The 56,208-nt window shown below is 61.2% G+C and carries 56 protein-coding genes (2 of these 56 cut by a window edge); 11 read left to right on the top strand and 45 right to left on the bottom strand.

Annotated elements, in window-relative coordinates:
• The 6 genes from ATE70_RS17865 to hpaH all read right to left on the bottom strand — a co-directional run.
• Nucleotides 1-401, bottom strand: partial view of an aldehyde dehydrogenase family protein gene (locus ATE70_RS17865; RefSeq protein ID WP_231729162.1) — the 5' portion only. It extends 1,063 nt beyond the left edge of the window; 401 of the gene's 1,464 nt are visible here — the first part of the coding sequence; its start codon is at nt 399-401; its stop codon lies off the left edge, out of view.
• Between the two features lie 30 nt (nt 402-431).
• On the bottom strand, nt 432-1,985 hold the full coding sequence (locus ATE70_RS17860) for an FAD-binding oxidoreductase (RefSeq protein WP_037557655.1): 1,554 nt from the start codon (nt 1,983-1,985) through the stop codon (nt 432-434).
• Nucleotides 1,982-2,554 carry a hypothetical protein gene (locus tag ATE70_RS17855; RefSeq protein ID WP_052182497.1) on the bottom strand — a complete coding sequence of 191 codons (573 nt, stop codon included), beginning with the start codon at nt 2,552-2,554 and terminating at the stop codon, nt 1,982-1,984. Before ATE70_RS17855 ends, ATE70_RS17860 begins: the two co-directional genes overlap by 4 nt.
• Nucleotides 2,554-3,177: a UbiX family flavin prenyltransferase gene (locus tag ATE70_RS17850; protein ID WP_231732769.1), complete on the bottom strand. Its 624-nt coding sequence runs from the start codon at nt 3,175-3,177 to the stop codon at nt 2,554-2,556. The genes ATE70_RS17855 and ATE70_RS17850 overlap by 1 nt, the downstream gene beginning before the upstream one ends.
• Nucleotides 3,178-3,310: 133 nt before the next feature.
• Nucleotides 3,311-4,081 carry an HpcH/HpaI aldolase family protein gene (locus ATE70_RS17845; RefSeq protein WP_037557654.1) on the bottom strand — a complete coding sequence of 257 codons (771 nt, stop codon included), beginning with the start codon at nt 4,079-4,081 and terminating at the stop codon, nt 3,311-3,313.
• A gap of 1 nt (nt 4,082) precedes the next feature.
• Nucleotides 4,083-4,883: a 2-oxo-hept-4-ene-1,7-dioate hydratase gene (gene hpaH / locus ATE70_RS17840; protein WP_037557653.1), complete on the bottom strand. Its 801-nt coding sequence runs from the start codon at nt 4,881-4,883 to the stop codon at nt 4,083-4,085.
• Between the two features lie 168 nt (nt 4,884-5,051).
• Between hpaH and ATE70_RS17835 the strand changes: the two genes are divergently transcribed.
• On the top strand, nt 5,052-5,918 hold the full coding sequence (locus ATE70_RS17835) for an alpha/beta fold hydrolase (RefSeq protein WP_037557652.1): 867 nt from the start codon (nt 5,052-5,054) through the stop codon (nt 5,916-5,918).
• 68 nt (nt 5,919-5,986) lie between these two features.
• Here the strand turns inward: ATE70_RS17835 and ATE70_RS17830 are convergent, their stop codons facing one another.
• Genes ATE70_RS17830 through ATE70_RS17820 form a run of 3 tightly spaced genes read right to left on the bottom strand, consistent with a single transcriptional unit; the run spans nt 5,987 to nt 8,669 of the window.
• Complete coding sequence (locus ATE70_RS17830; protein WP_037557651.1) at nt 5,987-6,484, bottom strand: aromatic-ring-hydroxylating dioxygenase subunit beta; 498 nt, start codon at nt 6,482-6,484, stop codon at nt 5,987-5,989.
• Nucleotides 6,481-7,656 carry an aromatic ring-hydroxylating oxygenase subunit alpha gene (locus ATE70_RS17825; protein WP_037557650.1) on the bottom strand — a complete coding sequence of 392 codons (1,176 nt, stop codon included), beginning with the start codon at nt 7,654-7,656 and terminating at the stop codon, nt 6,481-6,483. Before ATE70_RS17825 ends, ATE70_RS17830 begins: the two co-directional genes overlap by 4 nt.
• Nucleotides 7,653-8,669, bottom strand: a complete 1,017-nt coding sequence (locus tag ATE70_RS17820; RefSeq protein ID WP_037557715.1) for a dihydrodipicolinate synthase family protein — start codon at nt 8,667-8,669, stop codon at nt 7,653-7,655. The genes ATE70_RS17825 and ATE70_RS17820 overlap by 4 nt, the downstream gene beginning before the upstream one ends.
• 173 nt (nt 8,670-8,842) lie before the next feature.
• Here ATE70_RS17820 and ATE70_RS17815 point away from each other — a divergent pair, with 173 nt between their 5' ends.
• The gene (locus tag ATE70_RS17815) at nt 8,843-9,628 is read left to right on the top strand and encodes a 1,6-dihydroxycyclohexa-2,4-diene-1-carboxylate dehydrogenase (protein ID WP_037557649.1); all 786 of its coding nucleotides are present in this window, start codon (nt 8,843-8,845) and stop codon (nt 9,626-9,628) included.
• Between the two features lie 11 nt (nt 9,629-9,639).
• Here the strand turns inward: ATE70_RS17815 and ATE70_RS17810 are convergent, their stop codons facing one another.
• The 16 genes from ATE70_RS17810 to ATE70_RS17735 form a co-directional block, all read right to left on the bottom strand.
• Entirely contained in the window at nt 9,640-10,872 is a 1,233-nt protein-coding gene (locus tag ATE70_RS17810) for an NAD(P)/FAD-dependent oxidoreductase (RefSeq protein WP_231732771.1), read from the bottom strand.
• An 11-nt stretch (nt 10,873-10,883) separates the two neighbouring features.
• A complete protein-coding gene (locus tag ATE70_RS17805) occupies nt 10,884-12,389 on the bottom strand; it encodes an aldehyde dehydrogenase family protein (protein WP_037557648.1) in 1,506 nt (501 codons plus the stop codon).
• 14 nt (nt 12,390-12,403) lie between these two features.
• Nucleotides 12,404-12,607 (bottom strand): 2Fe-2S iron-sulfur cluster-binding protein, encoded by a 204-nt coding sequence (locus ATE70_RS17800; RefSeq protein WP_327195734.1) that lies wholly within the window; start codon nt 12,605-12,607, stop codon nt 12,404-12,406.
• 80 nt (nt 12,608-12,687) lie between these two features.
• On the bottom strand, nt 12,688-12,894 hold the full coding sequence (locus tag ATE70_RS17795; RefSeq protein WP_037557646.1) for a 2-hydroxymuconate tautomerase: 207 nt from the start codon (nt 12,892-12,894) through the stop codon (nt 12,688-12,690).
• A complete protein-coding gene (locus tag ATE70_RS17790; RefSeq protein WP_037557645.1) occupies nt 12,894-13,664 on the bottom strand; it encodes a 2-keto-4-pentenoate hydratase in 771 nt (256 codons plus the stop codon). Before ATE70_RS17790 ends, ATE70_RS17795 begins: the two co-directional genes overlap by 1 nt.
• Nucleotides 13,661-14,704: a 4-hydroxy-2-oxovalerate aldolase gene (gene dmpG / locus ATE70_RS17785; protein ID WP_037557643.1), complete on the bottom strand. Its 1,044-nt coding sequence runs from the start codon at nt 14,702-14,704 to the stop codon at nt 13,661-13,663. Before dmpG ends, ATE70_RS17790 begins: the two co-directional genes overlap by 4 nt.
• The gene (locus ATE70_RS17780) at nt 14,701-15,636 is read right to left on the bottom strand and encodes an acetaldehyde dehydrogenase (acetylating) (protein WP_037557641.1); all 936 of its coding nucleotides are present in this window, start codon (nt 15,634-15,636) and stop codon (nt 14,701-14,703) included. Before ATE70_RS17780 ends, dmpG begins: the two co-directional genes overlap by 4 nt.
• 27 nt (nt 15,637-15,663) lie before the next feature.
• Nucleotides 15,664-16,467 carry a 2-keto-4-pentenoate hydratase gene (locus tag ATE70_RS17775; protein WP_037557713.1) on the bottom strand — a complete coding sequence of 268 codons (804 nt, stop codon included), beginning with the start codon at nt 16,465-16,467 and terminating at the stop codon, nt 15,664-15,666.
• A gap of 2 nt (nt 16,468-16,469) precedes the next feature.
• Nucleotides 16,470-17,981 (bottom strand): 2-hydroxymuconic semialdehyde dehydrogenase, encoded by a 1,512-nt coding sequence (locus ATE70_RS17770; RefSeq protein WP_052182496.1) that lies wholly within the window; start codon nt 17,979-17,981, stop codon nt 16,470-16,472.
• Entirely contained in the window at nt 17,982-18,368 is a 387-nt protein-coding gene (locus ATE70_RS17765; protein ID WP_231740077.1) for a GlcG/HbpS family heme-binding protein, read from the bottom strand.
• A gap of 48 nt (nt 18,369-18,416) precedes the next feature.
• Entirely contained in the window at nt 18,417-19,340 is a 924-nt protein-coding gene (locus tag ATE70_RS17760; RefSeq protein ID WP_037557638.1) for a catechol 2,3-dioxygenase, read from the bottom strand.
• 19 nt (nt 19,341-19,359) lie between these two features.
• The gene (locus tag ATE70_RS17755) at nt 19,360-20,208 is read right to left on the bottom strand and encodes an alpha/beta fold hydrolase (RefSeq protein WP_037557636.1); all 849 of its coding nucleotides are present in this window, start codon (nt 20,206-20,208) and stop codon (nt 19,360-19,362) included.
• Between the two features lie 170 nt (nt 20,209-20,378).
• Nucleotides 20,379-20,984, bottom strand: coding sequence for a glutathione transferase GstA (gstA, locus tag ATE70_RS17750; RefSeq protein ID WP_037557634.1), 606 nt, complete (start codon nt 20,982-20,984; stop codon nt 20,379-20,381).
• Nucleotides 20,985-21,056: 72 nt separating this feature from the next.
• A complete protein-coding gene (locus tag ATE70_RS17745; RefSeq protein WP_052182495.1) occupies nt 21,057-22,079 on the bottom strand; it encodes a PdxA family dehydrogenase in 1,023 nt (340 codons plus the stop codon).
• Nucleotides 22,063-22,557 carry an aromatic-ring-hydroxylating dioxygenase subunit beta gene (locus ATE70_RS17740; RefSeq protein WP_037557632.1) on the bottom strand — a complete coding sequence of 165 codons (495 nt, stop codon included), beginning with the start codon at nt 22,555-22,557 and terminating at the stop codon, nt 22,063-22,065. The genes ATE70_RS17745 and ATE70_RS17740 overlap by 17 nt, the downstream gene beginning before the upstream one ends.
• Nucleotides 22,554-23,966, bottom strand: coding sequence for a Rieske 2Fe-2S domain-containing protein (locus ATE70_RS17735; RefSeq protein ID WP_052182494.1), 1,413 nt, complete (start codon nt 23,964-23,966; stop codon nt 22,554-22,556). Before ATE70_RS17735 ends, ATE70_RS17740 begins: the two co-directional genes overlap by 4 nt.
• Nucleotides 23,967-24,213: 247 nt before the next feature.
• Between ATE70_RS17735 and bphC the strand changes: the two genes are divergently transcribed.
• The 7 genes from bphC to ATE70_RS17700 all read left to right on the top strand — a co-directional run bounded on the left by bphC (nt 24,214) and on the right by ATE70_RS17700 (nt 31,848).
• Complete coding sequence (gene bphC, locus ATE70_RS17730; RefSeq protein ID WP_037557631.1) at nt 24,214-25,113, top strand: biphenyl-2,3-diol 1,2-dioxygenase; 900 nt, start codon at nt 24,214-24,216, stop codon at nt 25,111-25,113.
• A gap of 22 nt (nt 25,114-25,135) precedes the next feature.
• Nucleotides 25,136-25,477, top strand: a complete 342-nt coding sequence (locus ATE70_RS17725) for a non-heme iron oxygenase ferredoxin subunit (protein WP_231732920.1) — start codon at nt 25,136-25,138, stop codon at nt 25,475-25,477.
• 4 nt (nt 25,478-25,481) lie between these two features.
• Nucleotides 25,482-25,970, top strand: coding sequence for an aromatic-ring-hydroxylating dioxygenase subunit beta (locus ATE70_RS17720; protein WP_037557630.1), 489 nt, complete (start codon nt 25,482-25,484; stop codon nt 25,968-25,970).
• Between the two features lie 100 nt (nt 25,971-26,070).
• Nucleotides 26,071-27,261, top strand: a complete 1,191-nt coding sequence (locus ATE70_RS17715; protein ID WP_306997167.1) for an aromatic ring-hydroxylating dioxygenase subunit alpha — start codon at nt 26,071-26,073, stop codon at nt 27,259-27,261.
• Nucleotides 27,258-27,848, top strand: coding sequence for a 2-hydroxychromene-2-carboxylate isomerase (locus ATE70_RS17710; RefSeq protein WP_037557628.1), 591 nt, complete (start codon nt 27,258-27,260; stop codon nt 27,846-27,848). Before ATE70_RS17715 ends, ATE70_RS17710 begins: the two co-directional genes overlap by 4 nt.
• A 30-nt stretch (nt 27,849-27,878) precedes the next feature.
• Nucleotides 27,879-30,062, top strand: coding sequence for a TonB-dependent receptor (locus ATE70_RS17705; RefSeq protein ID WP_082639850.1), 2,184 nt, complete (start codon nt 27,879-27,881; stop codon nt 30,060-30,062).
• A 160-nt stretch (nt 30,063-30,222) separates the two neighbouring features.
• Nucleotides 30,223-31,848 carry a long-chain fatty acid--CoA ligase gene (locus tag ATE70_RS17700; RefSeq protein WP_197411510.1) on the top strand — a complete coding sequence of 542 codons (1,626 nt, stop codon included), beginning with the start codon at nt 30,223-30,225 and terminating at the stop codon, nt 31,846-31,848.
• A 63-nt stretch (nt 31,849-31,911) separates the two neighbouring features.
• Here ATE70_RS17700 and ATE70_RS17695 read toward each other — a convergent pair whose 3' ends face one another.
• From ATE70_RS17695 to ATE70_RS25490, 15 genes are all read right to left on the bottom strand, one after another.
• Nucleotides 31,912-32,517 (bottom strand): TetR/AcrR family transcriptional regulator, encoded by a 606-nt coding sequence (locus ATE70_RS17695; RefSeq protein WP_052182492.1) that lies wholly within the window; start codon nt 32,515-32,517, stop codon nt 31,912-31,914.
• A 217-nt stretch (nt 32,518-32,734) separates the two neighbouring features.
• Nucleotides 32,735-33,517, bottom strand: a complete 783-nt coding sequence (locus tag ATE70_RS17690; RefSeq protein ID WP_197411509.1) for an SDR family NAD(P)-dependent oxidoreductase — start codon at nt 33,515-33,517, stop codon at nt 32,735-32,737.
• Nucleotides 33,518-33,584: 67 nt separating this feature from the next.
• Nucleotides 33,585-34,286: a class II aldolase/adducin family protein gene (locus tag ATE70_RS17685; protein ID WP_037557627.1), complete on the bottom strand. Its 702-nt coding sequence runs from the start codon at nt 34,284-34,286 to the stop codon at nt 33,585-33,587.
• The gene (locus ATE70_RS17680; protein ID WP_052182491.1) at nt 34,270-35,280 is read right to left on the bottom strand and encodes a PdxA family dehydrogenase; all 1,011 of its coding nucleotides are present in this window, start codon (nt 35,278-35,280) and stop codon (nt 34,270-34,272) included. Before ATE70_RS17680 ends, ATE70_RS17685 begins: the two co-directional genes overlap by 17 nt.
• Nucleotides 35,277-35,825, bottom strand: coding sequence for an aromatic-ring-hydroxylating dioxygenase subunit beta (locus ATE70_RS17675; protein WP_052182490.1), 549 nt, complete (start codon nt 35,823-35,825; stop codon nt 35,277-35,279). The genes ATE70_RS17680 and ATE70_RS17675 overlap by 4 nt, the downstream gene beginning before the upstream one ends.
• A 1-nt stretch (nt 35,826) precedes the next feature.
• Nucleotides 35,827-37,275: an aromatic ring-hydroxylating oxygenase subunit alpha gene (locus ATE70_RS17670; protein WP_197411508.1), complete on the bottom strand. Its 1,449-nt coding sequence runs from the start codon at nt 37,273-37,275 to the stop codon at nt 35,827-35,829.
• A 6-nt stretch (nt 37,276-37,281) separates the two neighbouring features.
• Nucleotides 37,282-38,658, bottom strand: a complete 1,377-nt coding sequence (locus ATE70_RS17665) for a spinster family MFS transporter (RefSeq protein ID WP_197411507.1) — start codon at nt 38,656-38,658, stop codon at nt 37,282-37,284.
• Between the two features lie 20 nt (nt 38,659-38,678).
• Entirely contained in the window at nt 38,679-40,136 is a 1,458-nt protein-coding gene (locus ATE70_RS17660; protein WP_037557626.1) for an aldehyde dehydrogenase family protein, read from the bottom strand.
• A 50-nt stretch (nt 40,137-40,186) separates the two neighbouring features.
• Nucleotides 40,187-42,391 carry a TonB-dependent receptor gene (locus ATE70_RS17655; RefSeq protein WP_081933247.1) on the bottom strand — a complete coding sequence of 735 codons (2,205 nt, stop codon included), beginning with the start codon at nt 42,389-42,391 and terminating at the stop codon, nt 40,187-40,189.
• Nucleotides 42,392-42,448: 57 nt separating this feature from the next.
• Nucleotides 42,449-42,943 carry an aromatic-ring-hydroxylating dioxygenase subunit beta gene (locus tag ATE70_RS17650; RefSeq protein WP_037557625.1) on the bottom strand — a complete coding sequence of 165 codons (495 nt, stop codon included), beginning with the start codon at nt 42,941-42,943 and terminating at the stop codon, nt 42,449-42,451.
• Entirely contained in the window at nt 42,940-44,130 is a 1,191-nt protein-coding gene (locus ATE70_RS17645; protein WP_037557624.1) for an aromatic ring-hydroxylating oxygenase subunit alpha, read from the bottom strand. Before ATE70_RS17645 ends, ATE70_RS17650 begins: the two co-directional genes overlap by 4 nt.
• A gap of 92 nt (nt 44,131-44,222) precedes the next feature.
• A complete protein-coding gene (locus ATE70_RS17640) occupies nt 44,223-45,080 on the bottom strand; it encodes a VOC family protein (protein ID WP_037557623.1) in 858 nt (285 codons plus the stop codon).
• Complete coding sequence (locus ATE70_RS17635; RefSeq protein ID WP_052182489.1) at nt 45,077-45,937, bottom strand: hypothetical protein; 861 nt, start codon at nt 45,935-45,937, stop codon at nt 45,077-45,079. The genes ATE70_RS17640 and ATE70_RS17635 overlap by 4 nt, the downstream gene beginning before the upstream one ends.
• 818 nt (nt 45,938-46,755) lie before the next feature.
• Nucleotides 46,756-46,983, bottom strand: a complete 228-nt coding sequence (locus ATE70_RS25495; RefSeq protein WP_037557622.1) for a hypothetical protein — start codon at nt 46,981-46,983, stop codon at nt 46,756-46,758.
• The gene (locus ATE70_RS25490; RefSeq protein ID WP_058539116.1) at nt 46,980-47,249 is read right to left on the bottom strand and encodes a MarR family winged helix-turn-helix transcriptional regulator; all 270 of its coding nucleotides are present in this window, start codon (nt 47,247-47,249) and stop codon (nt 46,980-46,982) included. Before ATE70_RS25490 ends, ATE70_RS25495 begins: the two co-directional genes overlap by 4 nt.
• Nucleotides 47,250-47,323: 74 nt before the next feature.
• Between ATE70_RS25490 and ATE70_RS17620 the strand changes: the two genes are divergently transcribed.
• On the top strand, nt 47,324-48,199 hold the full coding sequence (locus tag ATE70_RS17620) for an alpha/beta fold hydrolase (RefSeq protein ID WP_037557620.1): 876 nt from the start codon (nt 47,324-47,326) through the stop codon (nt 48,197-48,199).
• On the top strand, nt 48,196-48,609 hold the full coding sequence (locus tag ATE70_RS17615) for a hotdog fold thioesterase (RefSeq protein WP_037557619.1): 414 nt from the start codon (nt 48,196-48,198) through the stop codon (nt 48,607-48,609). The genes ATE70_RS17620 and ATE70_RS17615 overlap by 4 nt, the downstream gene beginning before the upstream one ends.
• Before the next feature lie 389 nt (nt 48,610-48,998).
• Here the strand turns inward: ATE70_RS17615 and ATE70_RS17610 are convergent, their stop codons facing one another.
• The 5 genes from ATE70_RS17610 to ATE70_RS17590 form a co-directional block, all read right to left on the bottom strand.
• Nucleotides 48,999-50,237: a serine hydrolase domain-containing protein gene (locus ATE70_RS17610; protein WP_058539115.1), complete on the bottom strand. Its 1,239-nt coding sequence runs from the start codon at nt 50,235-50,237 to the stop codon at nt 48,999-49,001.
• 59 nt (nt 50,238-50,296) lie between these two features.
• Entirely contained in the window at nt 50,297-51,829 is a 1,533-nt protein-coding gene (locus ATE70_RS17605) for a carboxylesterase/lipase family protein (RefSeq protein ID WP_161786580.1), read from the bottom strand.
• A gap of 70 nt (nt 51,830-51,899) precedes the next feature.
• Nucleotides 51,900-54,002 (bottom strand): TonB-dependent receptor, encoded by a 2,103-nt coding sequence (locus tag ATE70_RS17600; RefSeq protein WP_161786579.1) that lies wholly within the window; start codon nt 54,000-54,002, stop codon nt 51,900-51,902.
• A 242-nt stretch (nt 54,003-54,244) separates the two neighbouring features.
• Entirely contained in the window at nt 54,245-55,549 is a 1,305-nt protein-coding gene (locus tag ATE70_RS17595; protein WP_037557615.1) for a hypothetical protein, read from the bottom strand.
• A protein-coding gene (locus ATE70_RS17590) for a GntR family transcriptional regulator (RefSeq protein ID WP_197411506.1) crosses the window boundary here: on the bottom strand, nt 55,546-56,208 show its 3' portion. It continues 15 nt past the right edge of the window; 663 of the gene's 678 nt are visible here — the last part of the coding sequence; its start codon lies beyond the right edge, outside the window — the gene reads right to left on this strand; the stop codon is at nt 55,546-55,548. The genes ATE70_RS17595 and ATE70_RS17590 overlap by 4 nt, the downstream gene beginning before the upstream one ends.

Below are 56,208 nucleotides of genomic sequence, written 5' to 3'. Positions count from 1 at the left end.
GCATCGGATGGAATAGTCTCGCCGCGAATGCGCCGGGGAACGCCTGCGGCCGCGCGCAAGAAGCTCGTGGCGAACCGGGTCTCGAAACCGGCCTTTGCGATCGGCGAGCCGATTTCATCAACGAGCGTGTCGGCAAATTGCGATGCGTCACGCTCCATGAGAGCCGAAGCCTTTATCATCCATCCCTCGCGCGCGGCTGCGGAAAGGTCGCGGTTCCGGCGATAGGCCGTGTCGGCCGCCTCAACTGCTCGATCGACGTCGGCCGGAGTCCCGGCAGCCGCCCGGGAATAGAGACTGTCGTCAATCGGGTTCAGGCTTTCGAAATAAGCGCCGTCGCCAGGGGCAACCGGTGACCCGCCGATCCAGTGGTCAAGCCCCCTCACTTCGTCCTTACGCATCATGAATCTCCTGGGAGCGTGGGTCGCGTGGCATCAGGGACGCGCCGACTTCGGCCATATGCCCTGCTTTCCGGGCGAAAGAATGCCGTTGGGATCGAGAGCGTCCTTCAGGCGGTGATGGAGATCCCAAAGCGCCCCGTCGTTGTAACGATAGGTTCCAGCAATCTGGTCCATGAAGGCGAGATGAGTACGATATTCGCCGAACCCCGCCGCCGCGGCCTCATCCACCAGGAGACTGAAGAGATCGTGGGCGCTCTTGCGCATCGTTTCATCGGCCCGATTGTACATGATCATCAAAATGTGATGCATGTCCCGCCAGCCGACCAGAAACTCCCCGATGTAGTCGAAGCCGAATTCGTGGCAGCGTTTCTTGATCAGATTATATTGAGCCAAGGCTTCCGCCCCGTCGGGCGCGGAAATCGGGGAAAAGTTGACGTGTCCCCCTCCGCCGATCCAGTTCATGATGCTGAACTCGGTCATATTGGGTTCGCCGCGCATGAGCTTAACGCGATAATCCCACGCAGGATCATTCTCGCGCGCGAAGTGGAACTTGGCGCCCGGAATGTTGCTGAATGCCTCCTCGATCAATTTCCAATTATTCTCGATCATGGGCGGTGGTCCGTAGAGGGCGCCGTAATAATTCCACATCCCGAGATTGAGGTCCGCGGCGATCTTCGTCCGGATCGACGGCGGGAGCGGCCCCTTGCCGTCATAATAATGTCGCCGCGTGGTCTTCGCCGAGGCCTCCCACAATAGGTCGACCGCGACCGCTGCGTTAGGGATCACCTGATTCACCTTGAGCGGGCGCGTGATCTCGAAAATCTGCTCGAGATCCTCTTCGCGTGGAAAGGTGATCATGAACGGCTTGTAACCGGGCGGCTCCGGCATCAGCCAGATGCCGAGTTTGGTGACGACGCCGAAATTCGACTGGGTGAACATGCCATCGAACTGCGGTCCGAGCCCATGTTTGCTGATCTGCCAATGCTTGCTGTTAGAGATGCCTCCCTGGCCCGTGCGAACGACCTGGCCATCGGCAAGCACAACTTCCATCCCGCATTGCATAATGAAGTGATCGCCATAGGGCGTGTAGCCGGCGCCATGCTCGAGCGCGTTCCCCATGACGCCGCCCCAGGCGGGCGCTGCCGGATCGATCCACAATTTGCTGCCGATCCGCTGCAGGTGGCGATAAAGCTGCATGTAGGAAACGCCCGGCTCGACCAGCGCATATCCATATTTTTCGTTGACTTCGATGATCCGGTTCATCCGTTTCAGATCGAGGACAAGATATCCGGATTTGCGGGGTGCCGGCCCGCCATATGCGAAGTTCCGTCCAGTCCCGATGGTCCAGATCGGCAATCGGAAGCTGTTGGCGATGGCAAGGATCCGCTGCACCTGTTCGACGCTTTCCGGAGCGACGGCGGCAGAAGGAAGCAGAGTGCCATCGGCAAGCGGCGAATACGCGTCGCGGTAAGTCGACAGCGGAAGCTCGTCGACGAAAACCCAGGTTTTGCCGACGACGCCTGCGAGTTCATCGAGGGCCCGTGAAAAGTCGGCCGCCGCAATTCCCTCGGGCAGCGGCGGCCTCACCGCGTTTCTCCGGCAAGCCGAAAGGCCCAGGTCACAAGTAGGCCGGGGCTATTCGAGGCGAGTGCACATTCCCCCGAAATGCACGCGGCCCGGCGCGGTGATGATTTGTGGCCGTCCAGCTCATCGCGAACTTTCTGCGCAACGACGGCGGGCCAAGTATATTGCGGGAGCGCGCCCAAGCCGGGGGCGGCGCCGATGCGGTGTGTCCAGCGGCCCGCCTCATAGGAATGTTCCCATCGAAGCAAAGGCTCCGCTCCACTCTCGATGAGCAACTGGGCCGCAATCATTGCAGCGGGGTCGGAGGTCAGGCCTGCAATCACCTGCGCGCCGCGGGGCCAGTCGCCAAGCAACTCATCCAGCCCGCTTCCGACATCCAGCGCGAGAGACTTTTTCGAAGACGATATGAGGGACGCGGCAAAACGCTCGCTTTCCTCAACCCTTGGCTGGCTGACGACGAGAACGGCCTCTTCGTCCGCCGCACTTCCTGACCGGAAGCGGGAGGCTCCAACCAGACCCGCGCAAAAAACCCCGGCGCCCAATAGCTCCCGGCGCATCAGCACTGCCGCCATCAAATTGTCCTTTCCGATTTATCCGCCTGCGCCAGAGGCATCACTTCTGCGCCCTTCAGTCCGGTCCATCGGCGATCGGCGGCCCGATGGATGCCGAACTGGTCGAGGACCCGGATGCAGCTATGGTCGACGATTTCGTCGATCGACGATGGCCGAGCGTAGAACGCCGGGACGGGTGGGAAAATTATCGCCCCCATTTCGGTACAGGCTGCCATGTTTCGAAGATGGGCAAGGTTCAGGGGCGTCTCTCGCACCATGAGCGTTAATGGACGACGCTCCTTGAGCATGACGTCGGCAGCTCGGGTGATCAGATTGTCGGAGAGCCCATTGGCGATCGCCGCAAGGGTGCGCATGGAGCAGGGCGCGACAATCATGCCGTCACAGAGAAACGATCCGCTCGCGATACTGGCGCCGACATTCCGTATGTTATGAACCACGTCAGCCGACGCTTCAAATTTTTTCAGCGTTAGCGGCAGTTCCTCGCGGATGTTGAGCACGGCTGCCTGGGAGACCACGAGGTGCGTTTCGCAGCTCGGATCTTCACGCAGCATTTCCAGCAGACGCAGACCGTAGATTGATCCTGTCGCGCCGGTGATCGCGATCACGATCTTTTGCAACGTCATCGCCCCCGCCGGCGGAGGCCGCCTGTATCCGGTCGATTCGGCACTAGCATAGCCCGCTCCCGATTTCCTATTTGGACACAGCATACAATCCGTTGCTTATTGTGCAAGGCCAAAACCGGCGCGCGGATCGCGGTCACTGGCGGAATCGATCGAGCAGCCCGCGTGCCGCATCGGCGAGGGCGAACGCATCTATTCCGACAGCGACGAAGCTTGCGCCGCCGGCGAGATGTGCATCGAGAAGCGCGAGATCGCGCGACAGAATTCCCGCTGGCTTTCCCGCGGCAAGGATGCGGGACAACGCGCCCATCGTGAGCTCGCGCACCCGCTCCCGGTTGGCGCTTCCCAAGAGCCCGGCCGACGCTGCCAGATCGGCTGGACCGATGAACAGCGCGTCGATCCCGTCGACGCCGGCGATTGCTTCGATATTCTCGACACCCTGAATCGTCTCGATTTGCGCAATCAGACAAAGCCGCTCGTTGGCATCGGCAACATGGGTCGCAATGCCGCCCCAGCGCGATGCCCTTGCACCGCCGATGCCTCGGCTGCCCGATGGGGGGTAGCGGCATGCTTCGACCAACCGGAAGGCCTGCTCAGCCGTTTCGACCATCGGAACCATGAGGGTCGTCGCTCCCAAGTCGAGGATTTGACGGATCGCGACGGGGTCTGATGAAGGCACGCGCACGACGGCAGCGCAGGGCGGGCAGGACGCTATTGCCCGCAATTGCTCGATTATCCCGGGCAGAGTTTGCGGTCCGTGCTCGGCATCGACAAGGAGCCAGTCGAACCCCAGTCCGGCGCAGATTTCGGCGATGTCGGCGTTCGCCAGCGCCAGCCAGAATCCCATCTGCGTCCGCCCTTCGGCGAGCGCGACTTTGAAATGGTTGGGAGGATTTGCTGACGACATGTCAGACAAACCGCATCGCGATCGAGCCGAGCCTGCCATAATCCGCAGATATCACGTCGCCGCGCGACACAGGGACCGGGCGGGTAAAAGAACCGCCCAGCAGGATTTCGCCCGCCTGCAACTCTTCTCCCCACTGCGACAAGCGATTTGCCAACCACGCGACCCCTCGCGCTGGATGGTTTAGCACGCCAGCCGCAATTCCTGTTTCCTCGATGACGGCATTGCGAGATAATATGGCGCCGGCCCATCGCAGGTCGATGGCGTCCGGCCGGATGGGCCGGCCGCCGAGGACGATCCCGGCATTCGCCGCGTTGTCGGCAATCGTATCCTGGATTTTCCGGGCGCTGCCGGTCTCCGCGTCGATCGGCTGAACGCGGCTGTCGATGATCTCCACGGCGGGCACTACATATTCAGTGGCAGCGAGAACAGCCCGTGTCGTCACATCGGGACCACCCAGCGGCCGGGAGAGAATGAAGGCCAATTCGACTTCGACCTTCGGATTGATGAAGCGATCGATGGGAATTTCGCTCCCCTCCTCGAACGCCATGTCATCGAGCAACGTGCCATAGTCGGGCTCGGTGATACCAGCAGACGCCTGCATCGCACGCGATGTCAGACCAATCTTGCGGCCAATGGACCGACGTCCCGCCGCCTTCTTGAGCTCAACCCACGCGCGGGCGATGCGATATCCATCTTCTATCGTCATCTGAGGGAAGCGAAGCGACAGCTGCCGGACGGGTGTTTGGCTCGCCTCGGCGACATCCAGTTCACGCGCGAGCGATGCAACAGTCTCGTCGTCCATCTCGGCTACTCCCCGTCCCACAATTGCTTATCTGGCAAATGCATTGCACAATGAGATATGAGAGTCCAGTCGGCAGGTCGCTAGAGTTTACAATGGACAACACGATAGCCATTGTGCAATGTCCAGGTCGGATGGAATGCCATCGATAAGACGGAAGGGAGAGATTTCATGGGTTCGGATGTCATCCGGGAAGAGAAAATCGAAGGACGCGGGCTTACGTCGCACACGATGATCGCCGGCGATCCCAAGAAGCCTGCCATATTACTTCTGCATGGCGCCGGGCCGGGTGCGCACGCCGCATCAAACTGGCGCCACCTAATGCCCGATCTCGCCGAAAATTTCTTCGTGATCGCACCCGATCTGATCGGATTTGGCCAGTCCACCATACCGGATCCGTTCCCGGACAATGTCATGGCGTGGATCGGTGTCCGCGTCGAACAATGCCTCGGACTGATGGACGCGCTTGAGATCGACAGCGCCCATATCGTCGGAAATTCGATGGGCGGCGCGCTGACACTGCAGCTTCTGAGCGAAACGCCCGAACGATTCGATAAGGTCATTCTCATGGGGTCGATAGGTGCCCCGGCGCCGCGGACGCCGGAGTTGGTTCGGCTGCTCTCCTTTTATTCCGATCCGCGCCCAGCGCGATATCGCCAGCTGATGCACAGCTTCGCCTATGACGCTGACAAGTTCGAAGGAATGGAAGAGATCGTATCGTCGCGCTATCAAATTGCGACCGATCCCGCTGTCATGTCCATCGCGTCGAAGATGATCGATTCGATGAAGGTCGGGATCGAAACGCTTGCAATGCCGCCGTCGATCTTGGGCAAGCTTCCGCACGACGTGCTGATTTTTCACGGCAGGCAGGACCGGATCGTCCCTCTCGATACGAGCCTCTATCTGCTTGAGCATCTCCAGCATGCCGAACTCTATGTTCTCGATAGGTCGGGACACTGGAGCCAGCTTGAGCGATGGGACATCATGCGCCCGATGCTCGAACGCCATTTTGGCGCACGCGACTGGACGACGGCCTGAGGGCCGTTGTCACCCCGATGACGTACATATCCAAGGGCGCTGGCTCTCACCATCGCTCCCAGGTGTGACTAGATCGGATAGACCAGATAGCGGGGTAGTACCGTCGTATCGAGGAGGGTGCGACGGGAAAGAAGCTTAAGATCTCCATCCGCGCCTTCTCGAACGAGATCCTCATATTGCCCCGTCGCGAGGACTTCGGACACGCCGCTGTCTTCGGGCGTCATGAACACGCTGAAGTTGGACCGCGCTTTCCAGGTGTTATCATCAATTCGGTCCGCCGCGACGCGCTGAACGAAATGCCGAGTTCGATAGTCCTGAAATGTCCCGGCCCATATCTTCGTGATATAGGTCACTCGGTCGAGCAGGCGCGCGTGGCAGTCGTCGTACATGAAGCCCAGCGCGAGCCCCTGTTCCTCATTTTCACGCGACAGACAGATATAGGATGCGTCGTCCTCTTCCACATAGTTGGATAGCCAGCGCTGCATATCCTTGCTGTCGAGTGCGTCCGCGTCCGCGACGAGCAAGTCGTCGAGCGCGCGATTAAAGTTTTCGGGCGCCAAGGTCATGCTGCGCGCCTTTCGAAACCCATTATTTCCCGATAATATTCCCATCTCGGAAGATTTCCGCTCTCGTCGTTCTGAAGGAACTCGTCCTCGATCTTCTCTTTGTCACGGACACCTTTTTGAAAGATGGCCGCGCCGGGCGTGTGGTTCCCGATATGAATCCGGTGAAAAATCGACGCGTCTTCCATGCTGATCAGGCCGCTCGGACCCAAGAGGTTCGAACTTTGGCGCAAGCGGTGCCGCACCATCTCCTCATCGTCATCGGCATGCGCGAAATAAGCGTAATGCACTTCGACCCGCTCATGATCGATGGGCGTCGCGAACCGCAGGTTGATAACGTCCAAATGCTTCGTTGCAACGAAGGTCGGAAAGAGGCTGACGATCCGGGATCCGACGGAGGGGTCCTGCCCCTTGAACTCGATGATCGACGGATCTTCGAGCATCGTATCGCCACGGGCAACCGACAGCTCGGATTCAAAGCCTATATGGCCCCGTTTCGTGCTGGTGAACTGGCGCCCCTTACCGCCCTGCCAGTTTAGGAGATTGAAGGCCTGGTGCAGGAGCGGTGCATGATAGCCGTCATTGTCGGTATAGGACTTCCAGTTCGTGTTGTACCGGACCTTCTGGTAGCCGAGCAGCTTGAGGCGGCCGTCCCCCCCCACGAGCTCGCGGAGCGTTTCCACGATCGATCCGAGGCATTCGAGAAGGGGTTCGGTTCGAGCGGACATGGTGACGAACACGACGCCGTAGACGCTCTCCATCCGGGGTTGGGCCAAGGGATAGTCGGAGCGGTTGAAGCCAGGCACGAACTCGCGCTGGTTCGGACACCCGACCAGGTCCCCCCGCGTGCTGAACAGCCAGCGATGATATGGGCATTCGAATTCCTGCTTGTTACCCATCGGAGCGGTTTCGAGCTGGTTCCCGCGGTGCGAGCAGGCGTTGAAGAAGGCGCGAACGATACCATCATCGCCGCGCGCGATCAGCAGGGGAATACCGGCGAGACGAAACGTCTTGAAATCCCCCCGTTCCGGGATCTCGCTCTCATGGCAAACCGGATGCCACTCCTCGCCATGAAAAATGCGCTGCAGTTCGGTGTCGTAAACGTCCTTGCGTACAAAAACTTCCTTCGGAATCTCATTGAAATTGTGAGGCCAGTCCAAATCTAGCTTCGTCATGGGATTGCCTCCAATGATAATGGCGTGGATTGCTCGCGTTCCAGCTCGCGTCCCAGATCGGCCCACATCGTGCCGGATTTGCGCGCCCCGGCCAGAAACGGCTCGGGTACGAGATGATAGGGCGGCCGAACTGGTCCCGCTTTCATCCACCCTGCAGCGTCCATTCGGGCCTTCTCGAGGCCGATGTTATACGTTGAAAATTCCTTGAAGCTCCCATTCGGGAACAGGGGCGCGGCGGTGGGGCCCAGACGCGCCTGCAGCGCCCGCGCGGCCGCCCAGTCGCCGCTTGCCCTCGCCTTCGCGACAATATCGCGCAAACTCGTCGTCACGAGCGGATGGCAAACGGCGCCACTGGACCAGAAGGCATCGATCTCGTCGACCATCCGCGCCGCCGCATAATAATCGAAATCGATGGGGAGTAGCTTGATATTGCCCTTCACGGCCGCGAGATCGGCCAGCAGCGTACCGACCCCGATATATTTCGCGGTCACGACCTGGGGAATTTCCGCGACCTGCGCCCAGAATGCCCGCGGAAAATCGAACTTGAACGCTTCGGGGTTGGCGTAAATGGCGATATTCATTTCGGGGACGGCCTCGGCGACGTCGCGATAGAATTGCACGGAAACGTCGAGCGCGGGCGCGCACCACATCGGAATGCCAAGCATGGTCCCGTCGGCGCCAAGCGCAAGCGCTTCCCGGGTCAGGGCGATCGTATCGCGCGTGTTAAGGCAGGTCGTGCCCACGAACACGGGAACGCGGCCGCCGGCCGCATCGACAATCGCTCGCATATAATCGAGCTTTTCGCCGTGGGTGAGCGTTGCCGCCTCTCCCAAAGTTCCCATGCTGAGAATGCCGTCAATTCCAGCGTCGATCAGCCCGTTCACCACCCGCGCGGCTTCATCCAGGTCGACCGTGTTCTCTGAGCGCCAGTCCGAGGCGTTTTCGGTAGCGGGCGTCGGCACGATGGCCCAGGCGCCTTTGATATCATCGGGTCGGAGCAGCCGGCTGCGCATCATCCCTCTCCTTTTGGACCTGCAGAATCACGGCCCTTTCGTTGTTCATAGTGTAATGCATTACTCCTTGTGTTTGCAAGCTGCGACATGTAATTCCTGAATCAACCATTGCGTAACAATTCTATCCAGTTGATATTTATCAATTTTAGTTGCGCAATAATGGAGAGCTCACGATGATTTCCTCCGGGCGATATGCCGATAAAATTGCCGTGGTTACGGGCGGAGCCCAAGGCATCGGATTGGCGGTTGCGACCCGAATGGCCCGGGAAGGCGCGACAGTGACCATCGCTGACCGCGCCGAGGACGCCACGATGGCGGCCGTTGCGGGCCTTCGTTCCGACGGGCTCGACGCTTATGGTGAAATTCACGACCTTGAGAAAAGAGACGGCGCCTGTTCGCTTTACGGGAATGTGATCGAGCGGCATGGGCGCGTCGATGTCGCGGTCCATAATGTCGGCGGCACGATCTGGGCCAAGCCCTTCTGGGACTATTGCGCGGAGGAGATAGAGGCTGAGATCAACCGTTCGCTCTGGCCTACGATCTGGTGCTGTCATGCCGTGCTCCCGCATCTTTTGGCGGCGGGCCAGGGTGCGATCGTCAACGTCGGCTCGGTCGCGACGCGTGGGATCAACCGCTTGCCCTATGCCGCAGCGAAGGGCGGCGTTGCTGCGCTGACCGTGGCGCTTGCCCAGGATCTCGAAGACAGGCCCATTCGGGTCAATTGCGTGGCGCCAGGCGGCGTGAACGTCACGAGAGTCACACCCAGAAATCCGGCCGAGCCCACCGAGGCAGACAAGGCAGGGTTCGAGGCTGTCGTAAGGCAGACGCTGCGCGATACCCCGATGGCGCGCTTTGGCGAGGTCGACGAGATAGCTGCCGCCATCTGTTTTCTCGGCGCCCCCGAGGCCTCCTACATCACCGGACAGACGCTCTATGTTGCCGGAGGCGGGATAGGCTGAAGTTCGGGGACCTAGGAAGCAGACTTCTTCAATATTTCGCGCAGCGGGACATCGACATCGGCCAACTCCGCCGGTCCGACGCGCGCGCGGCGTTCGACAAGGCGCTTGGCGACTCCCATATCTGCCGACCGGTTCGCGGTCAGCGCGCCCATGACGAGATCTCCTGCGAGGAAGAATGCGCAAAAGGCATCATCCTCCACCCTCCCGCGCATGATGAGCTGCTGCTGCGCGTCGATGCGCCCGGTCACTTGTATGTTCAGATCATATTGGTCGCTCCAGAACCAGCACGGGCGGCAATATTCGACGGGTTGACCGAGCATGGCGGCCGCTGCAGCTGCGCCCTGCTCGGCTGCATTCTGATAGGTCTCCATTCGCACGCGGCCGCCGAAGAAGTCGGGTTGCTCGGCGACGTCGCCCGCGGCGAAGATGACGGGATTGCTGGTACGGCATTGCGCGTCGACTACGATCCCATTGCCGACGATCAGGCCGGCATCCGCTGCCAGTTCGACGGCCGGGACGATCCCGATACCCACAACAACTGCGTCGCAGGCAAGTTCTTCGCCATCATCGAGCTCGACGGCGCAGACTTTCGCGCCGCTCAGGCGAAGACCTTTGACCGATCGGCCGTAGAGCGCACGAACGCCCTGCATCCGGTGATGCTCGCCGAGCCAAGCTCCAAAATGGTCCCCGAGTGCCCGGATCATCGGCGAAGCGAACGGCTCAACAGCGGTAACATTGCAGCCCATTCGCCGCGCGCTGGCAGCAACCTCGGCGCCGATGACGCCCATTCCGATGATCACGATCTGCGCGCCGGGCCGCAGATCGGCGGCAAGGCCGGCGGCGTCGCCAAGGGTGCGAAGATGGTGCACATTGGCAGCCTCGGCCCCTGGCAAAGGCAGGCGGCGAGCGGCGCCGCCCGTTGCCAGGAGAATGCGGTCCGCCTGAACCGCTTCGCCGGACGCGAGCCTCAGCGCGCCGGCGCGCAGGTCGATCGCCGTTGTTCGCACGCCCAGGCGGAGCTCGACCTTGTTCGAGGCGTACCAATGCTCGTCATGAAGATAGAAGCTTCCAGAAGGCGTTCCGCCTTCCCACAGAAACTCCTTCGAAAGCGGCGGCCGTTCGTAAGGGCGCCACGGCTCCTCGCCGATGAGATGAATATGGCCGTCATAACCTGCGCTGCGCAGTGATTCCGCCGCCCTTGCGCCGGCCATGTTTGCGCCGACGACCGCAATGCTATTGATCACTATTGGTCACCCTATTGATCGAACATTCCAAGCTTGCCCTCGTCGAGGTTCACGATCACCGACTTCGTCTGGGTATAGTGGTTGAGCACCTCGTGACTAAACTCCCGGCCAAACCCGCTCTGCTTGTATCCGCCGAGCGGCATGTTTGGTTTGAGGTTATAATATCGGTTGATCCATACCGTCCCGGTTTCAAGCTTCCTTGCAATGCGATGCGCGCGCGCGAGGTCGCGGGTCCACACGCCGCCGGCGAGGCCGAAGCTCGTGTCATTGGCACGCGCCATCATCTCGTCCTCGTCGCGCCAGCTTTGCACTGTGGTAACAGGACCGAAGATCTCTTCTTGCGCAATTCGCATGTCGTTTGCGACCTTGGTGAAGATTGTCGGCTGGACGAAATGCCCTTTCGCGAGCCCGGCATCCGCCGAACGCGCGCCGCCGGCAAAGACCGTCGCCCCTTCCTCGATCGCGAGCGCGAGGTAGGATTCGATCTTCTCCATTTGCATAGTCGAAGCCTGCGCTCCGAGCTGCGTGGCAGGGTCCAGCGGATCGCCCTGCCTGATGTTGCCGAGCGCATCACGAAATTTCTCGAGAAACTCTTCCTCTATTGCCTCGTGAAGGAAGAGGCGCGACCCGGCGAGGCACACCTCGCCCTTGTTAAGGACGGTCGACATCGTTGCGCTCTCGACAGCCGCGTCGATATCGGCATCGGCACAAATGATGTGCGCCGATTTTCCGCCGAGTTCGAGCGTCTGCGGAATGATATTCGCCGAGGCATATTGGATCACGCGGCGCGCGGTCGCGACCGATCCCGTGAAAGCGACTTTGCGCACGTCGGGATGGGTTACGAGCGCCTCTCCGACGTCGGCCCCATAACCCGTGACGACATTCACCACACCCGGCGGCAGAATATCGGCCATCTCCACGAAAAATTCGAGCACCGAGAGGCATACCGTTTCGGCCGGCTTCAATACCACCGTATTGCCCGCCGCCAGAGCCGGCGCGATTTTGCACGCCATCATGAGCAGGGGAACATTCCACGGTATGATCTGGGCGCAGACGCCCAGCGGCTCGCGGTGCACGATGCCGATCGCATCGGGAAAGTCCAGCGTCTGGCCATGCAGGCCGTAGGCGGCACCCGCGAAGAGTTCGAACTGGCCGATCGCGTTGGGCAGGTCGAAATACAGCGACTCGCGGATGGGCTTACCGTTGTTCAGCGTTTCGAGGACGGCATATTCTTCAAGGCGCGCCTTGAGGCGGCGCGCAATTTCGTAAAGAAGGTCCTGCCGCTCCGCCGCGCTGCTCTGGGACCATGCGGGAAAGGCCGCTTTTGCCGCCGCCACGGCCCGACCAACATCGGCGGCGTTCCCAGCTTGAATTCGGGCGAGCGTCTCACCCGTAGCAGGGTTGAGCAGCGCGATTGTCTTGCCGCTGGCGCCCCCGACCCATTCTCCGCCAATCAGATGGCCATATTCGTCGCGAATGCCATAGTTGCTTTCAATCGCCTTCAGATTTGTCGACATGTCGCTTCTCCACCTTATTCCACAACTTCGATCGTCAGACGACCGAGAGGATAGAGCCGGCAAGCAAGGGCATAACCCGCCTGGAGCTCCGCGTCCGATACATGCGCCTTGCTCATCTTGCCGAGCCGATGCGCGCCTTCGATAACCCGTACCCGGCAGATTCCGCAGCCGCCGCCCCGGCATCCGACGCCGATGTCGCTCGCTCCGCTGCGCTCCATGGCAACGAGCACGCGCTCCCCGTCCGGGCATGGAAAGGCGCTGCCTCCCACGATTTCCACGAGATGCGGGCGCATAGCGACTATCCCCCGGACTCGCGCGCGCGCCGCGCGGCGAACGACTGGCCGCCAACTGCGAAATGTGCTGCGGGAACCTCACGCAGGATGACGCGAACCGACTCGATCGGCGCCCCGACGGCGGATACGGCGGCGTCGGTCAGCGCCGCGACGAGAGCTTCCTTCGCCTCCGGCGTTCGTCCCTCGAGCAAGGTGACCTCGATAATCGGCATCAGGCATCAACCCTGATCGAAACTGATCCGAGATTCTGGACAGTCGTGCGGATCGACTGACCCTTGGCAAGGGTCGGAGCAGCTGTGATCCCGCCCGCCAGGACGATATCCCCGGCCTCGATGCGCTCGCCGCCCTCCGACACCATGCGCGCGGCCGCAACGAGCGATCGTAGCGGATGCCCCAATATGGCGGCGCTGGACCCCACTTCGACGACTTCGCCGTCGATTTCGAGAATGACCCCGAGATTCGAGATATCCTGGTGCGGGTCGTTCCAGCTTCCGACGACAAAGCCCGAGGAAGAACTGTTGTCAGCGATGACATCGGCGAGCGCGAACTTGAAATTCTCGTATCGGCTGTCGATCACCTCCATCGCAGGCGCCACCGCGGCAACCGCGGCGAGCGCCTGGGCCATCGTAACCCTACCGGCGAGGGGAGCCGACATCAGGAAGGCGATTTCCGGCTCGATGCGTGGGTGGACGAAGTTAGCGAGCGCAAGGCTGCCCCCTTCCTCGATCAGCATCTTGTCGGTGAGTCGGCCCCAAGCCATCTGGTCGACGCCCACTTGTTGCATCTTGGCCCGGCTCGTGAGACCCATTTTGACGCCGACACGCCGCTCGCCGCGCTGGAGGCGACGATCGATGGACAGTCGCTGGATTTCATAAGCGTCCTCAACCGTCAGCTCGGGTCGGGCATGGGTCAACTGCGGCGTAGCCACGCGTTCGTGCGCGGCCCGGTCCAGGATTTCGGCCAGACTTGCCAAATCGCTCATTGCGACACCGCCAGTTCCTGGTCCCGAACGAGGTCGAGGGCGACATCGACGATCATATCTTCCTGGCCGCCGACCATCCGCCGCCTGCCGAGCTCGACCAGGATCTGGCGGGTATCGAGACCATATTGTTCGGCCGCCTTTTCGGCATGGCGCAGGAAACTGGAATAAACGCCTGCATAGCCCAAGCTGAGAGTCTCGCGATCGACGCGCACCGGGCGGTCCTGCAGTGGCCGCACAATATCTTCCGCGGCGTCCATCAAGCCCATCACGTCGCACCCGTGCTTCCAGCCCTTGCGATCGGCGGCGGCGATGAAAACCTCGAGGGGGGCATTGCCCGCCCCGGCACCCATGCCGGCGAGACTGGCGTCGATGCGCACCGCGCCGGCCTGCGCCGCGACGATCGAGTTTGCGACGCCGAGCGAGAGATTGTGATGCGCATGCATCCCGCGCTGCGTTTCGGGCTTGAGGACCCGATCGTAAGCTTCGAAGCGGGTCCGGACGCCGTCCATGTCGAGGGCTCCGCCGCTGTCGGTTACATAGATGCAATGGGCGCCATATCCCTCCATGAGCAAGGCTTGCTGCGCGAGCGCTTCGGGATCGATCATATGGCTCATCATCAGGAAGCCAGAGACGTCCATGCCGAGGTCCCGCGCAATCCCGATATGCTGCTTTGCAACGTCGGCTTCGGTGCAATGGGTAGCGACGCGCACCGAGCGGACGCCGAGACTGTGCGCGCGCCTCAGTTCCTCGACCGTTCCGATGCCCGGAACCAGAAGCGTCGTCAGCACCGCATGTTCGATGACATCAGCCGCTGCCTCGATCCACTCCCAATCGGTGTGGGCCCCAAACCCGTAATTAAAGGATGTCCCGTTGAGGCCGTCGCCATGCGAGACTTCGATGGCATCGACCCCGGCTGCGTCGAGCGCCTTTGCAATGGCTCGCACGCTGTCGGTGCCATACATGTGAAGGATGGCATGCATCCCGTCGCGGAGCGTTACATCCTGGATGTAAAGCGACTGGCTGGATGGATCGAAGGTCATGCTGCGATTCTCCCCGTCTGACGCACGAGGACTTCGGCGGCAGCCTTTGCCGCAGCGGTCATGATATCGAGGTTGCCGGCATATTTTGGCAAATAGTCGCCGGCGCCTTCGACCTCGAGGAAGACGCTGGTCTTCATTCCTTCGAATTCGCCATAGCCCGGGATCTTTAGCGGCCGGTTCGATCCGAACCGTTCGAACTGAATGTCCTGCTTCAATCGATACCCTGGCACATAACGCTGGACCTCGGCGACCATCGCCTTGACGGCATCGCAGACCAAGCTCTCGTCAACCAAGTCGGTCAGGGTGAAGATCGTGTCGCGCATGATCATCGGCGGGTCGGCCGGATTGAGAATGATGATCGCGCGGCCTTTGGCCGCTCCCCCAACAACCTCGATGCCCTTGGCCGTGGTGCGCGTGAACTCGTCGATATTGGCCCTTGTACCGGGTCCGGCCGACCGGGACGAAACCGACGCGACGATTTCCGCATAATGGACCGGCGTGACGCTCGACACCGCAGCGACAATCGGGATCGTCGCCTGTCCGCCGCACGTGACCATATTGATATTGCGAGCGCCCGAGGAGACCGCTGCGTTGACCGGCGGTACCACGAAAGGGCCGAGCGCGGCGGGCGTCAGATCGACGACAAGCTTTCCATCCGCTGCGAGGGCCTTGGCATGTTCGACATGCGCATAGGCTGAGGTCGCGTCGAAAACGAGCTCGATGTCAGGGTAATTCGTAAGCGCGCGCAGTCCATCGATACCTTCGTGGGTCGTGGTTACGCCGCGCGCGCGCGCCATCGCAAGGCCTTCGGAGGCGGGATCTATTCCTACCACAACGGCAAGTTCGAGTTCGCTCGAGCCCCGCAATATCTTGACCATGAGATCGGTGCCGATGTTGCCCGATCCGATGATCGCGCATTTCGTCTTCGCCATCTCTTTATCCCTTTCCGGTTGATCGCCTCAGCTTGCAAACGCCGCTTTGACGGTCCCGACTCCATTGATTCTGGCCTCGACGACGTCGCCGGCCGCGACGGTTGCCATGGGTCCGAGAGCGCCCGACAGAAGAACATCTCCGGCAAGAAGCGGACGGCCTTCGCGTGCCATGACGCGCGCCAGCCACAAGGAGGCACTGATCGGGCTGCCAAGACAGGCGACGCCCGCGCCGACAGAAACAGGCTCGCCGCGGCATTCCATCACCATCCCGCACGCGCGTAGGTCGAGCCCGTCGAGCTTGCGCGGAACGGCGCCAAGCACGAACAGACCGCTCGAAGCATTATCGGCGATGGTGTCCAAGATCCGGATGTCCCAATTGGCGATGCGGCTGTCCACGACCTCGATCGCGGGCACGACATATTCGACCGCCCGGATCAGTTCGGCGATCGTAAGGTCGGGCTGAAGGAGGTCGCGCCCGACCACGATCGCGATTTCCGCTTCGACCTTTGGCTGGATGACCCGCCCGAGCCCGATCGGCTCGCCCTCGGGCACATCCATATCAGCGAAGAGCATGCCATAGTCGGGCTGGTCCACGCCGAGCTGCTTCTGGACCGCCCGCGAGGTAAGCCCGATCTTGCGTCCGACGAGACGGCGCCCCGAGGAGAGTGCGTGGCGGGTGTTCAATTCCTGCACCGCATAGGCCGCCGCGACGCCACCGCCGCTGAGGCTTTCGCGAAGCGGGGGGATCGGCGAGCGCTTTTCGGCCGCCGTTCGCAGGGCGATCGCTGCTTCTTCAATGATGTCAGGGTCAAGTGTATTTTGTTCGGACATGATCATATCTTCACGCAGATGTTTTCGAGCTCGGTGTAGAATTCGAGGCTGTGCGCTCCGCCCTCGCGGCCTATTCCCGATTGCCCCGAACCGCCGAATGCCGTGCGCAGGTCGCGCAGGAACCAGCAGTTCACCCAGCACACGCCGACGGACATTGCCGCCGCGACGCGATGAGCTCGAGAGAGATTTTCTGTCCAGACGGTAGCGCACAGGCCATAATCCGTGTCGTTCGCCCAACTTATCGCGTCGTCTTCGGTGTCGAAGGGAATGATCCCGCAGCAAGGACCGAAAATCTCCTCCCGCATGACGGTCGAATCATGAGCGAGGCCGGTCCAGATTGTGGGTTCGACCCAGAACCCGCCCGCCGCCGCGGCATCGACGTTGGGTACCCCGCCGCCCGTAACGGCGATTGCCCCTTCGGCGATCGCCCGCTCATAATATCCGAGCACTTTCTGCCGATGTTCTTCGCTGATCATCGGCCCGAGGTAATGCGGATCACCCTTGTTCCCGGGTTTCAGTGCGCGAGCGGCAGCGGCAAGCTTGGCTACGAAAGGTTCGAAGACGGATTGCTCGACATAGACACGCTCGGTCCCCAGGCACACTTGCCCGCTATTCAGAAAGGCGGCGCGCGAAATGCCTTCGGCTGCTTTCTCAAGATCGGCATCGGCGAAGACGATCGCTGGATTTTTGCCGCCGAGTTCGAAGCTGATGTCGCGAACGCCGACGGCAGCCTGCTTCATTATGGCCTGCCCGGTGCCGGTTTCGCCTGTGAAGGTGATGGCATCGACGTCCGGATGGGCGGTGAGGAACTCGCCTGCTGCGCCGGGGCCGAAGCCGTGGACGACGTTGTAGACCCCCGTGGGCATTCCGACCGCGTCCATCACTTCGCCGAGAAGGGCTGCCGTCCGCGGCGTCTCTTCGGACGGCTTGACGATCACGGTGTTCCCGCAGGCCAGCGCCGGGCCGACTTTCCAGGTCATCAGCAAGAGCGGGAAATTCCACGGGCAGACGACCGCGATGACACCCTTCGGTTTACGCACAGCGTAATTGATCGCACCGCTCCCGTCAGGCGTCGGGGTACCGAACGATTCTGTCGGGAGGGTCGTGACGATGTCGGCGAACATCCGGAAGTTCGACGCGCCGCGCGGAACATCGATGTGCGCCGCGACCGCTCTCGGCTTGCCCGTATCGGCCACTTCTGCATCGAGAAAGTCTTCCGAGCGCCGTTCGATCTCATCCGCAACAGCAGCGATGAGCCGAATGCGCTCGGCTGTTGTCATTTTGCCCCAAGGTCCTGTGAGCGCACGCTTGGCCGCCGCTACAGCGCGATCCACATCCTCACGGGTCGCCTCATGAACGCGCCCCGTCTCCCGACCGGTGGCGGGGTCGATGTTGGGGAACGTCGCCCCCGAGCCGCCCTTTACGAACCGTCCGTCGATAAAGTTCAAGATATCCGCAGCGACAGGTCGGTTTCTCTCTTCCGGTTCGACCGCAAGCTGTTGAACCTGTACCATTCAGAACTCCTTCGCACCAATCGAGGCGGCGGCTGCCCGGGCGCAGGCGATGTCGAACTCCTCGGAGCCGCCCGAGACTCCAATTCCCCCGATGCAATTCCCATCGACTATGATCGGGACACCGCCGCCGAACATCACGACCCGCGGCTGATGCGCGATGCCGTTGCATAAGGCTTCGGAGCCCGAGACCAGTTCGTAGACCGCTGCCGTCGGCACTTTGAAACTTGCGGCCGTGAAGGCTTTGTCCTGAGCGATCTTTTCGGAGTGAAAGGGAGCCGCGCCGCCTTTCAGGAACGCGACCAGTTCCCCCGACGCGCCCACGACCGCAGCGACCACGGGCGTTCCGCCGGCGGTGCCATGCCCTACGGCAGCGGCGACCGCCTCCAAGGCGGACCCGTGTGCAATCGTGTGGTAGTTTTCGACCATCGCAGGAAGTCAGGTATTGACGGTCATGAAGCGGTCGTTGAGCGCCTTTTCATAATAGAAAATCGCCTTGCCCGCCTGTTCGACGCCCCACGACCGGCGAGGATTATCGGGGTAATAATCATAACCGCCGGCAAAGGTCTCGTTCCGATTTCCCGAAGGGTCGAAGAAATATATGGTCTGACCACGCGTGATACCGTGGCGCGTCGGGCCGATATCGAGTGAGATATCATAGCGACTGATGATATCGGCAGCATTTCCGACGTCGTTCCAGGATTCCAGGCGGAACGATGTATGGTGGATTTTCGCATCCTCGGGGCCTGCAAGGAACGCGATATCGTGAGCCTTATTGCTACAGCTCAGGAAGATGCCGAGCCGAGTGCCGCTCGCTTCGTCGACGAGTTCCTCGGTAACGGAAAAATCGAGCGCTTCGACGAAGATTCGCGCCGATCCCGCGACATCGATGCCGTTGAGCGCCGAGTGATCATATCGCATAGCGCGCATGCCGCGCGGCTCACTGTGCCAGACGTCCGGGTTCTTTGTGGGAGGACCGTCTGCCGATAATTCCATGTCGGCGTAAAGGTCGAAGATATGCCCGGTAGGAACCGCGAAGCGCAGCTTGCGTCCGACGCCCTCTTCCTCGCCCGCGGTGATCCATTCGACGTCGACGCCGGTGGCTTGCAAACGGTCTGCGAATATTTCGAGGTCGCTGTCGCGGCAAACCTTGAAGCCGATCCGATCAAGACCGGGCATATCCGCCTCGCGCAGGATGACGCTGTGTCGATCGAATTCGTCGAACCCGCGGAAAAATGCCCGGTCACCCGAACGACCGACGAGTTCCAGCCCGATCCGGTCGCGATAATGGGGGATGGCCTCCTCGAGATCGAGGACGCGCATCTGGACAAAGCCTGGTCGCATCACGCCTGTAATTGCCATCACCGCTCTCCCGGGAAATTTAAAATTTTAGGCCGTGACTGAAAAATTCGATCACGGCGCGATTGAAACTGGCCATCCGCTCGATCTGTACCCAATGGCCACACTCTCCAAAGAAGCGGACGTCTGAGTGTGTGATCAGGTTTCCGAGGCGCAGCGACACCTCTTGCGGAATGACTTGGTCGGCCTTGCCGTGCAGGACGAGCACTTCATGGGGAAGCGCGGCGATATCTTCCTCGCGGCTCGACAGCATAGCAATATTGGCCTGCCGGTCGGAACCGCCGAACGTCGCATGATAGGGCTCATGCGCTCCTGGGCGGATGCTCGCGTGATAACGGGAGTCGATCAGATCGTCGGTCAGCCGGCTCTGGTCCCATGCGAGCATCTTCAGCGACTCATGCATCATTTCGCGGGATGGCTCATAACCCCAGACGAAATCGAGCGCCGGCGTGAGCGGGAATTCAAGTCCAGCCGCTCCCATCAAAACGGCACGATCGACCCTGTCGGGATGGGCGATCATGAAGGCGAGCGTCACGCCGCCGCCGAAGGAATTTCCGACCATCGAGACCTGGTCGATTTCCAGGTCGTCGAGAAGACGGACCAGTTGATTGGTCCAGATGGCCTTGTCGGTGATCCGACCCACCGAGTCGCTGTAGCCGAAGCCAATCATGTCGGGAGCAATGACCCGGAATTCCTTAGCAATCTCGGGCATATTAAGCCGCCAGTTCGCCCATGCCGTGACCCCGGGGCCCGAACCGTGGACGAGGAGGACCGGCCTGCCCTCGCCGGTGTCATGATAGTTGGTTTTGATCCCGTCAGCGACGAATGTCTTGCCGATTTCGGGCCGGACCATGTCGGGCGCCGAACTCATTGGCCAGCAACCATGTAATCATCATGTCGGGCGACCTGCCCCCAAACGGCTTCAAGCATCACTCAATCTCCGTTCCACGGGCCATCATGTCGCAGCCCTCTTGGGACAATGTTTTGCACCATGGGAAACGCGTTTGCAACCGGTAAATGAAACCGGCGCCTCTGATCCGGTCACTTCAGGCTCTCGGCTCGCACGGCTTCGAGGACACCGGGCTCCTCTTCCATCCGGGCGCGGTAGCGCGTCAAAGCGGGGAAGCCCGCGAGACCGATCTCCACTCGAGAGGGCCACCCGAGGATGCAATAGAGATAGGCGTCGGCCACGGTGAAGGCGTCCCCGAAGCAATAATTCTTGTCGGTCAATTCCAGGTCGAGCGCTTGGAGATGGTGCATGACGTCCCGCTTTGCCTCAGCGCGGATCTCCGGCCCCGCGGTTTTGGAGAAGAGCGGCACGAAGCTCTTGTGCAGCTCGGAGGCGATGAAGCTCAGGCTGTCCGTCAGCGTGTAGCGAGCGATTGTTCCGGCCGGCGGGGCGAGCCCCGCGCGCGGTGCCAGGTCGGCAACATAGAGAAGGATCGCTATCGTCTCTGTGAGAAGCTCGCCCGAATCCAGAAGGAGAGCAGGGATTTTTCCCGAAGGCTTTATCGACCGGAAGTCGGCGCCATGCTCGGTTCTGCGCGTGGGCATGTCGACTTTTTCAATATCGAACTCTGCCCCTATCCGGCGCAGCGCGATGTGCGGTGCCAGCGAGCAAAGGCCAGGCGCATAGTAAAGGAGCATCTCATATCCTTGTGGACGACTTGAGCACAGCGCGCGAATGGCCGTGCTTCACGCCGGAGTTGGGCCGGCGCGTCAGCGATCCACCTCGGAAAAGCCCTTTCCGGCGGTCAGCACCCCACAAGTCCGCATGGCACTCAGCATCATCGATGGATCGGCTTTGCCCGTTCCCACAATGTCATATGCCGTGCCGTGTGCGACCGACATATGGAGATAGGGTGGCCCCATCATGATCACGCAGTTTCCCGAGAATCCCCATGTCTTGACGGCTATGTGGCCTTGGTCGTGAAACATCGCTAGCACGAGATCGTATCGGCCTTCGATACATTGGCGAAAGACGGTATCGGGCGCGGATGGTCCATCGACATTGATGCCGCGCGCGCGCGCGCGCGCGACTCCAGGACCGATGGCACGATCTTCCTCATCGCCGATGGCATGAGGATTGAGACCCGCGACCACGATCCTGGGGTTGGCGACGCCCCAGCTTCGAAGCGCCGCGTCGATTTGCTGTAGGGCGGTATCGATCAACTCGGGCGTGATGAGGTCGCAGACCGCCCGAATCGACATATGATCGGTGAGGTGGGCGACACGGAGCGGTCCGGTGAGGAGGAGCAGATAACTCTCGCCCGGCGTCGGGCTGATCACCATATCCAGCTTTCCCGCCAGTTTAAGCGATCCGGTGCTGATCGGACCCATCACTGTGCCGGCGAAGACCCCGTCGCGCGCGAGCGCATCGAGTTCGGCTAGCCACTTGGCGGTCGCAATGCCCGATTCGAGCGTATCTTTCGCGAAGGGGAGCGCGCGGTCGTCCAGCGCACCTGTATCCAGGATATCGATGACTGCCGGGTCGTCGCTGAGCGGCTCGAGCGAACGCATGACACGCAGGCGGGCCGACACTTTAGTCAGGTCAAGCGCTCGTTCGACCGAGGCCGCCGACCCCACTAATAGGGGAACCGACACCTCATGCACGCGGCCTGACGCCCAGGCGCGAACGGTAACCTCGGGTCCGATGCCTGCCGGCTCGCCGACCATGGTACCGATGCAGGGCCGGAATCCGGCCTGCTGCGACGCTACGCCGACCTCAAATGCTGTAGACATCGAGCATCGTCTGCGCGAGGTCGTTGATGACGACGGTATATTTGCGTTTTATCACAAAGGCGTCGCCCATCGGTTCGAGATCGTAAATGGCCGACCCACTGTAGACCGTCGGCCGATCCTCCAAGACCGAGGTCACCGACCAATTCGTCCGCGCCCGAATGACGTCGTCCTCATGGTCGACCGCGAGCAGGCAAAAGATATGGGAAGTGCGCGGGGCCGGCGAACTGGCCGACGACCGGCCCGTCCGAATGCGATAGACGCGGTCCTCGAGCCCTGCCCGGGTCGGATAATAGATCAGCGAAATCTCGCGCCTTGGGTCCTCGGTCAATCGGCCGCTGTCATCCCACGCGGGGACCCAATATTCGGCATCGGGATGATATAGATCGATCCAGCTATCCCAATCCTTGGCATCGAGAGCGGCCGCTTCGCGCCCGAGAAATCGCTGGATCGCGGTCCATTGCGCAACTTCGCTGCTCATTTCGCCATCTCCGGCTTCGGGGGTAACGCGCGCTCGGCCTCTTCGCTCGCAATGGCTCCGCGCATGCGCAATATCCATTCGTCGTGGATCGCGACGTAAAGCCCCTCGTCGGCCACCGCCGTGCCGCTAAGGATGGCGTCGACGCCCAGGGCTTCGCCGTGGCTGCTGACGCCTTGCACCCACCGTGTCGATCCCCGCGACATGTCGTTCATCCGGCCAGCCCCGCCACCGAAACCGACCTGGCAATTGTTGAACTCGGTCAGGTCGTCCGGCGTAGCCATGCCGCTTGCATTGAAGAAATCTTCATACTGGCGGATGCGCAAGGCGCGGGCGTCGTCACTCTCACCCACCGGAGCTATGCAGTAGGTTGTCACCTCGGTCTCATCCACCGAGATGGGCCGGATGATACGGATCTGGGTGCTCGTCTGGTCCATGAGGAAGACGTTAGGGAACAGCTCCAGATTGCGTATCCGGCCGTTCATCCAGGTAGCGCGCTCTTCGCCGCGCTCGCGCTTCAACCAGTCCAGGATTTCGTAATTCGGCCGGTCCTGATAGTTTGCATAGTCATTCCAGAGCACGCAATGGCCGTTGTCGAAGGAGAAAGAGCCGCCCTCGAGCTGAGCCCAGCGACCGAAATCGAACGCCCTGGTATCGTTCTTCGATGTCCCGTCGACCCGGCGTGCGACCGTCATGAAGTAATTCGCGTGCACCGTGCCGATATGATAGCCGTCGAGGCCATTTTCGACCTGCAGCTTCCAGTTCCCTCGATAGCGGTAGCGCGTAGCGCCTGGAAGAACTTCGAGCTTCTCTTCGACCGACTGATCAACCATGAGATCGATGAATGTCTTCGCGCCCGCGAGATAGTCCTCAAGAGGAACGACCTCGGGGTTGAGACTGGCGAAAATGAAGCCCCGGTAAATCTCGATGCGCGCAACATGTTCTAGACCATAGTCTTCCCGCTTGAAGCCCGGCGCGTAGCCACCCCCAGCCTCATCTGTCACGTCGAGGAGTTGGCCCGCGGGATTATAGGTCCAACCGTGGAAGGGGCAGGTGAAGTTGCGGCGGTTTCCGCTCTTCTCGCGGCAAACGCGCGCGCCGCGGTGCGCGCAGGCATTGATCAGACAATGCAATTCCCCGGCCCGGTCGCGGGTCAGGATGACGGGCTGGCGGCCGATAAAAGTCGTGAGAAAGTCGTTCGGCTTTGCGACCTGGCTCTCGTGCGCAATGAAGACCCAGTTGCGCTCGAAGATATATTTCAGCTCGAGAGCGAACACGTCCGCGTCGGTAAAGGCCTCCCGGTCGATCTGAAAGCGGCCGCTTCCCTCGTCTTTTACGAGCCATGCATCGATACGCGAACGCAGTGATTCAAGCTCTGCCACGGCTGCGCCGTTTCCGTCAGGTTGCAACATCCTCTCCTCCATTTCCGGCCACCGAGATTCGTAGGTCAACTATTTGGATCAACGATTCTCGGCTCAACTCTTTGGACTCTTCCGATCCCGAATGACCCAACATAGCATGCGTGGCTCATTGTGCAATGGGTTGCACAATGATCTAAATTGCCCTATTCGAATCGCGTTGCATCATGTGCGACACGTCAACCAGGCTGGTTCAGGCGTATAAAAGCCAAAAATGGCTTGAGATTTGGGAGTGCGAAATATGGTGGGCGTGACCGAGCTGGGTTATCTAGGCTTGTCGGTATCTGATCTGGATGCATGGAAGAGCTTCGCGTGCGGCGTCGGCGGCATGGAATATGTCGATGAAGGCGAAGGCGACCGCGCGTATCTGCGAATGGACAAATGGCATCACCGCATCACGCTGCATGCTGATGGCGGTGACGATCTTGCCTATCTTGGCTGGCGCGTTGCGGGTCCGGTAGAGTTCGACGAAATTGTCGAGAAGCTGACAGTCCAGAATATCGAAGTCGAAATAGCGAGCGACGAAGCGGCGCGCGAGCGCCGGGTCCTCGGCTTGGCCAAGCTCAAGGATCCGGGCGGTAATCCCACCGAAATCTTCTTCGGCCCCCAGGTCGACAATTACCGCCCTTTTCATCCCGGCCGCCCGATGTTCGGTCGTTTTGTTACCGGCGCCGAAGGGATCGGCCATTGCATCCTGCGTCAAGATGATGTGGCCGCAGCGGTTCGCTTTTATCAGCTGCTCGGGCTGCGGGGCTCGGTCGAGTACCACCTCGCTTTGCCGAACGGTGAGGTCGCTGCCCCCTATTTCATGCATTGCAACGACCGGCAACATTCCGTGGCTTTCGGCCTCGGTCCGATGGACAAGCGGATCAACCATTTGATGCTCGAGTACAGCGAGCTCGACGATCTTGGCCTTGCCCACGACTCGGTGCGCGAACGAAAGATCGATGTCGCACTCCAGCTCGGAAAGCACGCGAACGACGAAGCGCTGACATTCTACTGCGCAAATCCGTCAGGGTGGCTGTGGGAATTTGGCTGGGGAGCGAAAAAGGCGGGCCCGCAGCAGGAACATTATCTGCGCGACCTCTTCGGCCATGGAAATGAAGCCGAGGGCTACGGAATGGACATCCCCCTCGGCTGACCACCTTAGGATATTTCAAGAGATGGATGTGATTGAAATGGAGAGACTTCGCCTGTGCCCAATTGACGCCCCCCAGGACGGCGAGCCGGTTGCGATACCGGCAGGCGCCTTCCCGGCGCTCGCGGTCTATAACGTCGATGGCCAGATTTATGTCACGGCCAACACATGTACGCACGGCAACGCGCAGCTTACCGATGGCTATCAGGACGGTGCGACGATCGAATGCCCCTATCATGGCGGCGCCTTCGACATTCCGAGCGGAGCCGCGACAACTTATCCCTGCCAGATCCCGCTTAAGACCTATGAAGTGACGATCGAGGACGGCTGGGTGACGATCGACGCTCCCGGTGCGCCGGAGAGCTGAGGCTATGGACCTTTCCACTCTGCCTCGCACCGAGCTCCTCCGGGAAGTGACGGACCTTATTGCCCTGCACGCCGAGCTGATTGACGACGATCAGCTCGAAGCGTGGCCCGATCTGTTCGTCGAGGACTGCCACTATTCCGTATTGCCGCGAGAGAATGCCGACCGCGGATTGCCGGTTGCGACGATCTTCTGTGACAGCAGGGGCATGCTTGTAGACCGCATCGTCTCGCTCCGGCGCGCCAACATTTTTCCGGTCCATCACTATCGACACATCATCAGCACCAGCCGCATTCACGAGGTTCGTTCAGATGCGGTTGTGGCACATACAAACTATCTAGTGCTCCAGACAAGAAACACCGGCCGATCATTTGTGTATAATGCTGGTAAATATGTCGATGAAATAGTGTTTTCGTCCGGGAAATTTCTTTTTCGGTCAAAGAAGGCGATTTTCGACACGGACCTGATCGACACTTTGATGGTCCGCCCCATTTAGCCCATTTCGAGGTTGCGATATGCTCAATGTTCAAGATACGGCCGTAGGTAAAGTGTCGACCGACACCGAGGAGCCCATTGGCTGCCGGATACCATATTCCGTGTTCACGGATGATGCCTTTTACAAGGCCGAACAGGAGCATCTCTTCCGCGGCCCCACCTGGAACTTCGTTGCGCTCGAGGCCGAAGTCCCGAACCCCGGTGATTTCAAATCGACCTTCATCGGCGACACGCCGGTCGTTGTGACGCGGGACAAGGACCAGAGCCTCCATGTCGTTGTGAACCGCTGCGCGCATCGCGGCGCGACGGTATGCCGCGCACGCCAAGGCAATGTGCCGCATCTCGAATGCGTTTATCATCAATGGGCTTATGAATTGAACGGAGACCTCATGGGCGTCCCGTTCCGCCGCGGGATCAAGGGCAAGGGGGGGATGCCGGCGGATTTCGATCTCAAGCAACATGGCTTGGTCAAGCTGCGCGTCGAAGCGTTGAATGGGCTGGTTTTCGCGACATTCTCGCAAGAAGTGGAGCCGCTGACGGACTATCTCGGTCCGCTCATCACCAAGCATGTCGAGCGGATCATGTGCCGCCCGATCAAGATATTGGGCAATCAACGCCAGTTCATCCACGGCAACTGGAAGCTATACGCCGAAAATACGCGCGACCCCTATCACGCAAGCCTCCTCCATCTGTTTCACAATACTTTCGGCCTCTATCGTTCGACGCAAACCGGCGAATGCCTGATGGACGAGAGCAAGCGGCATTCGTTCCTTTATTCGAAGGCGGGCAGCAACGACGCGGCGCGCGACAGCGAAGTCTATCAGGACTCGCGCAGCTTCGACACGAGCTTCTCGCTCCAGGATCCGTCGCTGCTCGCGGGCCGGAGCGAGTTTCCGGACGGCATCACCCTCGTCATCCTGGCCCTTTATCCCAACCTGATTTTGCAGCAGATCTCGAACACGCTCGCGGTTCGCCAGATCGTCACCCACGGACCGGATTCGTTCGAGCTCGTGTGGACCCAATTTGGCTATGCGGACGATGATGCGGAGATGGACGCGATCCGCCTCAAGCAATCGAACCTCATCGGACCGGCGGGCATGATCTCGATGGAGGATGGCGAGGCGGTCGAGATCGTGCAGCAGGCGGTCAGCTCGGACAGAAAGGCAAGATCCTATATCGCGATGGGCGGCGGCGGCGCCGATGATGCGGATCATCTTGTCACGGAAGGGGCCATCATCGGCTTCTGGCAAAATTACCGCGAGATGGTGGGAATCGAAGAGAGGGTCTCATGACCGCCACCATTGATTTCTACTTCGATTTCATCAGCCCGTTCAGCTATCTCGCACAGTTGCGTCTGCCGGAGATTGCGCGTCGGCACGGCCGGGCGCTCGCCTATCATCCCATCGACATCCCCGAAGCAAAGATTGCGGCGGGCAATTACGGCCCGTCCAACCGCGAGGTGCCGGCGAAGATAAAGGTTCTGACCGCGGATCTGCAGCGTTGGGCTCGGCGGTACGACGTGCCGCTTACCTTTCCATCGAGCTTCGAGTGCGGAGGCTGGAACACAGCCGCAATCTTCGCGGCCCGTCACGGTGCCGCCGAAGGCTTCGTGCGGGATGCCTATCGGCGCATCTGGGGCCTCGGAATCGATCCGCGAGACCGGGACGAATTGCGCGCCTCGGCGGCAACGGCGGGTCTCGAAGCCGATGCCGTCATGGCCTTCGTGGATTCGAAAGAGGGCAAGCGCGCCTATCGCGAAGCGCGGTCGAAAGCTTACGCCCGCGGCGTATTCGGCGCGCCGCTTATGTTTGTCGACGACCAGATATTCTGGGGAAACGACCGGCTGGATTTTCTTGAAGAGCATGTGCGGACGAATTGAAAAAAAGAATCAGGGAGAGGGAGAATGGACATGAGGACCAACAGTTATAATAGCGGGCGCGCCCTCGCGAGCGGCATCGCACTTTTCGCACTGGCCTGGAGCGCGGCCGGCCAAGCCCAGGATACGGCCCCGGCTGCCGAACCCGAGCCCGAGGCGCAGTCGAGTTCGGGTATCTCCGACATCATCGTGACGGCCACGCGCCGCGAGGAGCGTCTGCAGGACGTTGCTGTCGCCGTGACCGCGATCACCGGCGATTCGCTCTCGGCGGCAGATGTTTCGACGGTGCGCTCGTTGACCCAGGTGGTTCCCGGATTCATCGGGAGCCGCAACATGGGTGTCTTCCAGCCCGTCATTCGCGGCGTCGGGTCGACCGGCATCTCGATCGGCGACGAGCCAAACATCGCCACCTATGTCGATGGTGTCTACCAGCCAGAGTCGGCCGCCAACTGGATCGATCTCGTCGAAGTCGAGCGCGTGGAAGTGCTGCGCGGACCGCAAGGCACGACATTTGGCCGCAACGCCACCGGCGGCCTGATCAACGTGATTACCCCCGACCCCAGTTTTGACCTGCGCGGCAAGGCGTCGCTGCGTTACGGCCGCATGCGGAGGGACGCGGGCGATTATGATGCCCGCTTCTATATCACCGGCGGCCTTAGCGATAAATTGGCTGCCGATTTTGCCGCCCTCTATCGCAAGAACGACGGCTATATCGACGATCTGGTGCGCGGCGGCACGCTCGGCGACCAGCAAGTGATCAACTTTCGCAGCAAGCTGCTGTGGCAGCCTTCCGACAATGCCAAGGTCATCCTGACCGGCGAATTCTTCGACCAGAACAGCACGACCAATTCGCCCCAGCCGGTCAATGGGAATACGGCCGGCCGTCGCTTCCCGGGCGTTATACTTCCGACCGACGCTTGGCAGGCGTCACTGACCAGCATTCCTACGCTGGACTTACGGCGCTGGAGTGCGGCGCTGCATGTAAAACTCGAGTTCGACGGCTTCAACCTCGAGGCGACGAGCGGCTTCATGAATCTGCGCTGGTACCAGGAAACCGATTCGGACGCCTCGAACATCTTCCTCGGTAATTTCCCTGCAACATTTGCGACGGAATCGGGGAGCCAGGAAATCAAGTTCACGTCTGCCGACCCCGGCCGATTCCAGTGGCTCCTGGGCGGCTATTTCTACCAGTTCGGCGGTCATACTGAGTTGGATCTCGTCACGTCGCCGGGGCCTGGAATCCCTCCGACCACCCTCAACCTTGATCCCGCACTATCGGGTCGCTCGTTCGCGGGCTTTGCCGAAGGAACCTACGAGATCGTCGACGACCTGTTCATCACTGTCGGCGCGCGGTACACCACCGAGCGGCGGACCTTCGAACAGGTCGTTAATGGAAATCTGGTCGTTCCGAAGACCGCCAAGTCGTTCAACAAGTTCAACTATCGCGGCGCAGTCCGGTACCAGTTCGCACCCGACGGAAGCATTTATGCAAGCTATGGCACCGCATTCAAAAGCGGCGTCTACAATATGGCGGGCACATCGCCGAATCCGGTCAATCCCGAGAACATCAAGGCATGGGAGGCCGGCATCAAGGTCGACCCCTTCAATTGGCTCCGCACGAACCTCGCCGTTTATCACTATACGTACGACGATCTGCAAGTTCAGGCCAAAGACGCGTCGGGTCCGAGCTACGTCCTGCAGAACGCAGCGAGCGCCAAAATCTATGGCGGCGAGTTCGAGGCGATTATCCAACCGATTGACGATCTCAACATCCGCGGCTCGGCGGCCTACAGCCACGCGCGCTATCGTGATTTTCCGCTCGCGCAGAGCTTTTTCCCGCGCCCCGACGGAGGCAACACTGTTGCCCCGGCGGACGCGTCGGGTAACGTGATGACCCGCGCCCCGAAGTGGACGTTCAACCTGGGGGTCGATTGGGGCCATGAGTTCGATGCAGGGCGCCTTGGGGTCTCGGTCAACACCTTCTACTCGACCCGGCTCTATTATGACTTCCAGAATATTTTCTCCCAGCCGAGCTATACCCTTACCAATGCGTCGATATCCTTTGCCCCAACCGGTGATCGCTGGAAATTCAGCCTCTGGGCGACCAACCTCACCAACGAAAAGGTCTTCCAGACCATTCGTGTCGGGGCGCAGGCAACTGACGGCTTTTACGAACAGCCAAGAAAAGTGGGCGTCAGCGCCGAACTCCGGTTCTGACGCGCCCAAACGCGGTCCAAGGGCTTGATCCCGCGGATCGCGTGCGGCCGGGCTGCCGCCGTGTCCGCCAGCATGAGCCTCGGTGGCTTGTGCTGGCGGACTTTGTTTGCTGTCGCGTAAAGACGGTCCGTTCAACTGCTACTTGTCGAAGGATGCATGCATGACGATCACGGGACAAATGCAGCCTGCGCAACTGGCGATCGGCACGATCCTGACATATGCCGCCGCCGCGCACGCAACCCGGGAAGTGGTGTCGCGCGAAATCGGCAGCGATCGGTTGTGGCGTTATGATTATGCAGCGCTCGCCCGCCGGGTAGCGCAGGCTGCCAACATGTTCACCCTTGCCGGGATCGGGAGCGGTGACCGGATATCGTCGCTCGCCTGGAACACGCACCGGCATTTGGAACTCTTCTACGCGGTCCCGGGCCTTGGGGCAGTGCTTCACACCGCCAACCCCCGGCTCCCCGACGATCAGCTGATCTTTACCTTGAACCATGCCGAGAGTCGCATATTGGCGTTCGAGCCCAACCTCGCCGCGCTCGTCGAGCGGCTTGCGCCCAGCCTCCCGCATATCGAAAAATACATCGTACTGTCCGACGAAGGCGTCGGCATCGGCGAGGGGTTCGGGGCGCTGGCCTATGAGCCCTTGCTCGCGTCGGCACCGGTCTCGATCACCTGGCCCGAAATCGATGAAAATTCCGGGGCGTTTCTTTGTTACACCTCGGGGACCACAGGCGATCCCAAGGGGGTTCTCTACAGCCACCGGGCAGTCGTTCTGCATGCGATGGGAGCGGGCTTGGCGAGCGCGTTCGGCCTCACGTCGTTCGATTGCGTGATGCCTTGCTCCTCGCTCTATCACGCCACCGCCTGGGGCCTTCCGTTCGTGGCGCCGCTCTGCGGCGCCAAGCTCGTTCTTCCTGGCGACCGCATGGACGGTCCTAGCCTCCAGGCCCTAATCCGAGGGGAGGCGGTTTCTTTTACCGGTGGGGTGCCCACGATCTGGACCATGTATCTCGCCCACCTCGAGGCAACCGGCGGCGACACGGGAACGCTCAAGCGGATTATGATCGGGGGCTCCGCCGTACCTCGCGCGATGGCAGAAAGCTTCAAGGCCGACCATGATGTCGATGTCCTTCAGCTCTGGGGAATGACCGAGACCTGCCCGCTCGGTGTGATCGCAACACCGACGCCGGCCGTCGCGGACCTCGGCGAGGCAGCGATGCAGGATATATTGTGGACGCGGCAGGGACGGCTCCAGTTCGGCGTCGAGATGCGCATCTTGGGCGAAGACGGGCACCCCTGCCCCCACGATGGGGCGACGGCAGGCGCGCTACAGGTGCGGGGTCCGTGGGTGGTTCAGCGCTATTTTCGTCAGCCGGCGGATTGCACCGATGTCGACGGGTGGTTCGATACCGGCGACGTTGCGACACTCGACGCCCAGGGGTTCATGCGAATCACAGACCGCACCAAAGATGTCATCAAGTCGGGAGGAGAGTGGATCAGCTCAATCGACCTTGAGAATGTTGCCGCTGGGTGCAGCGGGGTCAAGATCGCCGCGGTCGTCGGCATTCCGCACCCTAAATGGGAAGAGCGCCCGCTCTTGATCGTCGAGCCTCATGATGGAATCCTTCCCGACGAAAAGGAAATTCTATCAACCCTATCCGCGGAATTCGCGAAATGGCAGCTGCCCGATCGCATCCTCGTCGGCGCGGTGCCACTTACGGCAACAGGGAAAATCGACAAGAAGCAACTGCGCGAACGCTATGGTAATGTCTACGCGGCTTGAGGGAACGGGACCCGATGGTTCGGCAGCAATCACTGCGCGGCGAGAAGCTTGTCATCGCAAGCTTCAACCAATAGCGTCTGGGCCGCCCGTCCCGTCGTTCCGCTCCCGCAGCGACTGCGCATAGCCGGACAGCAAGGCAATTGTCAGCTCGGTGACGCGCCTTGCCCGCTCGGGGTCCTTTCCGATCTGGGCTCGCACCGCCAATCCGCGGAGCACGCTCCACAGCAGCCACAATATGTCTTCGGCGTCAGACGGAGACAGGCCGGTCTTGGCAAAACGGCTGACCCAGACTTGCTCGGCCCCGACGCGTCGTTGCTGCGACATACCGCGAACATCGTCGGCGAGGGCCCGAAGCTTGTTTCCCGAGATGACGAGGTCGAGCGCGATCAAAAAATCTTCACCGTAGAAGAATGCCTCTGCATCGTCGCATGCAGCCTCGAGGAGGCCGTCATCTTCGATAGCCTTACCCGCGGCAACGGTCGCCTTCTCGAGGGCTGCCGAAAAAACCTGCTCCAGGCAGGCGGCGACTAGTTGGTCCTTTGTCGGAAAATGGTGAAGCTGCGCTCCGCGAGAGACGCCTGCGCTTTCGGCAACGTCTGCGACGCGAAACGCCGAATAACCTTTCTCGCGCAACAGATTGATAGCGGCCGAAAGGATTCGAGCCCGCATCTTTCTACTGCGTTCGCCTTGTGGCTTGTGCGAATTGTCGTGAGCTGGGGAAATGTCCGCCACTGCGTCTGCTACACCTCTTGCCGAGACCCTCATGCGGCCGAACGTACAGATGGCATAGCTTTCCTATCGGGCTTGTCAAAGTCATAGCTGCGAGATGCAACAGGATGCCGTCCGCACCCGGCTGGCCATTCCGCCCGCCTCGTTGCGGGCCTGTTCAGCGAAACGTCGTACCGCCATCGACGGCTATCGACTGGCCCGTCACAAATTCTGCGCCGTCGGACGCGAGGTAAAGCGCTGCGGCGAGCAAGTCGTCTGCGGTCTCGTGGCGCTTGATGCACTGCATGTTCAATATCTGGGTCTTTTGCGCGGGCGTCACCGTCTCGCGCTCGATCTCCGTGAAGGTTGCGCCCGGAAGCAGCGCATTCACCGTGATCCCGTCGGCGCCGAGTTCACGCGCCATGGCGCGCGTCATACCGACCACCGCCGCTTTGGAAGCCACATAATGTAAATAGTGCGGTCGGCCCATAGTCACCACCCCGGACGAGATGTTGATGATGCGCCCATGACGATTACCTCGCATTACCGGCGCGCACGCCTTGGACACCAGCATTACGCCATCGACGTTCACGCGCATGACCTGTCTCCACTCGTCAAACGGGATTTCCTCGAAGGGCCGCATTTTCAGCGTCGAGAAGATCGCCGCATTGTTGATGGCGACGTCAATGCGGCCAAAGGCCTCCAATGTCTCCGCTATGGCGGCGTCGACGGCTGCCGGATCGGCCACATCGGCCCGAATGGCGATAACGGTGCCGGCGCCACATTCCGCTTCGACCTCGGCCGCTACCGACCGTCCGCTGTCTTCGTTCAGTTCGACGATGGCGATTTTCGCACCGGCGCGCGCGAAGCCTTTGGCGAAAACCCGCCCGATTCCTTGTCCCGCGCCCGTGATGAGCGCGACGCGCCCCGCGAAGGTGTCTGTCTTGGTCATGTCGGTCATATCGTTTCCTCTTTCTTGCTGGTATTCGGGCGAGGCAACGGGGCATATGCGAGCACCGCGCCTGACGTCATCCGCCGCTTGCTCCTCGACCTTCGGTCACGTCCATCGCCGTCAGCCAACTCCACATCCGCTCAACGACGCCGCCGGCCAGGGTCTGGCGCGCGCGTATCTCGTCTTCATCGAGAAGCCCGTGTTGAGGGCCGAACCCCATCGAGCGCACGTCGCGCTCTACCCGCGCGGCGTCTTCGAGGAAGAAGGCAAAAGTCGCAGCTTCCTTCAGATCTTGCCCGACCGTAATCGCTCCGTTTCCTCGCATGACGATCGCACGAGCCTCGCCAAGGGCAATTGCAAGATTTCTCGCTGAAGCGTCGTCGCGCAGGAGCCTGGGATCGTCCCAAAGCGGCGGCCGGGGAGCGAAATAGGCGCCTAGGCCGTGCCGCGCCGCCGGTGTGATCCCGAGCGTCGACAACGACATGGTGGCGGCGGGCATGATGCGACAAATGCCGCCGACATCGGACCGCGCGGCATAAATCGCCTGGTGCGCGCGCACTTCGCCAAGCACTTTTTGGGGAAGGGCGCCATCGACCGAGACAATAGTACCGGGTTCGTCCTTGATAAGCCCCATGGGCATTGCGGCACAGACAAGAAAGTGCCGCGCATCGATGCGCGCACTGCAATGGCCGAACGCGTGCACGAGCCCGGCGTGCGCCAGGCCGCGCGCCGCCATGCGCACCTGCATCTGAAGTCCGGGGTCAATCGTCGCCGGCATAAAACCCTCTCCCGAAGCAGAGTGATTCGGCCATCTTCATCGCGGAGGCCATGCTGGCGTGCTGGGCGATGCCCTGTCCCGCAATTTCCATGGCAGATCCGTGCGGTACGGTCAGATGAACATAATCGAGGCCGATATAGATGGTGCACGCGCCTTCGAAGGCAGCCGTCTTGAGCGCAATCTGGCCCTGGTCATGATACATTGAGACAACGACGTCGTATCGCCCCTCCATGGCAAGACGAAATATCGAATCGGGCGACACCGGCCCCTCGACGCGGCGCCCCGCCGCGCGCTCCCGTTCGACCGCCGGCGCGATCTCGCGCACTTCTTCAGTTCCCATCGCGTGCGGATTCAGGCCGGCGACGCCGATCCTGGGGGCATTGACGCCCCAACGCCTGAAAGTCTCGTCAACGAGACCGATCAGCGACGACACCGCCGCGGCAGAGACAGTGCCCGGGACCTCGGCGATGCTGATATGCTCGGTGATTGGGACGATCCGCAACGAGGGGCTGACTCGCAATAGATAGGTTCCAGTCGGCTGAAGATCGTCGATCGACGATATTTCGCCAGACGCCTTGAGTGATTGCGAGTCGACCGGGGCCATGATCCAGCCATCGATCTCTCCATTGCGAGCCAATTGCTCGGCCAAGCGGATCCATTCTATCACCGCCCGGCCCGAAGCGGCGCCCGACTGTCCGATATCCCATGCCCCCCTCGCCAGCGAGCCGTGGTCGAGAACGGCGATTTCGCCAACCGCACCGGACACCTCATCCGGCGTTTCCACCTGGTAGATGGGAGGGCTAATCCCGCTCGCCGCGGCCGCGAACCGGACAGCGTCGATGCTTCCGATCAATAGGTGCCGCGCCGCGTGGTTGCCGGCGGCGAGTGCCTTGACACAGACCTCTGGACCGATACCCGCCGGATCGCCAATGACGGTAGCGATGAGTGGCTGCTCACGGCGCGGCTTGCCCGCTCCTTCGCCTGCACCTCTCATAGCAGGAAGGTCACATTGCGCATGGGCGCATCATTGTTGATCAGATAGACCTTCTTGCCCAAGATTTTGAAGCCATCGGCCCCCTGTTTCAGGAGGTGGGTCGCGCGCGCGAACAAGGATTGATGCTGACCGGAGCGCGCCTCGCCCAGGATGAAGTTTGAACTGACAAGGACATCGGATCCGCCGGATGCGGCGACCGTAATGTTCGAGACGATGCGGATCAGACGCGACTTCGGACTTTGCGAATGCATCCGCTTATCCTTCAGGCGGAATATTCGATCCGAGATCTGGTCATAATGCTCGTAGATGATCGAGACGGACCGATCGGGGTCGAGGTCGGCCTGATTGGAGGGAACCCAGTAGAGGCCGCCCGGCTCCCAGAGCGCGAGCCAATCGTCATAGGCGTGGCTGTCCATCAATTCGGCCTCAAAATACAAAAATGCTTCGATTTTGCCGAAAATGTCGCTCCCGGGCAGGATTGCCCGGCTCTCCTTCAATTCCGAGAAGACGGTGAAATCGCAAAGATCTGCTGCTACCATGTTCATCCTAACGCCTCCCATCGGGCGATTCTTCGGCCATCATCGCCAGCCATTGCCGGATCTGAGCGCGCTGCGGAACCTCGTCGGAAACATGGCCGACGATCGTCCCATCTTCATCAACCCACTCGCGCTCCATCCCGCGCGATATATTGATCCACGGATCGAGATTAGCCTCCAGGCCGAGTTGCACCCGCTCGAAAATCTCGGCGTCGTCTGTCGATCCGGATCCTGCGGGTCCATAAAAGGATTCATGCTGGCGAAGTCGCAGCGCATTGATTTCGGTGCTGACGTTGGAGAACAGCACAGGGAACATCACGACCTCGGTCTCGTCGACAGACAGGGGATTAACGATCCGGATCTGGTTGTTGATCAGTTGCAGGTTTGGAAAAACGCCGACGTGAGGATCGCCCGCCATGGCAAGCAGCATGTCCGCCCAGGCAACATCATGCTCTGCATAGAGCGCGTCGATATAGTCTGCCCCTCCCGGCGTGTTTTCCAGAAGCGCGCGATATTTTCCCGAGTGCTTGAGCCGATGCTTACGGAAATCGAGCATCGTGTGGCCATGACCGAAGTCGCGCGTTTCCGAGATTCCGTCGAAGTCGAAGGGGTTCGCACTGTGCGTGGCACCGAGGCTGTGACCCGAATCGGTGTGTCGTTCCCATGTCGCCAGCACCGAGGCATGGACGAACAACGGATGATATCCATCCATCCCGACCTGCTTCCAATTTCCTTTATAGATCGTCCGGTTGGATCCGGCTCGCACGCTCAACTCTCCGCCCGGTGCCGCGTCGACCAGGATGTCGATCACCTTGGCTGCGTTGCCGAGATAGTCCTCGAGCGGAAGGACCTTTTCGCTCAAAGCCGCGAATATGAAGCCGCGATAATTTTCGACCCGCGGCACCGGCGTGAGACCGTTTTCGCTCGCGTCGAAACTCGGCCCATAGCCGTCGGGCCCGGAAACGCTGACCAGTTCGCCAGCATTGGAATAGGTCCAGCCGTGATACCAGCAGCGGAAAAAGCTGTCCCTGCCTTCGTCCACCTCGCAGACGATTGCGCCCCTGTGTCGGCAGCGGTTCAGGAAAACGCGGATCTCGCCATCCTGGCCGCGAACAAAAATGACCGGTTGACGGCCCATCTGCCGACGCTTGAACTCGCCCGTTTTTGCAATCTCGCTCTCATGGCCGATGAACAGCCAACCGGTGTGGAAAATCCGCTCGAGTTCAAGATCGAAAATCTTCGCGTCGGTATACACCGCCGAATGAATCCAGCCCGGTGCCACAAGCGATCGCAGGCCTGCCGCGTCATAGTCGCGGCCGCGTATGTCGAGGCGGTCCGGCATGCGGTGCGGTCCTGACGGCGCGCGATCGCCCTTGCCGGCCGGCAAGGTGCCGCCGGCGCCCATTGCTAGATGATTTTCCGCTGACAATTTCATTCTCCAGACAATGATGATGAACAATTTGTGTCACACTGGATTGACGGCCTTCCACCTGGTCATGTCGCGCCCGATCGACGACCGCGCGCGCCAGAAAAGAAATGCGGAGAATGGTGCGACCAGGCTTGTAAGGATGAGGGCGGCACGCAAACTCCTGCCGGAATCTTGATCGAACTGCCACGAGATCGCGTCGCTGGCCGTCCCGACGAACAGCGGTCCCAAACCCACGCCGACCAGGTTCAAGACCAGAAGGAAGAGGGCGGTCGCGCCGCCACGGATCTCCGGCGGTGAGACGCTTTGCTGGGTACTGTGGACCGGGCCCATCCACATGGCCCCTAGCATGTTGGGAAGCGCAAGGCCCGCAAGCGCCAGCGCGCCACTGTCGATGCTGAAGATGACGGCATAACAGGGAAGGGCCGCCAGCGACGCAAACGCAGGGATGGTTACATAGGCTCGGACGTCGCTCCGGCCGAACCGATCGGCCAGCAACCCACCGAGCCACACGCCGGCGGCGCCTGCGAGACCTGTGGAAAGACCGAGCGTCAGGCCCAGGAACCCCGAAACCCCCATCCCGGCCTGGGTGGCCATGGCGACGATCTCCGGGCCATGATTGCGGATAAAAAAAGATGCGATGAAAGGTCCGAAGCCATATCCTACCGCGGCTTGCAGCGCAGTCGCGATCACGATGAGCCGGTAGGTGCGAACCGCCCAAAGCGTCTTTACCGCCGCGAGAGCGCCCGGCGGCGCCGTTCGCAACAGAGCGGCGTGCGCCTTGCGCGGTTCGCGCAAAACCAGCAGCAAAAAGGGGGCAAGGACGACACCTGGTATGCCGGCCACCAGAAAGGCGGTGCGCCAGCCATAGGCATCGGCAACCAGCCCTCCCAATGCCATCCCCGCCAACGTTCCCAACGGCACGCCAAGATAGTAGAGCGAAAGCGCCGACGCGCGCCGCTCGGGTGGGTAATAATCGACGATGAGCGAATTTGCGGCAGGTGTCAGGCCGGCCTCGCCAATCCCCACTCCGACACGCCCCACCAAAAGTTGGGGAAAGCTTCGCGCGAGGCTGCAGGCGATGGTGAACCCGCTCCAGACGAGAACGGAAAATGCCATGATCTTTGGCCGGTTGCCGCGATCCGCCCAGCGCGCGAGCGGGATTCCGGCGACGCTATAAAGCAAGGCAAAGGCAAGGCCCGACATCAGCCCGATTTGCCAGTCCGCCAGCTGCAACTCTTCCCGGATCGGTTCGGCTAGAATGTTGACGATCTGCCGGTCAACAAAGTTGAGTGTGAGAGCAAAGGTCAGGAAAAACATGGCGATGCGGCGGCGGAAAGCCGCCCCCGCCACAGCCAGCGCGGCTTCGCCCTCGCCAGGCGGCGTGCGTGCTGTGCCGAGCGCCGGTTGCAGCACAGGAGGCGCGCCCCCGCCCGTCACCGGTTGCCCGATCCCAACGAGATGAAGATATTTTTCTCCTGGGTGAACGCCAGCAGTTCGCCGAGGCATTCCTCACGGCCGATGCCCGACTGTTTCATTCCGCCGAAGGGGGCTCCAAGAATGTGGCGTGAGGTCTCGTTGATCCAGACATAGCCTACGTCGACGGCCATGGCGGTGCGGTGCGCGCGTTCGAGATCTCGTGTCCAGATTGAGCAGGTCAATCCATACTCCAGTTCGTTGACGACCTCGATCATCGTCGGCTCGTCGGACCATCGCAGGATTCCGAGCACCGGCCCGAAAACCTCTTCGCGGGCCAAGCGCATGTCAGGGGTAACGTCGGCAAACACTGTCGGCTCGATGTACAGGCCGCGCGCAAGAGCTTGGTCGGCCGGTGGCCCCCCGCCGCATATCAGTCGAGCGCCTTCCGCCTGGGCGCTATCGATGAATCCGACTATGCGCTCATGCTGTTTCGCGCTGATGATCGCGCCCATCGAAGTCGCCTCGTTGGACGGATCGCCCGGCTGAAACCGCTGGGCTTCCTCCTCGATACGAGCCAGAACCGCGTCGTAGATGTCCTCATGTATGAACGCCCGGCTCGTCGACCCGCATGATTGGCCGCACCACGCAAAATTCATGCCCTGGATCAAGGCTTTTGCTACTTCGGCGGGATCGGCATCGCCATAGGCTATCAGGGCATTCTTGCCGCCAAGTTCGAGCAAGACTGGCTTGAGCGTTGGACTGGCCTCGCGCATCAGAGCGCGACCTGCAGCCGCGCTCCCCACCAAGCTGATCATCGCCACCTTGGGGTGGGCCGCTAACGCCGCCCCCGTTTCGGCTCCTCCCGTAAGGACGCTGAACGTACCCGACGGCAACAAGCCGTCGATCAGCTCGGCGAAGCGGAGTGCTGACAGGGGAGCCTGTTCGGATGGCTTGACGATTACCGCATTGCCGGCTGCAAGGGGAGCGGCAACCTTGCCGGCGCAGAACAGAAACGGATGATTGAAGGCCAGAATGCGGGCGACGACGCCAAATGGCTGCCTGACGGAGAAGTTGACCGCATCTGGTCCGACGGGGACCGAAGCACCTTTCATCTCCGTCACCAGCCCGGAGAAATAGTCGATGAGCGCGGCTGCCACATGGGAGTCGGCCGCCAGTTCACGGACCGGGTTGCCGCAATCGAGAGCATCGAGTTGCGCCAATTCCTTTGCATTCTGGCGAATGACTGCCGCTACTTCGCGCAGCAGCCGGGCACGTTCGAGGGGTGGCACATCGCGCCAGACCCTGGATCCGACGGCGGCAGCGAGGACTGCCCGGTCGACATCCTCGCTTTCTGCCTGCGCGACATGTGCGATGAGCGAGCCGTTGGCCGGATTGTGCGAGGGACTGTACCCGCCCGCCGTCGGTGCATGCCACCCGCCATCATAGTAAAGGTCGTACTGATCTGGAATTGCCATCTATGCTCTCAATCCTTGAGGGGCGAGCCAGCCTATGACCGGCGATCGCATCAGAATTTCACTTCGACGCCGGCGCCGATACGCCGGGGCAGCTCGTACCTGAGATCGGTGCCAAGCGCGCCGGGCCGAACTTCCTGGATGATCTTCTCATTGGTCAAATTCGTCGCCCAGATCGAGAACCGAAACTTTTCGTCATCCGTTCGCCACGAAATTTCGCTGTTGATCGCCGTATAGGGATCCTGCTTCACGGAATTCAGGAAGTCGAAATAGACGACCGAACTGCGGAACAGGGTGCCGTTGATGTTCAACATTCCCGATGCGAGCGGTACGTCGAGACTTGGAGCGATGTTAAAGGTCCAGCGAGGTGCCCGCGGTAGGCGGTTGCCCGACACATCCGCTTGCGACACGATATTGCCTCCCGTTGGCCGGGGAATGAAAACTTGCGCGAGCGGAAAATCGTCATATTCCGCATGGGCGTAGGCGACCGCCGCGTTGACCCGGAAATGATCGGTTGGCGCCAAAGTGGTTTCGAGTTCGCCGCCGTAAAGAGTGGCGTTCGCGGCGTTCTGCAGGACATAACCGGGACCCAACGGATCGCGGGCAGTGACCTGCAAATCCTTATAATCATAACGATACAAGGCGAGATTGGCGCGCAGCCAGGGCGTGATGTCAGACTTGATACCGCCTTCGAGGGCTTTGAGCGTCTCGGGATCGACCGCGAGAGGCGACACGCCAGTCATGTTGAACACACCGCTTTTGAAGCCGGTGCTGTAGGTCGCGTAGATATTCGTGTCCGGTCCGATTTCGAACCGGACCGTGCCTTTATACGTGACCCTGTTAAAGGATTTTTCCGCTGTCTGCGGAAAAAGGGCGACGCCGTTTACGATCTGATCGAAACTTCTTTTCTCATGGGTGTAGCGAATGCCGCCCGTCACGAACAGGCGCGGGACGACCTCAAGCGTCGCCTCGGCGAATCCGGCATAGGAGGTCGTCTTCAGGACGGGGTCGAATGTGCGCACGAGCAGTGGCTGGCTCGGATCAGCGCGACTGCTCAGAATGAAGTTGGCGTCGCCGGAGAGGTGGAAGGCATATAAACCAGCGATCCATTGAAGCGGCCCGGAGCCGGACGAGAGCAGGCGCACTTCCTGACTATAATATTCCGATGCGATTTTGGGGGCCACAAAAGTCGCGAGCAAGATATTCGACGAATCCGAATCCGTCGCCTGAGAGGTTCGGTTGGAGGCATATGCCCCGGTCGTCTCCAGATTGACCCCGCCTAGATCGAAGCGTGTCTGCAAGGCGACACTGTATCGCCGGGTGGCGAGCGAGGGGCGCAGATCGGCGGACAGCTGCCAGGGTTTCAACGGGAGGATCGCGCCGGGAAAGGCTCGACCTGCCGTGTTATTCTCATAGGGCTGGTAGACATTCTCCGAGCCCTTGCGATCGAAATATTCTCCCGTGAGGACGATCTTGTTTCCGTTCTCGCCGCGGTACATCAGCTTGCTGCGGACATCGACAACCTGATAGCCGCCAGCTTTCCCACCGCGCACGAGATCGTCGACAAAACTGTCCGTTTTGCGGTAAATTCCGGCGATATCGGCTGCAATCGTATCGGACAGGCCACCAGTCAGATAGCCGCGCACATTATAGTCTCCGTCGCCCGTCTCGAGGGCGGCCGCGCGCGCCGAAACCATGCCGCTGAAGTCGAAACTGGGATCAGGCGTAATGACATTGATCAACCCGCCCGTCGCGTTCCGACCGAATATTGTCCCCTGCGGCCCGCGCAGGACCTCGACGCGGTCGACCTTGACGAGATCGGTCCAGGTGGAAAATGGGTCTCCCTGGTAGATTCCATCGACATAGGTTGCTACGTTTGACTCGTCCCCGACCGAAATACTGCTCGACCCCACCCCGCGGATAACGGGCAGGAACACGCCCGCAGCGCGGCCACCGAAGAAGCCGGGCACGACCTGAGTGAGATTCCGGATGTCGGCCGCACCCGAACGGCCAAGCGATTCCGAAGTCACGGCGGTCACCGCGACCGGCACATCCTGCAACTTCTGTTCCCGGCGCGTCGCGGTCACGACGATATCTACGAGGCCGCTCTGCGTCGAGGTTTGATCCTGATCCTCGGCTGGGGCCGACGGGCTGGGCGCGGACAAACCGCCAACGGGCGCCGTTTGCGCCATGGATGGCGCGGCGGTCACGGCTGCCGTCATCATCAGCAGCGCTTTGGATGCAAAAAGGCCTTTCATTTTCGGTCTCCCTCCCGATTATTTAGTAATTGATTTATAAGGTTATTCTGTCACCGCTCACAAAGGAAACACCAGATACCGCGGCACGACCGCGTTGTCGGTCACCGCGTTCCGCGACAGAAAGCGACATTGATCGTCTTCCATTCGAATAATGTCCTCGTAGGTCCCGGCGGCCAGCTGCTGCGGCAGCCCGGTATCGTCGGGGGTAAAGATCACGGAGAAGTTCGAGACCATGTCGACGAGACCATCCGCGCGGCGGCTGGCGTGCACGCGCTGAACGAAATGCCGGGTACGATAGTCCTGGAATGTACCCGCCCATATGTCTTCGATGAAGGTGCAGCGATCGATTAACCTGTCGCGGCAGTCGTCGAGCATCATCGCCACGCGCAGGCCGCTCTCGACATCGTTGCGCGCGATGCAGATGTAACTCGCGCTCGGATCATCTTCGAACGTGTCGAGCCACGACCGCATTTTCTTCCCGTCCAGTGCCGACATATATGCCGACTGGAGTTCATCGAGCCGCGCGAGCTCGTCGAGCGTCAAGCGCGTCATGCCTCCCTCCTCCGGAAGCCCATGGCGGCGCGATAATATTCCCAGTGCGGAAGATTGCCGCTCTCGTCGTTCTGACGGAATTCGAACCCGAGCCGGGATGGATCGGTGACGCCTTTTTGGAAGATGGCCTTGCCGGGGGTGCGATTGCCGATCTGGACCCGGTGGAAAACCGAGGCGTCTTCCATACTGATCAGGCCGGACGGGCCGATCGCGTTGGAGCTTTGCCTTATTCGGTGCAAGACCATCGCGTCATCGTCGTCCTGATGCGCGAAATAGGCGTAGGTGACTTCCACCTCGTCGATTGCGACAGGCGTAGCGAAACGGATGCTGATGACGTTCAGGTAATTTGAGGCGACGAGCATCGGAAAGAGAGCGAGCACGCTGGCGTTTTTCGGCCGCCCCTCGTCGCGAAACTCGATGACCGAAGCATCGCGGATTACGCTCGTGGGCTGGGGAACGGTCAACTCGGTTTCGATGCAATAATGGCCACGTCCGGTAGTCGCATACTGGCGGCCTGCGCCGCCCTGCCAGTTGAGCATCGTGAACGCCTGGTGCAGGAGCGGCGGATGATAGCCGTCGTTGTCGCTATAGGCTTTCCAGTTGGTCAGATACCGGACCCGATGATAGCCAATCAGCTTGAGGCGTCCGTCACCGGCCATGATGTCCAGCAACGACCCTTTCGCTTCCTGCAGGAAGTCGTCGAGGCTTTCGGTGTCCGGCGACAGCGTCACGAACAGGAGGCCGCCGACCGATTCCTGCCGCGGCTGGGTCAGCGGATAGTCTTTCTTGTCGAAACCGGGGATGAATTCGCGCTGATTGGGGCAGCCGACCAACTCGCCCTCTTTGTTGAACAGCCACCGATGATAGGGGCATTCGAATTCGGCTCGATTGCCCGAAGGCTTTACCTCGATCTGGGTGCTGCGATGTGAGCAGGCGTTGAAGAATGCCCTGACCCGTCCGTCGTCGCCGCGGATGATGAGCAGGGGGACGTCCGCAAGATTGCAGGTTTTGAAGTCCCCCGGGTGCGGCACTTCGCTTTCGTGCGCAACGGGATGCCACTCGGCTCCACGGAAAATCCGGTCGATCTCGGCTTGGTAGAGGTCTTGCCGGACGAAAATCTCCTTGGGGATTTCGTTAAAATTTGCCGGCCAGACAATGTCTTGAAGATAAGCCTCCGGAACCGTCATCTCCCATCCTTTCTCTTTGCTATTTCGCCGCCCGCGTCACCTCGCGATGCGGTCACATTCATCCCATGCCCGCTGCCCACCGGGGCCCAAGTCTATGTGGACAACTCCTTGATTTTCGGGGTTGCGCCCCACATGCAGAAGCTCTTCGGTTCAAAGCCGAACTGGCGTTCCCTGTAGGTCTCTTCGTCGACCTCGCGCACGCCGACGGAATATTCAAAGACCATCCCGTCGGGACCCTCGAAATATACGAACCGCGCGCCCGAAGTCGGATGCCGGCCGGGTCCGAAGACGATGGGAACCTTATGCTGGCTAAGCAGCGCGTAGCTGCGCTGCACATCGTCGATCGACTGAACCTGGTGGTTGATGTGCTGGATACCGCACCGGTCTGCGGGGACGAGCGCGATGCTGTGGTGAATCTGGCTCAGACGGAGCAGCGGGAGCTCGCCTACCCGGTCACTGACGCGTGCATTGCATATTTGGGTCCAGAAATGCTCATCGCGACCGGGATCCCGGCTGAACAGACCGACGTGACTGAAACCCGTAATTCCCGCGTCGCGAGACAGCTGCGCGCCATTGCCACCGATCTGCGGCGAAACCGCGAATTCGATGCGTCCCCCGCTGGGGTCACGAAAGGCTATGAATTCGGAAACGTGCCGCTGCTCGCGTTCCTCATGCGAACCGTAGCACACCTCATACCCTAATGCTTCGAGCGTTTTCGCCGCATTGAGGAGATCCTCCCCATTCGCCAATTCGAAGCCGACAATCGTTTCGGATGGGTCGCCGATCTCGTAGCTCATCGTGCTCATGCGACTATCGGAGCGAAACGACAGGCGATCAACCGCGCGATCGACAGGCTCCAGGCCAAGTATTCGCGTGGCGAAATCGGTAGCGGCCGCGACATCCGGTGTCTTGAGACGAGTATAAGCGATGTCAATGATGTTGATGGTCATGGCAACGTTCCTCCCAATTCTTCGAGGTTGGAGGTCGAACCCCAACTGCATAGCGAGGCGGGAGAATCGGCAAACTGCCGTGGCCGGCGTCCGACGGGCGACGGATCCGATCGGGTCGAATAGGTGAAATAGCTGTCGGGCGAGGGCCCGCTGAAGGTCAGAAACACTTCACCGCTCGCGGGTTCCTTGCCTGGGCCGCGGACAATGCCGACCTGCCGGTCAAGGAGAAAATATTTCGACTGCATCACGGCGTCGATGCTCTCGACCTCAAACCCCACGACGAGGAAGCTCTCGCGCTTGCTCGGCACAATCATGATCCTGTGATGCTGATCGTCCCAGCCGAGGTAGATTGCGTCGCCCACCCGATCGGTGATCCGCGCTCCGAGGATGTCCACCCACACAGCGGCGTCAGACGCCGGGTCCCGGCTGCCGAGGATCACGTGTGACAGGCCGACAATTCCCGCATCGCGCGATGGAAAATATCGCTCGCCGCTCTCCTCGGCCCGAACGACCAGCTCGATGAGATTGCCGCTTAGGTCGCGACAGGCGAGCCCCGCGTGATAGCGGCGGCTTCGACACAGATCGTGAGGGATCGCCTCGACATCCCAATTTCGCTCCCTGAGTTTCCCGGAGACTTCCTGCAGCTGCTCGACGGTTCTCAGCGACACCGCCACGCTGGGCCGGAGGCTGCTCCCGGAACCGTCGAACTCCAGGCAATAGGACCGAGAGTCAGAACGGAACCGTTCGGCTTCCGGCAACCGTTCGCTGTGCTGCAGGCCGACGGTATCAACGGCGAGCCGCGTGGCTTCGCTAAGCGACTGAACCGGGATCCGTACGAACCGTAGCTGCTCCAGCATTTGCCACCTCAAATCCAATGATCAGTCAGTCTGTACTGTTTGTTTTGATTCGGGGCAAGCCTTATCGCGAGTCCCGAGAGGGGTGTCGTCATGACCGGGGCGATGTGCTGAGCGGCACCTGGCAGCATAGGGTTGTTATCGCCCGCTCGTCGCGAACGTTCGATCCTTCAACGCGCAGGGCCCGAGGCAAAGAGCGGCCGGCTTCGGCGAGCCCGTCGAGAGCGATCTGGTAGTCCCCGCTGCCCCGATATCAGACGTGTCGTGTCGGGCGATCCGCCGAAAGGGGAAGCACTAGCTTGTTCGGTACCCGACCGCGTGCGAGCCTCTTCAGGATTGGAAGCGCGTTGGGATAGGCGTCGGCGAATGCCAGAGGCTGACCGTCGGCGCCCAGCCTCACTTCAAAGACCGGCCCGTCGCCACAAGCGCAGCCACCGGCACTCTGTCCTCGCATGAAGCGCTCGGGTTGAGCCATGTCGGTCTCCAAGCAGAGATTCGTTTCCTAGTAGACAACACGTTGCACAAAATGGCTCGTCGGTCAATTGGCGTTGGCATGCGAAGCCAAGAGCGGTCTGCCTCGAGGAAGAGCCCTCACCGCCGAAAGATCGCCGGCTCGGTCGGACGATTTTGCTGACACGACAAGAGGTTAGGTAGGGCTCCCTGCCGCCATATTCGCAATTCGTTAGTCGTCAGTGCTGGCGATTTGGTGCAGAGGGGGCAGAACGGCGGCGGTGCGCCGCCGCAAACGCGAGCGGCGCCAATTGGGGAAATCGGCTTGCTGACGATGAATGGCGTCGGCCATTTCAAATCTTTCAATGCTTCTATCGAGGAGGCATGTCTTCCGATCCGCTTTCGAGATTGCCTGACATTTTCGTCAGCAATGCGCGGACCGCGCGTATTTCAGTCGGTGAAATCATATGGAGCAGCCGCGCGTAGATCATGTCGGCTTCGGCGCGCAGCTGGGGCAGGATTTCGATCGCTCGGGGTAAGAGATGAAGCTCCCAGACGCGCCGGTCGCCCTTGGCAGCGCGCCGTTCCGCGAGCGTCATTCTTTCCAGCTGGTCGACAACATGGCCAACGCTGGCACGCTCCAGTTCGAGCATTTGGCGAGATCGGTCTGGGTAATGCCCGGGGTCCGATAAATATAGACGAGCGCGCGCCACTGGGTTCGGGTCAATCCGAAGCGCGCCATTGAGGCGTCGAACAAGCGGCGAAGTTTGCGTGGCACTTCTTCGATGACAAAGACAAACTCGTCTGAGTCCGTCAGAAGACTTTTCCCGAGAGAAGCATCGCTGGTGCTGCGAAAGTCGACCATCGGCTGAAACTGTAAAGCCACTATCGGCATATGAACATGCTTTACTGTAAGATATGATACAGTATGATGCCTGAATGTATGATCGGACGATCACGCTTGCGGGAAAAGCGGGCCATGCAATCGCGGCGTCGATCGATGGACCGGAACTGGGCTTTCCGGTGATTTTGGCGCACGGCGGCGGCCAGACCCGCCGGGCGTGGAAGTCGGTGACCCGTCAACTCGCGAGCCACGGTTTTCGGACGATCGCCGTCGATATGCGCGGGCACGGCGAGAGCGCTTGGGCCAGTGATGGGGCTTATGACATTTCCGATTTCGCGGCCGATCTCGTTGAGATCGCTGCGGCGATGCGAAGAAAGCCGGCGATGATCGGCGCATCGCTTGGGGGGCTGGCTGGGATCATTGCGGAGGGAAACCGCGCACCGGGGAGTTTTGGATCGCTTACCTTGGTCGACGTCACGCCGCAGATGGAACCGAGCGGCGTTGCCCGCGTGGTCGGTTTCATGGCGGCCCATGCGCGCGAAGGGTTTGCGTCGGTGGAGGAGGCCGCTGAGGTCATTTCCGACTATCTGCCCCATCGGCCTAGCCGGAAGGCCTCGCCTGGGCTCGCCCACTATCTGCGCCGCAAGGACGATGGGCGCTTCTATTGGCATTGGGACCCGACCTTCATCGAAGGAGTTACGCGGCAAGGCGGTGTCTCAAGCGACAATGGCCGCAGCGAACTGAGCGCCGCCGCTGCCAGTTTAGCCTTGCCTGTGCATCTGATCCGCGGTGGGTCGAGCGACCTAGTTTCGCTGGAAGCCGTCAAGCATTTCCGAAGATTGGTCCCGCATATGGCATATAGCGACATCGCGAATGCGACCCATATGGTGGTGGGCGACGAGAATGACGCGTTTGGCAAGTCAATTGTGGAGTTTTTGCTCAGCACCCATGAAATGGAGATGAAGTCATGAACGCCCCACGGGTCGCCCCTGGGCTTGAGGAACTGGGGGAGCTGCTGTTGCTTGCGCCTTTCCACCGCTGGCTCGGGCTCAGGATCGCCGAGGTCGGCACCGACGAGTTGGTGATCTCAATGCCCTGGCGAGACGAAATAATCTCAAATCCGACGGTCGGCGCAGCGCATGGTGGCATTTTATCGGCGCTGATCGATCTTACCGGCCTTTACACGGTCATTGCCATGGGAGGGTCTGCGCGGGCTACGGCAAACTTGCACGTCGATTTTCACCGACCGGCCTTGCCAGGGCTGATGCGGGCGATCGGCAGGCCGGTCAAACTGGGTCGGCAGATAAGCATAGCCGGGACGCGGATTGTGTCTGCAGACGGAACCTTGATAGCGAGTGGTAGAGGTGCTTACGTCGCCTGACCATCGCGCAAGAGTCGTGGCACTTCTCGCAGCCATCGTGCTGGTGCGGTCCTGCCTCGGCGACCTTTTGATCATCGCTGATCGGCTGCGGCGAGTTATCGAGCGGAACTAAGTCTTAGGGCATAGTTGCGGCACCGCGTTTGGCGCTGTCATGCGTCGCGCCGAACGCTCGAGCAAGATGCGCAGGGCGAGATGGTCCGCCTTCGGTTCTACTTGCTCTACTCGCGTTCGTATTGAACCGCTCCATGATCGAGAAAGCGGTCCTTCATGCCCTTCGAAAGCCGGCTGTCAGCACAACCACGCGGTGTCCAGCCCCCTCCGTTGAGCCAGACCGCTACCTCACGGCGCGGCCTGGCCCAGGCACCATAGGCGAAGTTTTGCCGATCGGGTCAGGGCGCCGGAGTGCGGTTCGCAATCGCATCCTCGATCAGATCCTGCATGACCTGCTCGAGCTCGACGCCCTTGCGGTCGCCTCCGCTCGATATTTCGGTCGCGATCAGGGCATAATAGCCGGTCTCGCGATCGATCCAGCCGGTCCAGCCATAGGCGCCGGGCGAAGAGTTGATCTTCGACGTCGCGCACGCCGAGGGCGTGTCGCATTCGACGAAGGAGCCGAGCGCATATTCCCAGTTCACTGTGCTCGCCGGAACGAAAACACGCGGCAGTCCGATCGTGCGCGGCTGCGTGAAGGCCGTCATGTTGGTGATGAAGCTGCCGCCGAGGAACGCGCGCAGCAGTTTCGCATAGTCGCGCGGCGTGGAGAAGGCGCCGCCGGCCACCCACGGATTGGTTGGGACGGTCGCGGGGGGGTGGGGATCGTACCACGTGGTGCTTGACATCCCGAGCGGGATGGTGACGTGCTGCGCAAACAGTTCGTGGAAGTTCCGCTCGCGTGCTGGCGACGTTCCTGGTTCTATGCTTGTATCCTTGGCCTCCAAATACGCCCCTGCGACCTGAATGCCGTGAGGACCGTAGCTATATTGAGCACCAGGCGCATTGCCCGGGCGCAGGATGTCGTAGCGCAGGTCGTGGATGCTCTTGGCGCAGTTATAGAGACCAAAAGTCGGGAGAAGCTGGCAGCCGCCGACGAGCGGGCTCGCATTAAAGCCCGATGTCATCGACAGCGTATGCTTGAGTTTGACATCCTTCTTCGTTCCGCTCGTCGTCCAGAAGGCGAGTGGTGGCCGCATCGGATCGTCGAGCGTGGCAATGCCCGCCTGCACCATGCGCATGCCGAGCGCGCCAGCAAACCATTTGGAAGCCGAGGCGAGCGGTGTCACCCGGTCGATGCCAAAACTGCCCTTGTCGAATTCGAAAAGATAAGTGGGATCGGACGCGTTCCCGACAATGAAATAGCCACTAGCGACTTCGGTGTCAGCGACGATCGCGGCCTTCAGCGCTGTCCAGTCATAGGTGTAACCGCCGACGGTCGTTGTGAGGCTTGCGGTCGCGAGCGCCGACGCAGCGGATGCCGTCGCCTTGGCGGCGGACGGCGCGGGTGGCAGTTGGACCATCGGACGCGTTTCGCCGCCGTCGCTGCTCCCGAAGCCACTTTGCGCCGCAAAAACCGCTACGCCGACCAATGCGGCGCCGGCGGCAAGCCATATCGATTTCCGTCGTCCAGACATTTTATCTCTCCCAGCTTCGTTGCACGTTTCGAAACGGTGGGCCTGTTTGGCCGAGCGGGCTAAGGCCTGGGTTGGCCTGCCGCGAAATGGATTTTCAGCAGGTGGTCGAGTTGCGCCTTGCGAAAACCGGCGACGACGGCTGACCGGGGCGCGAGATGTGCGAGACGGTCGTCAGTCGGCTGGTACCGGGGCCAGTCAGGCACCAGCGCGCAGTCGGGTACGCCATTCTTCGCGAAAGCGACCCAGCAGGCGGACACGCCTTCGCCGAAGCGGCGATCCTCGTCGTCGACGGGGCCGGCGAGCGAAGCGAAATAGCCCAGCGTCCCGAAAATATAGGGAATTTCGGAGCCATGCCCGGCGCCCTTCGCCCGATCGCGGCGCGCTGCTGCAACATAGTCGAAATGATAGAGGTAGGACGGCGCGCCGGCGGACGTCCGCGCCGCGAGCCATCGCGACGGTGCGACGAACCAGGCGTCGCCCAGAATTTGGCGGGCCAGTTCGTCATCGGCGAGCCCGGTGCCATAGGCGGCGCGGCCCGCCGCCTGGTCGGGCCCGAGATAGGTGAGCGCGGCCGCCGGCGGCACGCCCATGGCGAGGATTACGCTGGCTTCGTTGCTGTTAGCGCCGACGAGGAGCGGCACGTCGATCGGCTCACTGCGCGCAAAAACGCGCCATGGCGCTTCGCGCACCAGCTCGCCGTCGAGAATGGGGCCGACCATCGCGCCCGGCGTCCGGACATCGCCGGCCGCGACGAGCGCGTCGGCCGAAAGCGCCCGGAGCGCGTCGATCGTCGCCGAAGGCGGCGCGCCGGCGCGAGCCGCCAATGCCGTGCCTAGCGCTTCCTGCTCGATAAGCGGGCGCGGGTCGAGTAGGCCGACGCCCGACTGTACGATGGCGCGCGCGAACAGGCCCTTGGCTTCGGAGTGGGCGAGGATCGTCGTCACGCCGATTGCCCCCGCGGACTCGCCGAACAAAGTGACCTTCCCCGGATCGCCACCAAAGGCTGCGATATTTTTCTGGACCCAGCGAAGGGCGGCCATCTGGTCCATGAGGCCATAATTGGCGAGCGCCTCGCGACGCGGCTTGGCTGCGCTCAGAGCCGGGTGGGCAAAATAGCCGAGTGCGCCGAGCCGGTAGTTGATCGTGACAAGAATGACCCCTTGCCTTGCGAAGGCTGTACCGTCGAAAGCCGGGAACGTACCCGACCCGATGACATGCGCACCGCCATGGATCCAGACCATGACGGGAAGTTTCCGCGCGCCGGCCGGGCGCCAGATATTGAGCTGTAGGCAGTCTTCGGATTGATCATCCGCTACTCCACCGGCGACGAGCGCAGGCCGCACCATCTGCGGGCAAGCGGGTCCGAACTTCGCGGCATTGCGAATACCCGCCCAGCGCGGCGGAGCCTGCGGCGCGCGCCAGCGGAGCGCGCCTACGGGAGGCGCAGCGAAGGGAATATCGAAAAAACGCTCGACTCCTGCCTCTGCAGCGCCCGTTAGTCGCCCCTGCGCCAGCGTCGCTTGCGGAGGGGCAACCGCCGCCGCGGCGGATGCTGAAGCGAGCAGCGTCGCGGCTCCAGCACATGCTGCCATGACCCATTGCCGCATTTCGCCGTCCCTTTCGTCTCGGCTGGCGGCCGCAGGCCGCGGGCAAGCATATCCCCTAGAAAGAAATGCGGCCCTCGACGCCTATCACCCGGGGTTGGCTGTAACGGTTGATCGTCGGCGCCTGGGCAACATAGTAGAGCTTGTCGAAGAGGTTGTTCGCGAAGGCGCTCACATTGACCTTTCCGAAGTCGACGCCGATGCGAAGATTGACGAGGACATAATTGTCGAGGTCGACCGACGTTGCGGTCAGCTCCTGCTTGCCACCCCATTGTCCGCTGACAAGCACATTGCTCGTCAAGGCAACGTCGCCGGTGACCGGATAGCGAAGATTGAGGTTCGCCGAGGCGAGCCAGTCGGGAACCTGCGCGAGATCGAGACCGTCGTATCGGCCCGTCTTGACCTTGCCGCCCTGCCGCGAGCCGCTGAGCGCGAGGCGGCCGTCGCCTTCTCCAAGGTCGAATCCGTGGCTATATTCTGCCTCGATACCCCAGCTCTTCGCATTACCGGCATTAGTGAGATAGGCGACCGCGGCGACCGGGCAGGCCGCGTTGGTCAGCGCGCATCCATCGTCGACCTGCGCGATCAGATCCTTGAGCTCGGTATAATATCCCGCGATTGCGAAATAGCCGCGCCGCACCGGGCTGCCCTTGATGCCGACCTCATAGGAGGTGCTGCTTTCGTTGCCGAACAGTACCTGTACCGGGCTCGGAGCGCGGGGATCGGACAGGCGCGTGTTGAAACCGCCGGCGCGGTAGCTGCTGCCGACCTTGCCATAGGCGAGAATATTTGGAGTAAGTTTGTACGAAAGCGTCGCATTGTAGGAGAGATTGTCGGCGCTGATGTTGTCGTCGATAATCCGCGATGACCCGCCTGTTGGCAGGCCTGTCGCGAGATCATAGAGCCGCGCGCTGATGCTCCGGCTGTCGCGTGTATAGCGGAGCTCGCCGGTCAAGTTGAGGCTGTCGGTGATATCGAAACCGAGCGAACCATAAGCCGCATAGCTTTCGAAATGGAGCCGGGCGGGGGCGATGTTGCCCGGAGAAGGATTGGCAAGCGTCGGCGTGCGCGTCGTCGTCACGGAGAAATCGCTGTCGAGCAGCAGCATCTCGGCGCCCACGAGCCAGGTCAGACGGTCGCTCGCGCCCGTCACATGGATGTCCTGCGAGAAATTGTCGGTGGTGTCGACGACATAGGAGGCGCCGCTCGGGTCGAGCGGGGTTAGCGCCCCGATCTGACCTGCAGCGCGCGCGCGCGCAAGTTCGGCCGGGCTCACCGCGTCATTGTCAAGGTCATATTCCGAGTGGCGCTTGCGAAAGGATGTTGTCGAGGTGAGGTCGGCGCCGCCCAAGTCCACGCGGATAATCGCCTGCAGTCCATCGACATCCTGGCTGGCACGGGGCGCCGTGTTCCAGGGATAGCGGAAGCGATCCTGGGTATATCCCCCCGGGAAGCCTGGCGTGCCGGCGGGGATGGAAATCTGATAATGAACCGCCGGGGTCGTCAGCCGCTGGGTCTCGGCCATGATGATCGCGTCGACGGGTCCGCGTTTGAGACGGATCTGGCCGCGCAGACCATGACCCTTCTGTTGGTCGAAATAGACGTCGTTGTCCGGATTGTAGAAGAAGCCCTTGTCCTGCTCGACGAGATCGCCGCTGAGACGGATCGCAAGACCTTCGGCAAGCGGAACATTGATCGCGCCTTGCGTCTGGAAGCTGTTATTCTCGAAGCCGTAGCGCGCACTCGCCCAGCCTGAGAGATCGAATTCGGGCTCGGCCGAAATGATATTGATCGCGCCGCCGACCGCGTTGCGGCCATAGAGTGCGCCCTGTGTCCCCCGCAGCACCTCGACCCGGCCGATATCGAGGAGATCGAGGCGGGTGAAGTTTCGCCCGCCCACGGGACCACCGGCGATATAGGCACCGTTGCGATACAGGCCGACGCTGGGATCGCCATTGGTCGCGCGCGCGGTCGACGAGGCGCGGATCGAAATCTCGGAAGTGATCGATGAGCTGAGATTGTTGAACCTGACGCTCGGCTGGTCTGCTAGCAATTCGCCGCTGCCGCTTGCGCCGCCGCGATCGGTGAGTGAGGTGATATCGATGACAGAAGCGGCTGTAGGAACGTCGGCGAGCCGCTCCTCGCGGCGCCGCGCCGTCACGACGATCGCGCCGTCATCGTTCGCTTCCGCCGCGTCCGGAAGAGCTTCGGGCGGTCTGTCTTGCGCGAAAGCAGGCGGAGCGACGGCTACCCAAATTGCGGCCGTGCAGAAAAGAAGGTTCGCCCTGCGTCCCATGGTCACTCTCCCCATTTTGTTATCGCAATTATTATCGATAATTTTGTGCAGAAAACGCGAGCGAGTCAAGCCGGAAAGCGCAATGTCATTGCACGTGGGTCACGGGTTTAGGAGACGACGGCGCTCAGCAGGTCGCGGACGCCCCGCGCCGTAGCGGCAAGCGGGTCAGGTGTGACGGTAGATAAATCGTCGGTCACAGCGTGGTGATGACGGTGTGCGCCAAAGATGCCAGCATGACGTGTGTAGCCGGCCTTTATCACTTCCGAGAGTTCGCCCGCTGTGCCTTCCGCCGAAGGATAGGCCATTTCCAACCCTGGCTGGCCTTTGAATATCTCGCGCGCACGCGCAACGAATTCGGGCGATGTCATGAGAAAACGATAGGGATCGGCACTCGGCAGCGGCAGCAAGCGCCCCGGCATTTCCTGATAGTCACGTGCTGCGGCATTGGCGCCGAGATGCAACCAGAAAGCCGTCTCGCTGGGGGCTGGACCAAACTTGTCGGCGATATGGCTCGCACCGAGATTCTCATATTCATGCCCGCTGTTGCACAGAAAGAGCAGGCTGTGCTGGGGAAACGCTCGGGGCATCCAGTCGGCGAGCGCGAGCCACATCGCGATGCCCGGCCCCCGCTCGCCGGCGCAATCGGTCCAGCCTGAACGCGGCGTCGAGACGACGAGCCAAGGGCGGCCGGAGCGAACGAGTCGCCCGATTATATTCTGAGCTGCCCGAGCCCCACCGCGCCCGCGCAGCGCTAATTTCGCCGCGGCACCGTGGCGCGCGGCTTCAATCACCGGGGCGGCGAGTCGCGGCGCGAGCAAGGCAAGTGGCTTTTCCGATACGGGATGACCGGCCGGGACATTGAGGAGCAAGGCCTCGCCCGTCGGCCCGGTCGTAATGAGAATGACCCCGCTCGCACCGCGCGCAAGCGCATCGGCGAGCGGCTCGCGCGCTGCACGATCTACGAGGCTCGACCAGCGGCGGAAAGGCAGGCGCACTACGGCGATCGCGCCGTCGAGGCGTTCAGGAATTTCTGCGAGGCGCAGCGGCGCAGCGAGTCCAGCCTCGCCGGTTTCGATGGCGAGCGGTTGTGCGACGAGCGGTATCGTGATGTCGCCGAGCCTGAGGTCGCAGCGCGAGGCCTCGAACCAAGGCACGTCAAACGTCTGGCGTTCGACTTCGAATCCGGCACTGGACAGCCGCTTCGCTGTCCAGTCGGCGGTCCAACGATCGCCCTCGCCGCCCGACTGCTTGTTGCCGGCCTCGGTATAGCTTTGGACGTCGGTGAAGAGGCGTTCGGAGCCGAACATGGTCAAATCCCGAGATACAGCGGCAGCGGAGTTAACCTGCAATGCGATCGGCGCCGCGAGGCCCGCCTTAAGCAACGTGCGGCGGTCGGTCGGGAGGCGGCTCATGTCACTTTTGCGCGGCGGCGGCTGGGCTTAGTCTTTGCGTGCCGGGCCTTATATTCCTCGAGTGCGCGCCCGAAACTATTCTGAGTAACGCCGATCAGATCGCGCGCCACCGCATCGGCGGCATCGCCATCGCGCGTGACGATATGGCGGCAAAGCGCGTCGTAGAGGATGGCCGATCGCTTCGCGGCGTCATTGCCATGCGTCTCGATATAGCTGTCGGTATAGACATTGTGCTGCCAGCGCGCGAGCAGCGCGACCCGGTCGAGGAGCTCCAGCGCGAGCGGCGCATTGCTCCGCTTGGCGATGAAGCGGCCGATGCGGTTCGAGACTTTGATATGCTCGAACGTATTTTCGGTGCGCTGGGTGACATCCTTATATTCGACCAGACGGTGCATCAGTTCGCGCCCGTCGCGATCCGTCATCTCGACCGCAGCCAGGCGGCAAACTACACCGAACAGGGATTTCCACAGCTCATAGACCTCGTTCGCGGCATGCTCGTCGATATCGATCACATAGGTTCCGCGCCACGGGACCACCTTCACGAGACCGATCCGCGCAAGATGACGGAATGCTTCGCGCACGGGCGCATGGCTCACCCCGAAGCGCGCGGCGATTTCGCGCTCGCGCAGCCACGATCCCGGCTGGATGCGCCATTCGAC

The sequence above is a fragment of the Sphingopyxis sp. H053 genome (assembly GCF_001468225.1).
Lineage (GTDB): Bacteria > Pseudomonadota > Alphaproteobacteria > Sphingomonadales > Sphingomonadaceae > Sphingopyxis.
This window is presented reverse-complemented; position numbering and strand designations above follow the sequence as displayed.

What these genes read in the sequence shown, in the direction of transcription:
- ATE70_RS17855 (WP_052182497.1), bottom strand. Translation starts at nt 2,554, where the DNA reads ATGGCGGCAGTGCTGATGCGCCGGGAGCTATTGGGCGCCGGGGTTTTT.
- ATE70_RS17850 (WP_231732769.1), bottom strand. Translation starts at nt 3,177, where the DNA reads ATGACGTTGCAAAAGATCGTGATCGCGATCACCGGCGCGACAGGATCA.
- ATE70_RS17845 (WP_037557654.1), bottom strand. Translation starts at nt 4,081, where the DNA reads ATGTCGTCAGCAAATCCTCCCAACCATTTCAAAGTCGCGCTCGCCGAA.
- hpaH (WP_037557653.1), bottom strand. Translation starts at nt 4,883, where the DNA reads ATGGACGACGAGACTGTTGCATCGCTCGCGCGTGAACTGGATGTCGCC.
- ATE70_RS17835 (WP_037557652.1), top strand. Translation starts at nt 5,052, where the DNA reads ATGGGTTCGGATGTCATCCGGGAAGAGAAAATCGAAGGACGCGGGCTT.
- ATE70_RS17830 (WP_037557651.1), bottom strand. Translation starts at nt 6,484, where the DNA reads ATGACCTTGGCGCCCGAAAACTTTAATCGCGCGCTCGACGACTTGCTC.
- ATE70_RS17825 (WP_037557650.1), bottom strand. Translation starts at nt 7,656, where the DNA reads ATGACGAAGCTAGATTTGGACTGGCCTCACAATTTCAATGAGATTCCG.
- ATE70_RS17820 (WP_037557715.1), bottom strand. Translation starts at nt 8,669, where the DNA reads ATGCGCAGCCGGCTGCTCCGACCCGATGATATCAAAGGCGCCTGGGCC.
- ATE70_RS17815 (WP_037557649.1), top strand. Translation starts at nt 8,843, where the DNA reads ATGATTTCCTCCGGGCGATATGCCGATAAAATTGCCGTGGTTACGGGC.
- ATE70_RS17805 (WP_037557648.1), bottom strand. Translation starts at nt 12,389, where the DNA reads ATGTCGACAAATCTGAAGGCGATTGAAAGCAACTATGGCATTCGCGAC.
- ATE70_RS17800 (WP_327195734.1), bottom strand. Translation starts at nt 12,607, where the DNA reads ATGGAGCGCAGCGGAGCGAGCGACATCGGCGTCGGATGCCGGGGCGGC.
- ATE70_RS17795 (WP_037557646.1), bottom strand. Translation starts at nt 12,894, where the DNA reads ATGCCGATTATCGAGGTCACCTTGCTCGAGGGACGAACGCCGGAGGCG.
- ATE70_RS17790 (WP_037557645.1), bottom strand. Translation starts at nt 13,664, where the DNA reads ATGAGCGATTTGGCAAGTCTGGCCGAAATCCTGGACCGGGCCGCGCAC.
- dmpG (WP_037557643.1), bottom strand. Translation starts at nt 14,704, where the DNA reads ATGACCTTCGATCCATCCAGCCAGTCGCTTTACATCCAGGATGTAACG.
- ATE70_RS17780 (WP_037557641.1), bottom strand. Translation starts at nt 15,636, where the DNA reads ATGGCGAAGACGAAATGCGCGATCATCGGATCGGGCAACATCGGCACC.
- ATE70_RS17775 (WP_037557713.1), bottom strand. Translation starts at nt 16,467, where the DNA reads ATGTCCGAACAAAATACACTTGACCCTGACATCATTGAAGAAGCAGCG.
- ATE70_RS17770 (WP_052182496.1), bottom strand. Translation starts at nt 17,981, where the DNA reads ATGGTACAGGTTCAACAGCTTGCGGTCGAACCGGAAGAGAGAAACCGA.
- ATE70_RS17760 (WP_037557638.1), bottom strand. Translation starts at nt 19,340, where the DNA reads ATGGCAATTACAGGCGTGATGCGACCAGGCTTTGTCCAGATGCGCGTC.
- ATE70_RS17755 (WP_037557636.1), bottom strand. Translation starts at nt 20,208, where the DNA reads ATGAGTTCGGCGCCCGACATGGTCCGGCCCGAAATCGGCAAGACATTC.
- gstA (WP_037557634.1), bottom strand. Translation starts at nt 20,984, where the DNA reads ATGCTCCTTTACTATGCGCCTGGCCTTTGCTCGCTGGCACCGCACATC.
- ATE70_RS17745 (WP_052182495.1), bottom strand. Translation starts at nt 22,079, where the DNA reads ATGTCTACAGCATTTGAGGTCGGCGTAGCGTCGCAGCAGGCCGGATTC.
- ATE70_RS17740 (WP_037557632.1), bottom strand. Translation starts at nt 22,557, where the DNA reads ATGAGCAGCGAAGTTGCGCAATGGACCGCGATCCAGCGATTTCTCGGG.
- ATE70_RS17735 (WP_052182494.1), bottom strand. Translation starts at nt 23,966, where the DNA reads ATGTTGCAACCTGACGGAAACGGCGCAGCCGTGGCAGAGCTTGAATCA.
- bphC (WP_037557631.1), top strand. Translation starts at nt 24,214, where the DNA reads ATGGTGGGCGTGACCGAGCTGGGTTATCTAGGCTTGTCGGTATCTGAT.
- ATE70_RS17725 (WP_231732920.1), top strand. Translation starts at nt 25,136, where the DNA reads ATGGATGTGATTGAAATGGAGAGACTTCGCCTGTGCCCAATTGACGCC.
- ATE70_RS17720 (WP_037557630.1), top strand. Translation starts at nt 25,482, where the DNA reads ATGGACCTTTCCACTCTGCCTCGCACCGAGCTCCTCCGGGAAGTGACG.
- ATE70_RS17710 (WP_037557628.1), top strand. Translation starts at nt 27,258, where the DNA reads ATGACCGCCACCATTGATTTCTACTTCGATTTCATCAGCCCGTTCAGC.
- ATE70_RS17705 (WP_082639850.1), top strand. Translation starts at nt 27,879, where the DNA reads ATGAGGACCAACAGTTATAATAGCGGGCGCGCCCTCGCGAGCGGCATC.
- ATE70_RS17700 (WP_197411510.1), top strand. Translation starts at nt 30,223, where the DNA reads ATGACGATCACGGGACAAATGCAGCCTGCGCAACTGGCGATCGGCACG.
- ATE70_RS17695 (WP_052182492.1), bottom strand. Translation starts at nt 32,517, where the DNA reads ATGCGGGCTCGAATCCTTTCGGCCGCTATCAATCTGTTGCGCGAGAAA.
- ATE70_RS17690 (WP_197411509.1), bottom strand. Translation starts at nt 33,517, where the DNA reads ATGACCGACATGACCAAGACAGACACCTTCGCGGGGCGCGTCGCGCTC.
- ATE70_RS17685 (WP_037557627.1), bottom strand. Translation starts at nt 34,286, where the DNA reads ATGCCGGCGACGATTGACCCCGGACTTCAGATGCAGGTGCGCATGGCG.
- ATE70_RS17680 (WP_052182491.1), bottom strand. Translation starts at nt 35,280, where the DNA reads ATGAGAGGTGCAGGCGAAGGAGCGGGCAAGCCGCGCCGTGAGCAGCCA.
- ATE70_RS17675 (WP_052182490.1), bottom strand. Translation starts at nt 35,825, where the DNA reads ATGAACATGGTAGCAGCAGATCTTTGCGATTTCACCGTCTTCTCGGAA.
- ATE70_RS17660 (WP_037557626.1), bottom strand. Translation starts at nt 40,136, where the DNA reads ATGGCAATTCCAGATCAGTACGACCTTTACTATGATGGCGGGTGGCAT.
- ATE70_RS17655 (WP_081933247.1), bottom strand. Translation starts at nt 42,391, where the DNA reads ATGAAAGGCCTTTTTGCATCCAAAGCGCTGCTGATGATGACGGCAGCC.
- ATE70_RS17650 (WP_037557625.1), bottom strand. Translation starts at nt 42,943, where the DNA reads ATGACGCGCTTGACGCTCGACGAGCTCGCGCGGCTCGATGAACTCCAG.
- ATE70_RS17645 (WP_037557624.1), bottom strand. Translation starts at nt 44,130, where the DNA reads ATGACGGTTCCGGAGGCTTATCTTCAAGACATTGTCTGGCCGGCAAAT.
- ATE70_RS17640 (WP_037557623.1), bottom strand. Translation starts at nt 45,080, where the DNA reads ATGACCATCAACATCATTGACATCGCTTATACTCGTCTCAAGACACCG.
- ATE70_RS17635 (WP_052182489.1), bottom strand. Translation starts at nt 45,937, where the DNA reads ATGCTGGAGCAGCTACGGTTCGTACGGATCCCGGTTCAGTCGCTTAGC.
- ATE70_RS25495 (WP_037557622.1), bottom strand. Translation starts at nt 46,983, where the DNA reads ATGACGCTCGCGGAACGGCGCGCTGCCAAGGGCGACCGGCGCGTCTGG.
- ATE70_RS25490 (WP_058539116.1), bottom strand. Translation starts at nt 47,249, where the DNA reads ATGGTCGACTTTCGCAGCACCAGCGATGCTTCTCTCGGGAAAAGTCTT.
- ATE70_RS17620 (WP_037557620.1), top strand. Translation starts at nt 47,324, where the DNA reads ATGTATGATCGGACGATCACGCTTGCGGGAAAAGCGGGCCATGCAATC.
- ATE70_RS17615 (WP_037557619.1), top strand. Translation starts at nt 48,196, where the DNA reads ATGAACGCCCCACGGGTCGCCCCTGGGCTTGAGGAACTGGGGGAGCTG.
- ATE70_RS17610 (WP_058539115.1), bottom strand. Translation starts at nt 50,237, where the DNA reads ATGTCTGGACGACGGAAATCGATATGGCTTGCCGCCGGCGCCGCATTG.
- ATE70_RS17605 (WP_161786580.1), bottom strand. Translation starts at nt 51,829, where the DNA reads ATGGCAGCATGTGCTGGAGCCGCGACGCTGCTCGCTTCAGCATCCGCC.
- ATE70_RS17595 (WP_037557615.1), bottom strand. Translation starts at nt 55,549, where the DNA reads ATGAGCCGCCTCCCGACCGACCGCCGCACGTTGCTTAAGGCGGGCCTC.